Annotated in this window: 58 protein-coding genes (2 of these 58 running past the window's edge); 22 read left to right on the top strand and 36 right to left on the bottom strand. The window is 69.4% G+C overall.

All coding sequences use genetic code 11. The features are described 5' to 3' along the window. Positions 1-203 carry the 5' portion of an HpcH/HpaI aldolase/citrate lyase family protein gene (locus ACPCXD_RS16100; protein WP_026061106.1) on the bottom strand. 757 nt of this gene lie to the left of the window's left edge, so 203 of the gene's 960 nt are visible here — the first part of the coding sequence; its start codon is at positions 201-203; its stop codon lies off the left edge, out of view. Between the two features lie 58 nt (positions 204-261). Between ACPCXD_RS16100 and ACPCXD_RS16105 the strand changes: the two genes are divergently transcribed. The 5 genes from ACPCXD_RS16105 (at position 262) to ACPCXD_RS16125 (ending at position 5413) form a co-directional block, all read left to right on the top strand. Continuing rightward, the gene (locus tag ACPCXD_RS16105) at positions 262-1536 is read left to right on the top strand and encodes a magnesium transporter MgtE N-terminal domain-containing protein (RefSeq protein WP_006554297.1); all 1275 of its coding nucleotides are present in this window, start codon (positions 262-264) and stop codon (positions 1534-1536) included. Then, positions 1529-2050, top strand: coding sequence for a DUF1003 domain-containing protein (locus tag ACPCXD_RS16110; RefSeq protein ID WP_088896697.1), 522 nt, complete (start codon positions 1529-1531; stop codon positions 2048-2050). The genes ACPCXD_RS16105 and ACPCXD_RS16110 overlap by 8 nt, the downstream gene beginning before the upstream one ends. A 112-nt stretch (positions 2051-2162) precedes the next feature. Then, positions 2163-3089 carry a lysozyme family protein gene (locus ACPCXD_RS16115; RefSeq protein WP_016692029.1) on the top strand — a complete coding sequence of 309 codons (927 nt, stop codon included), beginning with the start codon at positions 2163-2165 and terminating at the stop codon, positions 3087-3089. A gap of 222 nt (positions 3090-3311) precedes the next feature. Further along, entirely contained in the window at positions 3312-4178 is an 867-nt protein-coding gene (locus ACPCXD_RS16120) for a lytic transglycosylase domain-containing protein (protein ID WP_172414831.1), read from the top strand. 101 nt (positions 4179-4279) lie between these two features. Next, positions 4280-5413: an Mrp/NBP35 family ATP-binding protein gene (locus ACPCXD_RS16125; protein ID WP_026061108.1), complete on the top strand. Its 1134-nt coding sequence runs from the start codon at positions 4280-4282 to the stop codon at positions 5411-5413. A gap of 62 nt (positions 5414-5475) precedes the next feature. Here ACPCXD_RS16125 and tatB read toward each other — a convergent pair whose 3' ends face one another. From tatB to sigE, 4 genes are all read right to left on the bottom strand, one after another. Continuing rightward, positions 5476-5880: a Sec-independent protein translocase protein TatB gene (gene tatB, locus ACPCXD_RS16130; protein ID WP_423660295.1), complete on the bottom strand. Its 405-nt coding sequence runs from the start codon at positions 5878-5880 to the stop codon at positions 5476-5478. 72 nt (positions 5881-5952) lie between these two features. Continuing rightward, the gene (locus tag ACPCXD_RS16135; protein ID WP_423660410.1) at positions 5953-7422 is read right to left on the bottom strand and encodes a S1C family serine protease; all 1470 of its coding nucleotides are present in this window, start codon (positions 7420-7422) and stop codon (positions 5953-5955) included. Between the two features lie 214 nt (positions 7423-7636). Continuing rightward, positions 7637-7969, bottom strand: a complete 333-nt coding sequence (locus ACPCXD_RS16140; protein ID WP_423660297.1) for an anti-sigma factor family protein — start codon at positions 7967-7969, stop codon at positions 7637-7639. A 16-nt stretch (positions 7970-7985) separates the two neighbouring features. Beyond that, entirely contained in the window at positions 7986-8621 is a 636-nt protein-coding gene (sigE, locus tag ACPCXD_RS16145; protein WP_059382979.1) for an RNA polymerase sigma factor SigE, read from the bottom strand. A 316-nt stretch (positions 8622-8937) separates the two neighbouring features. On the opposite strand from sigE, the gene ACPCXD_RS16150 reads away from it, so the two are divergent. Next, complete coding sequence (locus ACPCXD_RS16150; protein WP_258260523.1) at positions 8938-9573, top strand: O-methyltransferase; 636 nt, start codon at positions 8938-8940, stop codon at positions 9571-9573. A gap of 24 nt (positions 9574-9597) precedes the next feature. On the opposite strand, the gene glgC is transcribed toward ACPCXD_RS16150, so the two are convergent. Beyond that, on the bottom strand, positions 9598-10812 hold the full coding sequence (gene glgC, locus ACPCXD_RS16155; protein ID WP_037190186.1) for a glucose-1-phosphate adenylyltransferase: 1215 nt from the start codon (positions 10810-10812) through the stop codon (positions 9598-9600). A 113-nt stretch (positions 10813-10925) separates the two neighbouring features. Between glgC and glgA the strand changes: the two genes are divergently transcribed. After that, positions 10926-12098 carry a glycogen synthase gene (gene glgA, locus ACPCXD_RS16160; protein ID WP_026061110.1) on the top strand — a complete coding sequence of 391 codons (1173 nt, stop codon included), beginning with the start codon at positions 10926-10928 and terminating at the stop codon, positions 12096-12098. On the opposite strand, the gene ACPCXD_RS16165 is transcribed toward glgA, so the two are convergent. The 10 genes from ACPCXD_RS16165 to dapE form a co-directional block, all read right to left on the bottom strand. Beyond that, positions 12085-12984 (bottom strand): putative RNA methyltransferase, encoded by a 900-nt coding sequence (locus ACPCXD_RS16165; protein ID WP_145692664.1) that lies wholly within the window; start codon positions 12982-12984, stop codon positions 12085-12087. The two genes, glgA and ACPCXD_RS16165, sit on opposite strands and share 14 nt — an antisense overlap. Positions 12985-13068: 84 nt before the next feature. Continuing rightward, on the bottom strand, positions 13069-13236 hold the full coding sequence (locus ACPCXD_RS16170; RefSeq protein ID WP_006554284.1) for a DUF3117 domain-containing protein: 168 nt from the start codon (positions 13234-13236) through the stop codon (positions 13069-13071). Between the two features lie 151 nt (positions 13237-13387). Next, positions 13388-13984, bottom strand: coding sequence for a DNA-3-methyladenine glycosylase I (locus ACPCXD_RS16175; protein WP_145692665.1), 597 nt, complete (start codon positions 13982-13984; stop codon positions 13388-13390). Continuing rightward, the gene (locus ACPCXD_RS16180; protein WP_106200387.1) at positions 13981-14376 is read right to left on the bottom strand and encodes a DivIVA domain-containing protein; all 396 of its coding nucleotides are present in this window, start codon (positions 14374-14376) and stop codon (positions 13981-13983) included. The genes ACPCXD_RS16175 and ACPCXD_RS16180 overlap by 4 nt, the downstream gene beginning before the upstream one ends. Before the next feature lie 57 nt (positions 14377-14433). Then, a complete protein-coding gene (locus tag ACPCXD_RS16185) occupies positions 14434-15351 on the bottom strand; it encodes a glucosyl-3-phosphoglycerate synthase (RefSeq protein WP_106200388.1) in 918 nt (305 codons plus the stop codon). After that, on the bottom strand, positions 15348-16268 hold the full coding sequence (folP, locus tag ACPCXD_RS16190; protein WP_106200389.1) for a dihydropteroate synthase: 921 nt from the start codon (positions 16266-16268) through the stop codon (positions 15348-15350). The genes ACPCXD_RS16185 and folP overlap by 4 nt, the downstream gene beginning before the upstream one ends. Before the next feature lie 18 nt (positions 16269-16286). Beyond that, positions 16287-18038 carry a long-chain-acyl-CoA synthetase gene (locus ACPCXD_RS16195; RefSeq protein WP_258260615.1) on the bottom strand — a complete coding sequence of 584 codons (1752 nt, stop codon included), beginning with the start codon at positions 18036-18038 and terminating at the stop codon, positions 16287-16289. Positions 18039-18186: 148 nt separating this feature from the next. Beyond that, positions 18187-18747 (bottom strand): LOG family protein, encoded by a 561-nt coding sequence (locus ACPCXD_RS16200; RefSeq protein WP_120281869.1) that lies wholly within the window; start codon positions 18745-18747, stop codon positions 18187-18189. Beyond that, on the bottom strand, positions 18741-19544 hold the full coding sequence (locus ACPCXD_RS16205) for an LOG family protein (RefSeq protein WP_026061113.1): 804 nt from the start codon (positions 19542-19544) through the stop codon (positions 18741-18743). Before ACPCXD_RS16205 ends, ACPCXD_RS16200 begins: the two co-directional genes overlap by 7 nt. A gap of 10 nt (positions 19545-19554) precedes the next feature. Further along, positions 19555-20631 carry a succinyl-diaminopimelate desuccinylase gene (gene dapE / locus ACPCXD_RS16210; protein WP_016692048.1) on the bottom strand — a complete coding sequence of 359 codons (1077 nt, stop codon included), beginning with the start codon at positions 20629-20631 and terminating at the stop codon, positions 19555-19557. Between the two features lie 98 nt (positions 20632-20729). Between dapE and dapD the strand changes: the two genes are divergently transcribed. Continuing rightward, complete coding sequence (gene dapD / locus ACPCXD_RS16215) at positions 20730-21683, top strand: 2,3,4,5-tetrahydropyridine-2,6-dicarboxylate N-succinyltransferase (protein ID WP_160874837.1); 954 nt, start codon at positions 20730-20732, stop codon at positions 21681-21683. A gap of 108 nt (positions 21684-21791) precedes the next feature. After that, the gene (locus tag ACPCXD_RS16220) at positions 21792-23129 is read left to right on the top strand and encodes an amino acid permease (protein WP_226950111.1); all 1338 of its coding nucleotides are present in this window, start codon (positions 21792-21794) and stop codon (positions 23127-23129) included. Here the strand turns inward: ACPCXD_RS16220 and ACPCXD_RS16225 are convergent. The 8 genes from ACPCXD_RS16225 to ACPCXD_RS16260 all read right to left on the bottom strand — a co-directional run bounded on the left by ACPCXD_RS16225 (position 23098) and on the right by ACPCXD_RS16260 (position 33128). Further along, positions 23098-24714: a substrate-binding domain-containing protein gene (locus ACPCXD_RS16225; RefSeq protein WP_226949781.1), complete on the bottom strand. Its 1617-nt coding sequence runs from the start codon at positions 24712-24714 to the stop codon at positions 23098-23100. The two genes, ACPCXD_RS16220 and ACPCXD_RS16225, sit on opposite strands and share 32 nt — an antisense overlap. Before the next feature lie 153 nt (positions 24715-24867). Next, on the bottom strand, positions 24868-26121 hold the full coding sequence (locus ACPCXD_RS16230; protein WP_423660411.1) for a PucR family transcriptional regulator: 1254 nt from the start codon (positions 26119-26121) through the stop codon (positions 24868-24870). 172 nt (positions 26122-26293) lie between these two features. Further along, positions 26294-27724 (bottom strand): acyl-CoA synthetase, encoded by a 1431-nt coding sequence (locus tag ACPCXD_RS16235; RefSeq protein WP_423660304.1) that lies wholly within the window; start codon positions 27722-27724, stop codon positions 26294-26296. Positions 27725-27782: 58 nt separating this feature from the next. Next, positions 27783-28487: a rhomboid family intramembrane serine protease gene (locus ACPCXD_RS16240; RefSeq protein ID WP_423660305.1), complete on the bottom strand. Its 705-nt coding sequence runs from the start codon at positions 28485-28487 to the stop codon at positions 27783-27785. Positions 28488-28674: 187 nt separating this feature from the next. Then, a complete protein-coding gene (dapC, locus tag ACPCXD_RS16245) occupies positions 28675-29787 on the bottom strand; it encodes a succinyldiaminopimelate transaminase (RefSeq protein ID WP_423660307.1) in 1113 nt (370 codons plus the stop codon). Between the two features lie 22 nt (positions 29788-29809). Continuing rightward, a complete protein-coding gene (gene fdxA / locus ACPCXD_RS16250; RefSeq protein WP_006550573.1) occupies positions 29810-30133 on the bottom strand; it encodes a ferredoxin in 324 nt (107 codons plus the stop codon). A gap of 154 nt (positions 30134-30287) precedes the next feature. Continuing rightward, positions 30288-32885, bottom strand: coding sequence for a bifunctional FO biosynthesis protein CofGH (locus ACPCXD_RS16255; RefSeq protein ID WP_229567519.1), 2598 nt, complete (start codon positions 32883-32885; stop codon positions 30288-30290). A gap of 45 nt (positions 32886-32930) precedes the next feature. Next, positions 32931-33128 (bottom strand): Rv3202a family protein, encoded by a 198-nt coding sequence (locus ACPCXD_RS16260; RefSeq protein WP_088896683.1) that lies wholly within the window; start codon positions 33126-33128, stop codon positions 32931-32933. Positions 33129-33228: 100 nt separating this feature from the next. Between ACPCXD_RS16260 and ACPCXD_RS16265 the strand changes: the two genes are divergently transcribed. Genes ACPCXD_RS16265 through ACPCXD_RS16275 form a run of 3 tightly spaced genes read left to right on the top strand, consistent with a single transcriptional unit; the run spans position 33229 to position 36049 of the window. Further along, the gene (locus ACPCXD_RS16265) at positions 33229-33786 is read left to right on the top strand and encodes a PH domain-containing protein (protein WP_088896682.1); all 558 of its coding nucleotides are present in this window, start codon (positions 33229-33231) and stop codon (positions 33784-33786) included. Next, positions 33783-35294, top strand: a complete 1512-nt coding sequence (locus ACPCXD_RS16270; RefSeq protein WP_088896681.1) for a PH domain-containing protein — start codon at positions 33783-33785, stop codon at positions 35292-35294. Before ACPCXD_RS16265 ends, ACPCXD_RS16270 begins: the two co-directional genes overlap by 4 nt. Continuing rightward, complete coding sequence (locus ACPCXD_RS16275; protein ID WP_160874845.1) at positions 35291-36049, top strand: uracil-DNA glycosylase; 759 nt, start codon at positions 35291-35293, stop codon at positions 36047-36049. The genes ACPCXD_RS16270 and ACPCXD_RS16275 overlap by 4 nt, the downstream gene beginning before the upstream one ends. Here ACPCXD_RS16275 and ACPCXD_RS16280 read toward each other — a convergent pair. The 5 genes from ACPCXD_RS16280 to typA all read right to left on the bottom strand — a co-directional run bounded on the left by ACPCXD_RS16280 (position 36006) and on the right by typA (position 41656). Then, positions 36006-36446 (bottom strand): hypothetical protein, encoded by a 441-nt coding sequence (locus tag ACPCXD_RS16280; protein ID WP_088896679.1) that lies wholly within the window; start codon positions 36444-36446, stop codon positions 36006-36008. The genes ACPCXD_RS16275 and ACPCXD_RS16280 overlap by 44 nt on opposite strands. A gap of 77 nt (positions 36447-36523) precedes the next feature. Further along, entirely contained in the window at positions 36524-36682 is a 159-nt protein-coding gene (locus ACPCXD_RS16285; RefSeq protein WP_016693616.1) for a hypothetical protein, read from the bottom strand. Between the two features lie 87 nt (positions 36683-36769). Next, positions 36770-37693: an N-acetyl-1-D-myo-inositol-2-amino-2-deoxy-alpha-D-glucopyranoside deacetylase gene (gene mshB, locus ACPCXD_RS16290; protein ID WP_016693617.1), complete on the bottom strand. Its 924-nt coding sequence runs from the start codon at positions 37691-37693 to the stop codon at positions 36770-36772. Continuing rightward, the gene (locus ACPCXD_RS16295; protein WP_423660311.1) at positions 37672-39690 is read right to left on the bottom strand and encodes an ABC transporter family substrate-binding protein; all 2019 of its coding nucleotides are present in this window, start codon (positions 39688-39690) and stop codon (positions 37672-37674) included. The genes mshB and ACPCXD_RS16295 overlap by 22 nt, the downstream gene beginning before the upstream one ends. A 79-nt stretch (positions 39691-39769) precedes the next feature. Continuing rightward, positions 39770-41656, bottom strand: coding sequence for a translational GTPase TypA (typA, locus tag ACPCXD_RS16300; protein WP_006550583.1), 1887 nt, complete (start codon positions 41654-41656; stop codon positions 39770-39772). A gap of 359 nt (positions 41657-42015) precedes the next feature. Here typA and ACPCXD_RS16305 point away from each other — a divergent pair, with 359 nt between their 5' ends. Continuing rightward, positions 42016-42192: a hypothetical protein gene (locus ACPCXD_RS16305; protein ID WP_006550584.1), complete on the top strand. Its 177-nt coding sequence runs from the start codon at positions 42016-42018 to the stop codon at positions 42190-42192. Positions 42193-42216: 24 nt separating this feature from the next. Here ACPCXD_RS16305 and ACPCXD_RS16310 read toward each other — a convergent pair whose 3' ends face one another. Beyond that, the gene (locus ACPCXD_RS16310) at positions 42217-42639 is read right to left on the bottom strand and encodes a (deoxy)nucleoside triphosphate pyrophosphohydrolase (RefSeq protein WP_172414829.1); all 423 of its coding nucleotides are present in this window, start codon (positions 42637-42639) and stop codon (positions 42217-42219) included. 25 nt (positions 42640-42664) lie between these two features. On the opposite strand from ACPCXD_RS16310, the gene ACPCXD_RS16315 reads away from it, so the two are divergent. Then, positions 42665-42961, top strand: a complete 297-nt coding sequence (locus ACPCXD_RS16315) for a 4a-hydroxytetrahydrobiopterin dehydratase (RefSeq protein ID WP_016693621.1) — start codon at positions 42665-42667, stop codon at positions 42959-42961. On the opposite strand, the gene ACPCXD_RS16320 is transcribed toward ACPCXD_RS16315, so the two are convergent. Next, positions 42897-44195, bottom strand: a complete 1299-nt coding sequence (locus ACPCXD_RS16320; protein ID WP_423660314.1) for a mannosyltransferase — start codon at positions 44193-44195, stop codon at positions 42897-42899. The genes ACPCXD_RS16315 and ACPCXD_RS16320 overlap by 65 nt on opposite strands. Positions 44196-44573: 378 nt before the next feature. Between ACPCXD_RS16320 and ACPCXD_RS16325 the strand changes: the two genes are divergently transcribed. The 3 genes from ACPCXD_RS16325 to ACPCXD_RS16335 all read left to right on the top strand — a co-directional run bounded on the left by ACPCXD_RS16325 (position 44574) and on the right by ACPCXD_RS16335 (position 47492). After that, complete coding sequence (locus ACPCXD_RS16325) at positions 44574-45416, top strand: Rv1157c family protein (RefSeq protein WP_160874965.1); 843 nt, start codon at positions 44574-44576, stop codon at positions 45414-45416. Positions 45417-45505: 89 nt separating this feature from the next. Then, on the top strand, positions 45506-45889 hold the full coding sequence (locus tag ACPCXD_RS16330) for a hypothetical protein (protein ID WP_423660316.1): 384 nt from the start codon (positions 45506-45508) through the stop codon (positions 45887-45889). 160 nt (positions 45890-46049) lie between these two features. Further along, positions 46050-47492 carry an MFS transporter gene (locus tag ACPCXD_RS16335; protein ID WP_423660318.1) on the top strand — a complete coding sequence of 481 codons (1443 nt, stop codon included), beginning with the start codon at positions 46050-46052 and terminating at the stop codon, positions 47490-47492. On the opposite strand, the gene ACPCXD_RS16340 is transcribed toward ACPCXD_RS16335, so the two are convergent. Continuing rightward, positions 47489-48247, bottom strand: a complete 759-nt coding sequence (locus ACPCXD_RS16340) for a DUF1906 domain-containing protein (protein WP_423660320.1) — start codon at positions 48245-48247, stop codon at positions 47489-47491. The two genes, ACPCXD_RS16335 and ACPCXD_RS16340, sit on opposite strands and share 4 nt — an antisense overlap. 125 nt (positions 48248-48372) lie before the next feature. After that, on the bottom strand, positions 48373-49311 hold the full coding sequence (locus ACPCXD_RS16345) for a restriction endonuclease (protein WP_088896674.1): 939 nt from the start codon (positions 49309-49311) through the stop codon (positions 48373-48375). A gap of 185 nt (positions 49312-49496) precedes the next feature. Here ACPCXD_RS16345 and ACPCXD_RS16350 point away from each other — a divergent pair, with 185 nt between their 5' ends. Both ACPCXD_RS16350 and mug read left to right on the top strand, forming a co-directional pair. Next, positions 49497-50882 (top strand): carotenoid oxygenase family protein, encoded by a 1386-nt coding sequence (locus ACPCXD_RS16350; protein WP_423660322.1) that lies wholly within the window; start codon positions 49497-49499, stop codon positions 50880-50882. A 25-nt stretch (positions 50883-50907) separates the two neighbouring features. After that, the gene (gene mug, locus ACPCXD_RS16355; protein WP_016693629.1) at positions 50908-51474 is read left to right on the top strand and encodes a G/U mismatch-specific DNA glycosylase; all 567 of its coding nucleotides are present in this window, start codon (positions 50908-50910) and stop codon (positions 51472-51474) included. A 1-nt stretch (position 51475) separates the two neighbouring features. On the opposite strand, the gene ACPCXD_RS16360 is transcribed toward mug, so the two are convergent. Continuing rightward, the gene (locus tag ACPCXD_RS16360; RefSeq protein ID WP_016693630.1) at positions 51476-51817 is read right to left on the bottom strand and encodes a DUF1330 domain-containing protein; all 342 of its coding nucleotides are present in this window, start codon (positions 51815-51817) and stop codon (positions 51476-51478) included. An 87-nt stretch (positions 51818-51904) separates the two neighbouring features. Here ACPCXD_RS16360 and ACPCXD_RS16365 point away from each other — a divergent pair, with 87 nt between their 5' ends. Next, positions 51905-52684, top strand: a complete 780-nt coding sequence (locus ACPCXD_RS16365) for a helix-turn-helix domain-containing protein (RefSeq protein ID WP_423660324.1) — start codon at positions 51905-51907, stop codon at positions 52682-52684. Between the two features lie 84 nt (positions 52685-52768). After that, positions 52769-52984, top strand: coding sequence for a hypothetical protein (locus ACPCXD_RS16370; protein WP_026061451.1), 216 nt, complete (start codon positions 52769-52771; stop codon positions 52982-52984). Positions 52985-52991: 7 nt separating this feature from the next. On the opposite strand, the gene ACPCXD_RS16375 is transcribed toward ACPCXD_RS16370, so the two are convergent. Both ACPCXD_RS16375 and ACPCXD_RS16380 read right to left on the bottom strand, forming a co-directional pair. Beyond that, positions 52992-53516: a 2'-5' RNA ligase family protein gene (locus ACPCXD_RS16375; protein ID WP_016693633.1), complete on the bottom strand. Its 525-nt coding sequence runs from the start codon at positions 53514-53516 to the stop codon at positions 52992-52994. Then, entirely contained in the window at positions 53516-54265 is a 750-nt protein-coding gene (locus ACPCXD_RS16380; protein ID WP_085989384.1) for a CPBP family intramembrane glutamic endopeptidase, read from the bottom strand. The genes ACPCXD_RS16375 and ACPCXD_RS16380 overlap by 1 nt, the downstream gene beginning before the upstream one ends. Positions 54266-54546: 281 nt before the next feature. Here ACPCXD_RS16380 and ACPCXD_RS16385 point away from each other — a divergent pair, with 281 nt between their 5' ends. Further along, positions 54547-55533 carry the 5' portion of a fumarate hydratase gene (locus ACPCXD_RS16385; protein WP_138842185.1) on the top strand. Its footprint extends 711 nt past the window's final position, so only the first 987 of its 1698 coding nucleotides appear in the window; it begins with the start codon at positions 54547-54549; its stop codon lies beyond the right edge, outside the window.

Here is a 55533-nt window from a genome sequence, read left to right on the forward strand (position 1 = left end):
ACCTTGATCTGGTCGCCCCAGCCGTCCTCGTTCAGAGCTTCGACGATGGTGTTGCGGGCCTGTTCCTTGGCCAGCGGCGACACGGCGTCCTCGAGATCGAGGAAGATCTCGTCGGCGGGAAGGCCCTTGGCCTTGTCGATCATCTTCCGGCTGCTGCCGGGAACCGCGAGTACCGACCTCCGGGGCCTGAACGAAAACGACATGACCTGACCAGACCTCCGAGTTCCGGGAACAGCGTGGGCACGCTCTAGCCTGGCAATCATGGCAGCAGTGAGCAAGGTCTTCGTCGCGCGGCTGGCCGGACTGGTCGTTCTCGGCCCCGACGGCGAGTCCATCGGCCGCGTCCGCGATGTCGTGCTGACCATCCGGGTGGGGCGTCAGCCTCCTCGTGCACTGGGGCTCGTCGTCGAACTGCCCACCCGCAAGCGGATCTTCGTCCCGATGCTGCGCGTGACCGCGATCGAGCCCGGCGCGGTCACCCTCGTGACCGGCAACGTGAGTCTGCGCCGGTTCACACAACGGCCCTCGGAGGTGCTCGCCCTCGGTCAGGTCCTCGATTCGCGTGTGCGCGTCGACGACCCGGAACTGCCGGACCTGATGGGTGTCGACGCCGTCGTGGTGGATCTGGGACTCGAGCTCATGCGCACCCGCGACTGGGTCGTCGCCCGCGTGGCGGTGCGTCGCCATCGCGGCCGGCTCGCGCGCCGCTCCCCCATCCACATCGTGGAATGGCCGCACGTGCACGGACTCACCCAGCAGGCGCTGTCGATGCCCGGACAGGGTGTCGCGCAGTTGCTCCTGCAGTTCGAGGACATGCGCCCGCCGGACGTCGCGAACGCCCTGCGCGACCTGCCGATCAAGAGACGTACCGAGGTCGCCGCGGCGCTCGACGACGAACGCCTCGCCGACATCGTTCAGGAGTTGCCCTCCGACGATCAGACCGATCTGCTCACCCAGCTCGGTCTCGACCGGGCGGTCGCGGTGCTCGAGGCGATGGATCCCGACGACGTCGCCGACCTCCTCGGTGAGCTGCCCGCCACGGACGCCGAGTCGTTCCTGCAACGCATGGACCCCGAGGACTCCGAGCCGGTGCGCCGCCTGCTCGAGCATTCCCCCGACACCGCCGGTGGTCTGATGACCCCCGAGCCGGTCGTGCTGACACCGGCGACCACGGTGGCCGAAGCGCTCGCCCGCGCCCGCAATCCGGATCTGAGCCCGGCCCTGGCGTCGATGGTCTTCGTCGTGCGGCCGCCCACCGCGACGCCCACCGGCAAGTACCTCGGCTGCGTCCATCTGCAACGATTGCTCCGGGAACCGCCTGCGAGCCTGGTGGGAGGGGTCGTCGACGACGATCTGCCGCGCCTGGCCCCCGACGACGCCCTGACCACCGTCACCCGGTACTTCGCGACGTACAACCTGGTCTGCGGCCCGGTGGTGGACGACGAGGGGCACCTGCTCGGCGCGGTGAGCGTCGACGACGTGCTCGACCATCTGCTGCCGGAGGACTGGCGCGAGGAGGACATCGAGGATGAGTGACCGCAGCACGCAGGGCCGCTCGCGCCTCGAGACACCCCAGGCGTCGAGGTTCCGGTTCAACTTCGACGCCGAGGCGGTCGGCCGGGTCAGCGAGTCGATCGCCCGGTTCCTCGGAACGGGCCGCTATCTCGCCATCCAGACGATCGTCGTCATCGTGTGGATCGCCCTCAACATCACCGCGGTCGGCCTGCAGTGGGATCCCTATCCGTTCATCCTTCTCAACCTGGCGTTCTCGACGCAGGCCGCCTACGCGGCGCCGTTGATCCTGCTGGCGCAGAACCGGCAGGAGAACCGCGACCGCGTGTCGCTCGAGGAGGACCGCGCCCGCGCCGAGCAGACCAAGGCCGACACCGAGTTCCTGGCACGTGAACTCGCGGCCCTGCGACTCGCGGTGGGCGAGGTCGCGACCCGCGACTATCTGCGTCGCGAACTCGACGACCTGCGTGCACTGCTGGTCGACGACGAGAACGAGGACGACGCCGGTCCTCCGCGCAGCCGCGCGCCCCGTCGCTGAAGGAACCCACCCGCTCGTCCTGTTGTCCGGCACGCCCGGTTGCACACAACGCGACATCCTTCTGTAACCTTCGTCACAGCAGTCGGACGGACGACCGGAGGAGGGTGATCGCGTGCGGTGGAGGGTCGCGCTGGCGATGCCGGTGATCGTCGCTGCCGGACTCGCGGCGACAGCGTCGTCGGCGACAGTGGTGGCGGAGACGACGTCCACCGAGGCCGAGCCGAGCGCCGCCCCGGCGGTGGGCGTGCTCCCCGGCGAGGTGCGCGAGGCGCAGCCACTGCGCAGCCCGAGCGACCCGCTCGCCCAGCTTCCGCCCGAGGCCCTGGCCGCGGCAGGAGGTGCGGCGGTGCTCGGGGACGGGCCGCTCGCAATCCCCGAACTGGTCTTCTACGCCTATCGCGCGGCCGAGATGCAGCTGGCCATCGACTCCCCCGAGTGCGGCCTGCCGTGGAATCTGCTCGCCGCCGTCGGGCGGCTGAGCTCCGGGCACGCGGACGGGGGACGCACCGACATCCTGGGCACGCTGACCACGCCGGTCGTCACCCCGGAGGGACTGCTCGGGCCGATGCGCCTGGCCCCCGCGGTGTGGGAGCAGTACTCCGCCGACGGCAACGCGGACGGCACCGCCGATCCGCAGAACATCTTCGACGCGACCCTGGCCGCCGGTGCCCGGATGTGCGCGGAGGGCGGAAACCTGCGCGAGCCCGACGGTGAGGCGCGGGCGGTGGCGGCGGTCGATCCGTCCCCTGACTATCTGGCGAACGTCCGGACCTGGTCGGGCGCGTATGCGAAGGCGGCCGAGGTGGCTCCCGCCGATCTCGCCCCGATCCCGGCGCGGCCGGTTCCGAACGCCGCGGATGTCGCGGCCCCCGCTCCGGCTCCGGTGGTCACCGTGCCCGCCCCGGCCGCAACGCCGCCGGCCGAGCCATCGGGCGAACAGGCGCCTGCAGAGCCCTCGCCGGAGCAGGCCGCCCCGGCTGCACCCGCGATGCCGGAGTTGCCCGAACTCCCCTGCCTGGTGCCCGCCTTCTGCGAGTAACTCCCGGCACACGAGCGAGATGACGACACGCGCGACACGCGTGTCGTCATCTTTTTCTTTCACCCCACCCGACCCACGGGACCAGCACGGATGGGCCACAGCAGTGCGCATGCACCCCCGTTACATCACGTTTGAGTAACGGAAAAGCATCGAATGCTGTAGCCTCGGCCCGGCACGTAACGAAGGTGTCTCGTTCCGAGGCACCCGAGGGAGGGTTATCCATTGGGCCGCCACGCCAAACCGTCGGATTCGAAGCTTCGGCGAAATTCCGTCATCGCGATGACCGGACTCGTTCCGGTCGGACTGGTCGCCGCAGCCGCGACCACTGCGGGTGCGTCGCCGCGAGCACTGATGGGTGCAGCTCACCACGAGACCGAGCCGACGGCGTCGTCGACCGACTCGGCCGACCTCGCCGCCGCGGTTCCCGAAGCGGTCGCCGCCGTGCAGACGATCATGCTCGAGCCCGAACCGGCACCCGTGCGCACCTTCAAGGCCGCCCCCGAGCCGGAACCCGAGCCCGAGGTCCTCGAGGAGGGCCCGCTCGGCATCCCCGGGATCAACTACGCCGCCTACCGCAACGCCGAGCGCGTCCTCGCCGAGGAGAATCCCGCCTGCGGCATGCACTGGACGCTCCTCGCCGGCATCGGCCGCGTCGAGTCCGGACACGCCAACGGTGGTCGCGCCGACGACAAGGGCAACCTGCTCGAGCCCGTCATCGGCTTGCCGCTCAACGGCAGCCTGCCCGGCCAGGCCGTCATCCACGACACCGACGGCGGCGCTCTCGACGGCGACACCGTCTACGACCGCGCGGTCGGGCCGATGCAGTTCATCCCCACCACGTGGAACCAGTACGCGGGCGACGGCAACGGCGACGGGGTCTCCGATCCCCAGAACCTGTACGACTCGACGCTCACCACCGCGAAGTACCTGTGCGACGGCGGCCTCGACATGCGCAACATCGCGCACTCGACGAAGGCGATCCACCGCTACAACAACTCGATGGCCTACGTGGCGAACGTGCTCGCCTGGTCGACGGCCTACTCCACCGGCATCGACCCGAGCCCCGCGGATCTGCCCCGTATCCACTGACAGGCGAAGGCGGCCGTCGGGTCACCTCGACCGAAGGCGGTCGTCGGGTCACCGTCGACCCGTATCCGGTCGCGAGCGGCCTGCCGCCTACCATGGGCGTCATGGCAGTCAGTGAGTCCGACGTCCGCAGTGCGCTCGCACGGGTCCAGGACCCGGAGATCCGCAAGCCCATCACCGATCTCGGAATGGTCAAGAGCATCGAGATCGGCGCCGACAGCAGCGTCGACGTGGCGATCTATCTGACCACCGCCGGGTGCCCCATGCGCACCGAGATCTCGGAGCGCGTCACCAAGGCCGTCGCCGACGTCGCCGGGGTGGGTGAGGTGCGGGTTGCCCTCGACGTGATGAACGACGAGCAGCGCACCGAGCTCCGCAAGTCGCTGCGCGGCGATTCCACCGAGCCCGTCATCCCGTTCGCCCAGCCCGGGTCCCTGACGCGCGTCTACGCGGTGGCCTCCGGCAAGGGCGGTGTCGGCAAGTCGTCGGTCACCGTCAACCTCGCCGCGGCCATGGCCTCGCGCGGACTGTCGGTGGGTGTCCTCGACGCCGACATCTACGGTCACTCGATCCCCCGCATGCTCGGCACGTCCGCGAAGCCCACGCAGGTCGAGCGGATGATCATGCCGCCGATCGCGCACGACGTGAAGATGATCTCCATCGCGCAGTTCACCGAGGGCAACACCCCGGTGGTGTGGCGCGGCCCGATGCTGCACCGCGCGCTGCAGCAGTTCCTCGCCGACGTCTTCTGGGGCGACCTCGACGTCCTGCTCCTCGACCTGCCGCCCGGCACGGGCGACGTCGCGATCTCCGTCGCGCAGCTGATCCCGAACGCCGAGATCCTCGTCGTGACGACGCCGCAGCAGGCCGCCGCCGAGGTCGCCGAGCGTGCCGGGTCCATCGCGCTGCAGACGCGTCAGCGCATCGCCGGCGTGGTGGAGAACATGTCGTGGCTCGAGCTGCCCGACGGCACCCGCATGGACGTCTTCGGCAGCGGTGGCGGTCAGGCCGTCGCCGAGCGGCTCACCCGCGCGGTGGGCGCGACGGTGCCGTTGCTCGGCCAGATCCCGCTCGACCCGGCCGTGCGCGAGGCCGGCGACTCCGGTACTCCGATCGTCCTCGCGGCGCCCGACTCGGCGCCCGCGGTGGCGCTCAAGGAGGTCTCCGACAAGCTCGCGGTGCGCAAGCGCGGACTGGCCGGCATGTCGCTGGGAATCGACACCACGCGTCACCTGTAGAGACCCATATCGATCGAGCCCCCGCCGTGCTTCACGGCGGGGGCTCGATCGTAGGAAAGCTGTCAGGTGGCGTCGGGATCGATCGGCGGCTTCTCGTCCGGAGCGAGCGGCTTCGACAGATTCGGCCGGGCCGCGCCGTTGGTGGGTGTTCCCGGGGTCGCCGAGGACGGCTTGTCGAAGTTGTTGGTGAGGATCGAGTCGTCGCCGTCGAGCAGATGCTTCGTGATCACGGCCCGCGGTGTCATGCCGCGCAGCTGGTTCAGCTCGGACAGCGGTTGCCGCAGGTCGTCGAACTCCGGCCCGAGTTCCTGCTTGAGCTGGTCGCGCGCACCCGTGGCGTAGTCGCGTACCTGACGCAGCGACTTGGCCACCCACGAGACGGCGCCGGGCAGGCGCTCCGGGCCGAGAACCACGAGGGCCGCCACGATGAGTACCAGGAACTCGCCCCAACCGATGTTGCCGAACACGCATCCAGGGTACGTGGTCGCGTCCGGATCGCATCACCTACGGGGAAGGTCACATCACGCGAGGGGAACCGTTCAGTCGGAGACGGGGGTGACCTCGACGTCGACGAGGCGGCCGTTGCGCACGAGCTGGACGGTGATCGGCTCGTCGATCTCCTGCTGCTGGACCGCCACGACGAGTTCGTCGGCGCTGGTGACCTCGCGGTCGCCGACCTTGACGATGACGTCGCCCTCGACGATGCCGGCGCGCTGGGCCGGGCTGTCCTGACGGACGTTGGCGACCTCCGCGCCGCTCGCGACGTCGTTGACGACCGAGCGCGCGTTCACGCCGATGTCCGGGTGGCGCATCTCGCCGGTGCGGATCAGCTCCTGCGCCACCTCGGTGACGTCGTCGATGGGGATCGCGAAGCCCAGACCCACCGAGCCGCCGGTTTCCGACTTGATCGCGGAATTGATGCCGATCACGCGCCCCTCCATGTCGATGAGGGGGCCGCCGGAGTTGCCGGGATTGATCGAGGCGTCGGTCTGGACGGCATCGATCACCGCGTCGGTGTCGGTGCCCTGTCCGCTGAGCCGCATGGGCCGATGCAACGCACTGACGATGCCGCGGGTGACGGTCTTGCTCAGGCCGAGCGGCGAACCGACCGCGACGACGTCCTCGCCCACCTGGACGTCCTCGGAGCGGCCCAGTTCGGCGACGACCAGGTTGTCGACGTCCTCGACGGCGAGCACGGCCAGGTCGGTCTTGATGTCGCGTCCGACGATCGATGCGGGCACCTTCGTGCCGTCGTCGAAGGTGACCTGCACCTTCGCGTCGGGATTTCCGGCGGCCATCGAGATGACGTGGTTGTTGGTGACGATGTAACCGGCACCGTCGATCACCACGCCCGAGCCGGTGCCGGCGTCGCCGCCGACGGTGGTCTGGATGGAGACGACCGCGGGGAGCACGGTGTCGGCGACCCGAGCGACCGCGCCGGTCGGCAGTTCCTCGTCGGGACCGGACTGGCTCAGGGTCACGCCGCGACTGGTCAGTGAGCCGTTGTCGGCGGTCGCCAGTGCCACGACAAGTCCGCCGACCATGCCGATCACGACAGCCACCGCGGCCAGGGTCGCGAGCGCGCGCGGCTGGACGCGGCGGTCGAACAACACTTCACGCAGGGTGAGTCCGGGAGCCGGGGGAAGTTCCTTCTCCTCCGCCTGCCCGGCCAGGGGCGGACCGAGCCGCACCGCGGAGTCGGGGTCGCGCCAGGGATCGGGTTCGGTGTCGTCCTCGGCCTCGGTCGCGGGCTGCGAAGGGGGACGCTGGAGCGTCTCGTCGGCGTCGGACGGCCGTCCGTAGGCCTCGGCCAGGATCGCGTCGGTCGGAGGTGCCTGCTGGACGCGCGGGTCGACGACGCGGGGATGGGCCGAGGAGTCGAACGATCCCTCGGCGCCGGCCGGGCGCCCGAAGACACGAGCCGATGCAGGATCGACGGTGGGCCGGTAGACGGGCCGGGGTTCGAGACGGGGAGCGTCGTCGGGGCGCGCGATCGCTCCGTCGGGCAGCCCCGACGAGGCGTTGCCGGACGAGCCTCTGCCCGACGAGTCCTTACCCGACGAGGCATGGGGCAGCTCGTCGTCGCGACGAGGATCGTCGCCGGCCCGTCGTTCGGTGTGCTGCGCAGATTCGGCCGTCACGCGTGCCCGTCTCCCCCGTCTAGGTCCGTCACGCAGCCCAGTATCACCGATGGCATCGGATCACCTGTTACCGCCCGTCCGGTCACCGGCGCCGGAGAATCGACCAGCGGCGCGCGGCGAAGCCTTCCTCCGCCTGAGGGCGCGGGGACGGATCGCACAGGTGGGACGGGATGTTGCTGAGCGTCCCGAGTAGCGAGCTCGGCATACGCGGTACGTGATCGGCAGCGGACCGCAATGCGTGGCGGGCCTGCTGCTGGGCTTCGACCTCGGCGGCACACTCCGGACACATCGACAGATGCTGGGCGGCCCGCATGTAGGCCGCCATGCGCAGTTCGCCGTCGACGAATGCGGCAACTGCCTCGCTGGCGAGATGTTCCGTGGAGCCGAACCTGCGAGGTGGTTGCACCATCGTCATCACTACCTCCCGGCGGCTACCCCGCATCGACGCGACCGTTTTCGACCTTTCCATGCTCGCGCAGGTACTCGCGGAGTGCCTGGCGGCCTCGGTGGATACGACTACGCACCGTACCGAGTTTCACCCCCAGTGTGGCACCGATCTCCTCATAGGACAGACCTTCGATGTCACAGAGCACCACCGCGGCACGGTACTCGGGTCCGAGCGAGTCCAGAGCGGACTGCAGGTCGGCGCCGAGACGCGCGTCGTGGTAGATCTCCTCGGGGTTCGGCCCTGCGGCCGGTACACGATCGTAGTCCTCCGGGAGCGCTTCCATCCGGATGCGGTTCCGGCGGCGCACCATGTCCAGGAAGAGGTTCGTGGTGATGCGATGCAACCAACCCTCGAAAGTGCCGGGCTGGTAGTTCTGCAACGACCGGAAGACGCGGATGAAGGTCTCCTGCGTGAGATCCTCGGCGTCCTGGGCGTTGCCGGAAAGACGGTAGGCGAGGCGGTAGACGCGGTCGCCGTGCTCACGAACGAGTTCGTCCCACGACGGCATGGCCGCGCGGTCCCCGGTGGCGTCGAACGCCGCGGTGCCGCTCAGGTCCGCCTCGAGGGCAGCGTCGAGCGCCGAGGCGTCGTTCTCGGGAACAGTGTGGGCTCGGGTCATGTGGATCGGTGGATCCTCCTCGTCGGGACCGCAGTGGTACTGGCTTCGGGGCCTACAACACTCGACCTGCAGGAAATATTCCTTCACAGGAACGTTCCCCGAGAGCGGTGCGTCCTCGAAGTCGTGAACCGGTGCGATCGTCCGGTTCGTCGATTGTCAGTTTTCCTCGCGGCGATGTGGCCGCCGTATGAGTAACCTGAAACGTCCCTGAGAAAACCGGTTCGGGCGTGTTCATCCGTCTAAATCACACAACTGGCGGCACCACTCCGTGCGCGCCTGCCTGCGCGAACGAATCGCCGAGGATAGCCTCAGTGGGGTGCAGACCAACGCCGATCGCATCCTGACCCACGCCGAGAACATCGTCGTCGAGGACGACGAGCTCGCCGCGGCGCGTGACCGTGCCGAAGATCTGGGCGCCGACCCGGTGTCCCCCTCAGTCGGAGCCGCCCTCGCGATGTTCGCCCGCATGCTCGACGCGAAGACGGTAGTGGAGATCGGGACCGGTGCGGGTGTGAGCGGGCTGTGGTTGCTGCACGGCCTCCGCGAGGACGGCGTGCTCACCACGATCGACAGCGAACCGGAACATCAGCGGGCCGCGAAGGTCGCCTTCCGCGAGGCAGGCATCGTGGCGTCGCGCACCCGGCTCATCAACGGCCGCGCGCTCGACGTGCTGCCGCGACTCGCCGACTCCGGCTACGACATGGTCTTCGTCGACGCGACCCCCGCCGACCACCCGCACTTCGTGCGCGAGGGCGTGCGTCTGCTCCGGCCGGGTGGCGTGATCGTGCTGCACAACGCCCTGCTCGACGGACGGGTCGCCGACCCCGCCGCCCGCGACGCGACGGTGCTCGCGGTGCGCGAGGCCACCCGCGCGGTGTCCGACGACGAGCGTCTCGCTCCGGTGGTCCTCCCCCTCGGCGACGGTCTGCTCTGCGCGGTGCGCCTCAGCTGATCCGCCGTCGGGGCGGGCACGTTCTCAGATCCAGATGCCCTTGCCGATGGCGACGACACCACCGTTGCTGACCGCGAACCGCTGACGGTCGCGCTCGAGGTCCACGCCGATGATCTCGCCGTCGCCGACGACGACGTTCTTGTCGAGGATCGCCCGGCGCACCACCGCACCCTTGCCGATGCGCACCCCGGGCATGAGCACGCTGCCCTCGACGGTCGCTCCGTCGTCGACCATGACGTTCGAGCTGAGCACCGAATTGCGGACCGTGGCGGCCGACAGGATGCTGCCGGCGCCGACGATCGATTCCTGCGCGAGACCGCCCTGCACGAACTTCGCGGGCGGCAGGTTCTCGGCGGCACCGCGGATGGGCCAGCGCCGGTTGTAGAGATTGAAGATCGGGTGGACCGACACGAGGTCCATGTGGGCGTCGTAGAAGGCGTCGAGCGTTCCGACGTCGCGCCAGTAGGCACGGTCGCGTTCGGTCGCGCCCGGGACGACGTTGTCGTTGAAGTCGTAGACGTGGGCCTCGCCCTGCTCGACGAGCGCGGGGATGATGTCGCCGCCCATGTCGTGGTCGGAGTCGGGATTCTCCGAGTCGGCCCGCAACGCCTCGACGAGGACCTTCGTGGTGAAGACGTAGTTGCCCATGGACGCGAACGTGACGTTGGGGTCGTCGGGCGTCCCGGGCGGGTGTGCGGGCTTCTCGAGGAACTGGGTGATCCGGCCGCTCTCGTCGCTGTCGATACAGCCGAACGCGAAGGCCTCGCTGCGCGGGACACGGATACCGGCGACGGTGACGCCGGCTCCCGACTCGATGTGCTGGCGCACCATCTGCTCGGGGTCCATCCGGTACACGTGGTCGGCGCCGAAGACCACGATGTACTCGGGATCCTCGTCGTAGACCAGGTTGAGCGACTGCAGGATCGCGTCGGCGCTGCCGGTGTACCAGCGGGGGCCGAGTCGCTGCTGGGCCGGCACCGGGGTGATGTACTCACCGGTGAATCCGGACAGGCGCCAGGTCTGCGAGATGTGCCGGTCGAGGGAGTGCGACTTGTACTGCGTGAGAACGCAGATGCGCAGGTAACCGGCATTCACGAGATTGCTGAGCACGAAGTCGATGAGGCGGTACGCGCCCCCGAACGGCACTGCCGGCTTGGCTCTGTCCGCGGTCAGCGGATACAGACGTTTGCCCTCGCCGCCGGCGAGAACGATTCCAAGCACATGGGGCTGGCTCCTCACACGCTTCAACCTATCCCCCGACCCAGGCCGCCGCCAGCGAAGCGCGATCTCGACGCCGATCGGAGTGTCGGGGCCGGGTGGCCGGAACCTGCGCGGCCCGCTACTTTGAGGCGGTGAGGGTGGCAATGATGACGCGGGAATATCCGCCTGAGGTGTACGGCGGGGCCGGAGTCCACGTCACCGAACTCGTCGAACAACTGCGTCGACTGGTCGAGGTCGACGTGCACTGCACAGGTGCACCGCGCGACACCGCGTTCGTGCACTCCCCCGACCCGGCATTGCGCGACGCCAATCCCGCCCTGACGACCCTGTCCGCCGGATTGCGCATGGCGCACGCTGCCGCCGGGGTCGACGTGGTGCACTCGCACACCTGGTACACGGGGCTGGCCGGTCATCTCGCCGCCGAACTCCACGACGTCCCGCACATCCTCACCGCGCACTCCCTCGAGCCGCGGCGGCCGTGGAAGGCCGAGCAACTCGGTGGCGGTTACCGCATCTCCTCCTGGTCCGAACGCAACGCCGTCCGGTACGCCGATGCGATCATCGCGGTCAGCGACGGGATGCGCCTCGACGTGCTCGACGCCTACCCGTTCGTCGATCCCGCTCGGGTCCACGTGGTGCGCAACGGTATCGACACCACCGTCTGGCATCCGGGCCCGGCCGAGCCGGGCCACGAGTCCGTCGTCACCCGCATCGGTCTCGATCCGGACCGCCCGATCGTCGTGTTCGTCGGCCGCATCACCCGGCAGAAGGGCGTCGGGCACCTGATCTCCGCGGCGCACCACCTCGATCCCGACATCCAGCTCGTCCTGTGTGCCGGCGCGCCCGACACCCCCGAGATCGCCGCGGAGACCGAACGCGCGGTGGCTGCCCTGCAGGATTCCCGTGACGGGGTGCACTGGGTGCGCGAGATGCTGCCCACCGAATCGGTCCGCGAACTGCTCTCGGCGGCGACGGTTTTCGTCTGCCCGTCGGTGTACGAACCGTTGGGGATCGTCAACCTCGAGGCGATGGCCTGCGAGACCGCCGTGGTGGCCTCCGACGTGGGGGGCATCCCGGAGGTCGTGGAGGACGGGACCACCGGGCGTCTGGTGCACTACGACGCGTTCGACACCGCGACCTACGAGCGTGCGCTCGCCGATGCCGTCAACGACGTCGCACGCGACCGCGACCGTGCCGCGCAGTGGGGCCGGGCCGGACGCGACCGCGCCGTCAGCGAGTTCTCGTGGGCGCAGATCGCCCGCCAGACCGTCGCCGTCTACCAGCAGGTGATCACGGCGCGGTAGGTTCGTCGGCCGTTCCGATCCGTCGCCACGTGGTGACGGTGACCGACACCGTCACGTCGAACGGGTCGGGCAGAGAGGCGAGCAACTCCGCGCGCCGGTCGGACGTCACGTGGTGGGCCGACGGCCCCATCCCCGCGACGAGGCCGAGCACATCGCGCGGGAGTGAGGCCGTGAAACGCACGTCCGTCCGTCCCGCCCGCTCGAAACGTCCCGACAGGGCGGACGAGAGCCGCTCGGTCTTCCGGTCGTCCACGCTCACCATGCCGGGCAACTCGACCAGTTCGCGCAGATGCTCCGAGGTGGGTGTCGCGACGACGAGCGTTCCGCCCGGGGCGAGCACGCGATGGCTCTCGGCGGCGTTGCGGGGCGCGAACACCGACAGCACATGAGTGAGCGACGCCGACTTCACGGGCAGTCGCTGCCACGCGTCGGCGAGGATCGCTCCGGTCCGGGGATGGCTGCGGGCGATGCGTCGCACCGCGGGCTTGGAGACGTCGAGTCCGATGCCGCGCGCTGCCGGCAGGGCGTCGAGCACGGACGCGAGGTACTGCCCCGTACCGGCCCCGACCTCGAGGATCGCAGCGTCGGCGGCTGTGTCCACCGCATGGGCGCCGGTGTCCACCGAATCGGCCGTGTCGACGCACGCGTCGGCGACCGCGCGGCGGATGAGGTCGTAGTGCCCGGCACCGAGGAAGTCGGCGCGGGCGGCGATCATGTCGGCGGTGTCGCCGGTGAACGGTGTCGAACCGCCGGCGAGCAGCGACACGTAGCCCTGGCGTGCGACGTCGAAGCTGTGCCCGCGATCGCACACCACGACGTTGTCGTCGAGGTCGAGCGCGGACTCGCAGTGAGGGCACGCGAGAAGGTCGATCACGTCGGCGAGCATCGCGCCTCCGATCGTGTTCTCAGGACGACACCGGGCCCCGCGCGCCGAGGAGCGCGGGGCCCGGAGTGCCCTGAGAGGGGCCGATCAGCTGGTGACACTCTTGAGTTCGTCGCCGAGTGCCGCAGCCTCTTCCGGCGTGAGCTCGACGACCAGACGTCCGCCGCCCTCGAGTGGAACCCTCATGACGATTCCTCGTCCCTCTTTGGTTGCTTCGAGGGGACCGTCCCCGGTCCGGGGCTTCATGGCCGCCATCCTCTGCTCCCTCCAAATCTGCACCCGACCGCCGGGCGCGTGGGTTACCGTGTGGTTGCATCGCCGGTCGCGGCGACGCGCACCTTCTCATTCTTCCCTATCCGGAATACGTGCGCGTAGCTGACTCCTGGGTAAGAGACTCCTCCGGGTTCTACGGGTCGAGTGACACCCAGCACGATTCGAGATGATCGTCGACCATCCCGGTGGCCTGCATCAGCGCATATGCAGTGGTAGGGCCCACAAACCGGAGGCCGTGACGCTTCAGCTCACGGGCCATCGCCGTGGACTCCGGCGTGACCGCCGGAATCTCCTCGACCGTTACCGAACGTCGCGCGCGTCGCGGCGGTGCGAACGACCACAGCAGCTCGTCGAGGTCGGTGGGCAGTTCGAGCACGGCCCGCGCGTTGGCGATCACCGCCTCGATCTTGCGGCGGTTGCGCACGATGCCGGGGTCGGCGAGCAACCTCTCGACGTCGGCCTCCGTGAAGCGGGCGACGGCCTCGACGTCGAAGCCGTGGAAGGCCGCGCGGAAGGCCTCCCGCTTGCGCAGGATCGTCAGCCACGACAGTCCCGACTGGAACGCCTCGAGGGAGAGCCGTTCGAACATCTCGTCGCGGCCGTGGAGCGGCCGGCCCCACTCGTAGTCGTGATAGTCGCGGTAGAGCGACGAACCGGGACCGTCGACGGCCCACGGGCACCGCACGCGGTCGTCGGTATCGGCCACGGGCCCCCGCCCGTCCGCCGTCATCGTGACTCCCCCGTCGACTCCGACGAAGCGCTCTCCGGAACGTCCTCCGCTTCGAGCTCTTCTGCCCCGACCTCCTGCCCGGCGCCGTCGACCGGTTCCCCGGCCGCGCGTGCCTCGGCGTCGGCGAGGCGGACCCGCAGATCGTCGACCTCGCGGGCGAGACGATCGAGCGCCCAGTCGACCTCGCTCATCTTGTAACCCCGCACGGTCTGCTGGAACCGCAGGTCGCGGATGTCGGTGCCGGTGACGTCGGTGGCCGGCAGCACCGTGACAGTGGTGCCCGGAGGCAGCGGCGCCAACGTCTCGCCCCGGCCGAAGACGGCGCTCGCGACGAAGAACAGCACGGCGGCGACGCCCGCCATCACGAGCACGTACAGCAGAACCGTGAGCATGCTCCGATCTTGGCACGAGCGTCCGACACCGGCCGGGACCGGTGCCGGACGGTCGGCTCAGCCGGTGACCGTCACCATCGGCGGGCGATCTGTGAGATCGACGGAGGTGTCGAACGGGACGAACGCGTCGCCCTCCACCAGGAACTGGGTGAGCGGCGCCCCCGAATCGGGGATCCCGCATCGCGAGAGCATCGTGCCCACGATCTGCCGGCTCATCGCCCCGAGTTCGGACAGCGGCCGGTTGCGGTGCTTGCGGACCCCGAGGTTGACCTGCGCGATCGCGTGGAGACCGAACCGGTCGTAGGTGTCGAGCAGCAACCCGATCTCCACCCCGTAACCCGGTGCGAACGGGACGGACTCGAGCAGTTCCCGCGTCCCCGCGTACTCACCGCCGAGCGGTTGCAGCACGCAGGTCAGCTCCGGTCGCAGGGCCGCGAGCAGCGGTCGTGCGACGAGCTCGGTCACGCGGCCACCACCGTGGGCGTCCTCGCCACCACCGGTGCGCAGAGGCCGCCGGTAGTACCCCTTGACGAGGTGGACACTGTCACCGAGCAGCAGCGGCCCGAGCAGTTTCGGCACGAAGGCCGGATCGGGATCGATCAGATCGGAGTCGACGAAGGCGATGATGTCGCCGGAGGTCGCCGCGAGCGACCGCCACAGCACCTCACCCTTACCGGGGACCGGTTCGATGCCCGGTACCGCTTCCTCCCTGGACATGACGCGGGCGCCCGCCGCGCGCGCCCGGGAGGCGGTCTCGTCGGTGGAACCCGAATCGAGGACCACCAGTTCGTCCACGAGACCACCGAGCAGCGGGTGGATCGTGTCGATCACTCCCGCGACGGTCTCCTCCTCGTTGAGGGCGGGCAGCACCACGGTCACCGTGCGACCGGCCTTGGCCGCGATCAGCTCGTCGATCGCCCAGGCGGGCCGATCCCAGCTGTTGACCTCGTTCCATGTGCGTGCAGGTGCACTCATGCCAACCCCCTCACCGTGCGCGCCGGCGGGCGTGTGCCCGCGATCGCCGCGACCATGTCGACCACCCGACGTGTGGCTGCCACCTCGTGTACCCGGAACATCCGTGCGCCGGCCGCTGCGGCCAAAGCTGTCGCTGCCAATGTGCCCTCCAACCGGTCGGCGAGTTCGACTCCCAGAGTCTCCCCCACGAAGTCCTTGTTGCTCAGCGCCATAAGCACAGGCCACCCGGTTTTTACAAGAACGTCCACGTGCCGCAACAGAGCGAGTCCGTGATGGGTGTTCTTTCCGAAATCGTGGGTCGGATCGATGAGGATCGAGTCGCTCGCGACGCCGGCGCGGGCGGCGGCATCCGCGGCGGTGACGACCTCCGCGACGACCTCCTCGACGACGTCGGTGTACCGCACGCGGTGCGGACGGGTGCGCGGGACGGCGCCGCCGGTGTGGGAGCAGACGATGCCGGCCCCGAGTTCGGCGGCGACCGCGACGAGCTCGGGGTCGGCACCGGCCCACGTGTCGTTGATCAGATCGGCGCCCTCGCCCACGGCGCGACGCGCGACCTCGCTGCGCCAGGTGTCGACGCTGATGAGCACATCCGGATACCGCTCGCGGATCGCGGCGACGAACGGCACGACGCGCCGGATCTCCTCGTCGCTGTCGACGACCTCACCCGGCCCGGCTTTCACCCCGCCGATGTCGACGAGGTCGGCACCCTCGGCCACCGCACGGTCGACGGCGGCGAGCGCCGCCTCGTCCTCGAAGGTCGCTCCCCGGTCGTAGAACGAGTCCGGGGTGCGGTTGACGATCGCCATGACGAGCGCTCTGTCGGTGGCGACGGGGCGCCCGCACAGGGTGGACGGTGCCGGACCGGGACGGGTCACGGGGGTCTGCTCGTCGACATCGGTCGCGGGGCCGCTCATGATCCCATCCTGACATGCTCAGCGACCGGGCAATTCTCCCCGCGCGACGCCGTCGACGAAGCCGTCGAAGATCGGACGGTAACCCTCGCTGCGACTCGCGAGGACGTACACCTCGTCCTCGCCGGTCTCGCTGTAGCCCTGCTTGCGCAGATCGACCTTCCGGCTCTTGAAGGTCGTCGTGTACTCGAGCTCGTCCACGATGCGGACGAAGAGCGGGACGGCGTAGTCCGGCAACGCGTCGTGCAGCGACTTCGCGAGTGCCGCCCCGTCGAGTTCGGCGCCTTCCTTCAGCGTGACCGCGGCCATCCCGGCGCGGCCGTCGGCCCCGTCGACCTCGACGCCGTAGACGACGGCCTCGGCGACCGTCTCGTGCGACGACACCGCGGCCTCGACCTGCGTGGTCGCGACGTTCTCCCCCTTCCACCGGAAGGTGTCGCCGAGCCGGTCGACGAAGGCGACGTGCATCCAGCCCTGGTCGCGGACGAGGTCGCCGGTGTCGAACCAGACGTCGCCGTCGGAGAACGCGTCGCGCAGCAGCTTCTTCTCGGTGGCCTCGGGATCGGTGTACCCGTCGAAGGGTGCGCGCGAGGTGACCTTCGCGAGGAGCAGTCCGACCTCGCCCTTGCCGACCTTCTTCAACCGGCCGTCGTCGCCGCGACGCGCCTGCCCGGAATCGGGGTCGTACTCGACGACGGCGTAGGGCAGCGGGCAGATGCCGGCGGTGCGCTTCTGGTCGAGCGCGTTGATGAAGGCGATGTTGCATTCGCTGGCGCCGTAGAACTCCGCGACGCGGTCGATGCCGAAGCGTTCGGTGAACTCGTCCCACAGTTCGGCCCGCAGGCCGTTTCCGACGGCCAGGCGGATCCCGTGGTCGGCGTCGTCCTCCCGCGGCGGCTGGTTGAGCAGGTAGCGGCAGATCTCACCGATGTAGATGAAGGCCGTGGCGCCGTTGCGTTCCGCGTCGTCCCAGAAGTTGGACGCCGAGAACTTCCGGCCGAGCCCGAAGGTGGCCCCCGCGGCGAGCACCGAGGACAACGCGACCGTCAGAGCGTTGTTGTGATAGAGCGGCAGGCAGGAGTACAGGACGTCGGTGCGGCGCAGGCGCACACCGAGACTGCCGAGACCCGACATCGACTTGAGCCACCGGAAGTGCGTCATGCGGCTGGCCTTCGGCAGTCCTGTGGTGCCGGAGGTGAAGATGTAGTAGGCCGTCTCGGACGCCCGCAGATCCTCGGTGACGGCGGGATTCGACGCGTCGGCGTCGCGGGCGGCGGTGTCGAGTTCATCGAAGCGCAGCACGGTGCGGGCCTGCGGTTCGCCGCCGAGGGAGTCGACGGCCTCCTCGCACTCCTCCCCGATCACGAGCGCGGCGCTGTCGAGCAGCGACAGGCTGTGCTCGAGCACCTCACCGCGCTGGTTGATGTTGAGCATGCCGGCGGCCGCGCCGAGCTTGACCGCGGCCAGCGCGACCAGCAGGGTCTCGGGCCGGTTGCCCATGAGGATGCCTACGACGTCGCCCTTGCCGACACCGCGATCGGCGAGCACCGCTGCGTACCGGTTGACCTGCGCGTTGGCCTCGCCGTACCCGATGGAGGCGCCCTCGAACCGGATGAAGGGCCGCTCCGGGTGACGCTCGGCGAGCTTCTGGAAGACCGACCCGATCGTCTCGCGGGCGGTCGGCTTCCGGGTCATACCGGCTGCTCCGCGCAACACGATGGGGAGATCGGTAGCCATCCGGGGCAGTTTCGAGACGAGTCCGGGCAGGGACACGACGGGGGCATTGTCTCGATCGGATCGAGTGGTCACGACAAATTTCCTCACGGCGACGTCGGGGACGGGCGGGCTCGCTCGGGCGACACCCACGGCGTTCCCCCGAACTTACCGAAGAGTAGATAAGCGCGCGGCGAAGTGGAACACCTCAGACCGCCGCGTACGGCGCAGCGCACCGGTCGAGCGCATCGGCGAGGTCGGTGGTGACCGCGAGACCGTCGAGTGCGCGTTGCGCGACGAAACCGGTGTCGACCATCGACCCGAGCCAGCCGAGCAGGCCGTCGAAGTGCCCCGTGGGATCGAGCAGGACGACCGGCTTGTCATGCATACCGAGATACCCCGCGGTCCACGTCTCGAACAGTTCCTCGAGGGTTCCGATGCCGCCGGGCAGGGTCAGGAAGGCGTCGGCGCGGTCCTCCATGATGCGTTTGCGCTCGCGCATCGTCTCGGTGACGATCAGCTCGTCGGCGTCGACGTCCGCGACCTCGCGGTGCACGAGTGCCTTGGGAATGACCCCGATCGTGTGCGCCCCGGCCGCGCGGGCCGCGTCGGCGACCGCGCCCATCATCGACACGTTGCCGCCGCCGGAGACCAGCTGCCAGCCCCGTCGGCCGATCTCGGTGCCGACCGCGGCCGCGAGTTCGAGGAACTTCTGGTCGACAGGGCCCGACGCGCAGTACACACAGACCGACAGAGCTTCGGTCACCATCCACTCCCGTTTCCGTACAGTTCGTTCTCGTCCTCGCCGCGATGCGCCTCGAGGATGATGTCCACCGTCTCCTCGATGCTGTCGGTGACGTACAGCAGGTCCAGATCGGCGGGCGAGATCTTGCCGCCGCGGACCAGCGTCTCGCGCAGCCAGCCCACCAGACCGTTCCAGTACTCCGATCCGAACAGCACGATAGGGAACTGCGTGATCTTGCGGGTCTGCACGAGGGTCAGTGCCTCGAACAGCTCGTCGAGCGTCCCGAAACCGCCGGGCAGACACACGAACGCCTGCGAGTACTTCACGAACATCGTCTTGCGCGCGAAGAAGTACCGGAAGTTCAGTCCGAGATCGACCCACTCGTTGAGGCCCTGCTCGAAGGGCAGCTCGATCCCCAGACCGATCGACAGTCCCCCGGCCTCGCTGGCACCGCGGTTGGCCGCTTCCATTGCACCCGGGCCGCCACCGGTGACGACGGCGTATCCGGCGTGGACGAGTGCGGCGCCGAGCTCGCGGCCGATCTCGTACTCCTCGTGATCGGCCGGGGTGCGTGCCGATCCGAAGACGGTGACGGCGCGAGGCACCTCGGCGAGCGCACCGAAGCCTTCGACGAACTCGCTCTGGATCCGCAGCACACGCCACGGATCGGTGTGCACCCAATCGGACGGGCCCCGGCGATCGAGCAGCCGCTGGTCCATCGTCGTCGTCTCGCGGGCGAGAGAGCCGCGCAGCTGCACCGGGCCCTGGTGCACGACCTCGCGACGGGAGCCGCGTTCGGAGGAGGAGTTGTCGCCGGACATGGCGGCCACGTTATCGGGTGAGATAGGAGCGCAGAACGGAGGTCACCTCGGTGATCCGCCCCACTTCGACGTGCTCGTCGCGCTTGTGCGCGAGGTTCGGATCGCCCGGGCCGTAGTTGACGGCCGGAATCCCCAGCGCCGCGAACCGCGAGACGTCGGTCCAGCCGTACTTGGCCCGGAACTTCCCGCCCGCGGCCTCGACGAGCGCGGCCGCCGCCGGGTTCGACAGTCCGGGCAGCGCGCCGGGCGACATGTCGGTGAGCTCCATCGAGATCGCGAGACCGTCGAAGACCTCCCGGACGTGCGCGAGTGCGTCGTCGGGGCTGCGATCCGGGGCGAACCGGAAGTTCACGTCGAGCGCGGCCGCGTCGGGCACCACGTTCCCGGCGACACCGCCCTCGATGCGCACGGCCGACAGTCCTTCCCGGTACACACAGCCGTCGATGTCGACCGACCGTGCCTCGTAGCGGGCCAGCCGGTCCAGCACGGGAGCGAGCTTGTGGATCGCGTTGTCGCCGAGCCAGGAGCGCGCCGAGTGCGCCCGCACACCGTCGGTCGTGATCCGCACCCGCAGGGTGCCCTGGCAGCCGGCCTCGATCTCACCCGAGGTGGGTTCGCCGAGGATCGCGACGTCCGCGTCGAGCCAGTCGCGCAGTTCGGTCTCGATCCGTCCGAGCCCGTTGTACGCGGCCGCGATCTCCTCGCAGTCGTACATCACGATCGTCAGGTCGTGCGCGGGATCGGTGACGGTCGCGGCGAGGTGCAGGAAGACGGCGTCGCCGGCCTTCATGTCGGAGGTGCCGCATCCCCACAGCAGGTCGCCGTCGCGCCGCGACGGCACGTTGTCGGCGATCGGGACGGTGTCGAGGTGGCCGGCGAGCATCACGCGGCTGCCGAGCCCGCGGTTCGTCCGCGCCAGGACACAGTTGCCGTTGCGCACGATCTCGAAGCCGTCGGTCTGCTCACGCAGGGCCGTCTCCACGGCGTCGGCGATGAGCGTCTCGTCCTGCGACACGCTCGGGATGTCGACGAGCGCGGCGGTCAGTTCGACGGGGTCGGCGTGCAGGTCCAGCTGCGGTACGGGCATACCTGCACGATACGAAACGCGTCCGCCCCTCAGACCCCGCACACGATTTTCTCAGGGGGGACACAGGCGCAGGACCGCCTCGCGTACGCTTCTCACCCGTGAGTGCACACGGAGCATCAGCAGTAGGCATCGCGAACATCACGGAGGACGGGACCGTCCTCGACACGTGGTACCCGGCACCCGCCCTCGGCGAGCCGAGCGAAACCGGAACGACGCGGCTCGAGGGCACGGACATCCCGTCCGATCTCGCCCTGCTCGCCGGTCACGACGAGGCGCGCGAGGTCCAGCAGGTCGTGGTGCGCACCGACATCGCAGACCTGTCGAAGCCCCCCGTCGACACTCACGACGCCTACCTGCGCCTGCACCTGCTGTCGCACCGTCTCGTCCAGCCACACGGACTCAACCTCGACGGCATCTTCGGTCTGCTCGCGAACGTCGTGTGGACCAACTACGGCCCGTGCTCGCTCGAGAATTTCGAGACCGTGCGCTCGCGTCTGCGCATCCGCGGACCGGTGACCGTCTTCGGTGTCGACAAGTTCCCCCGCATGGTCGACTACGTCGTTCCCGCCGGTGTCCGCATCGCCGACGCCGACCGCGTCCGCCTCGGTGCGCACCTCGCGTCCGGCACCACCGTGATGCACGAGGGCTTCGTCAACTTCAACGCCGGCACGCTCGGCAACTCGATGGTCGAGGGCCGCATCTCCGCGGGTGTCGTCGTCGACGACGGTTCCGACGTCGGTGGTGGCGCCTCGATCATGGGCACCCTCTCCGGTGGCGGCAAGGAGGTCATCTCCGTCGGCAAGCGCTGCCTGCTCGGCGCGAACGCGGGCGTGGGCATCTCGCTCGGCGACGACTGCATCGTCGAGGCCGGCCTGTACGTCACCGCCGGCACCAAGGTCACCGGACCGGACGGCACCGTCGTCAAGGCCGCGACGCTCAGCGGCGCCTCCAACCTCCTGCTGCGACGCAACTCGGTGAGCGGTGCGGTCGAGGTCGTGCCGAACAAGGGCAGCGGAGTCGAACTGAACGCGGCTCTGCACGCCAACGACTAGCTCTGCACCCCACGACAGATTCGGAACCGAGAAACTGTGAGTGAAACCCAGCGGCCCGCTTCCGAGGTCGAACATCTCGGGAGCGGCCTGAAGGTCCGCCATCTGACCATGATGGGACTCGGCTCCGCCATCGGCGCGGGCCTGTTCCTCGGTTCCGGAGTGGGTATCGCCGCCGCCGGTCCGGCCATCATCGTGTCGTACCTGCTCGCCGGTGTGATGATCATCTTCGTGATGCGCATGCTCGGCGAGATGGGTGCCGCGCTGCCGGTGAGCGGTTCGTTCTCGCACTACGCGCGCATCGGGATCGGCCGCTGGGCCGGATTCTCGATGGGCTGGCTGTACTGGTTCATGCTGATCATGGTGCTCGGTGTCGAGATCACCGGCGCCTCCGCGATCGTGCAGTCGTGGCTACCGGGCGTACCCCAATGGGTGGTCGCGCTGGTGTTCGTCACCTTCTTCGCGGTCGTCAACCTCGCGCGGGTCGCCAACTTCGGCGAGTTCGAGTTCTGGTTCGCGGCGCTGAAGGTCACGGTCATCCTCGGATTCCTGGTGATCGGCATCCTGCTCGTGTTCGGTCTGCTCCCGGGCACCGAACCCGTCGGCACCACCCACCTGCTCGGGGACGGCGACGGTTTCGCGCCCAACGGCATCGCCGGCATCGCCGCCGGTCTGCTCGCGGTGGCCTTCGCGTTCGGCGGCATCGAGATCGTCACGATCGCCGCAGCCGAATCCAAGGACCCGGAACGGTCCATCGCGACCGCCGTGCGCAGCGTCGTCTGGCGCATCTCGATCTTCTACCTCGGGTCGATCTCGATCATGGTGCTCGTGCTGCCGTGGACCGCGGCGAGCGGCGAGACCTCCCCGTTCGTCTCGGTGCTCGACATCGCCGGCATCCCCTACGTGTCCGGCTTCATGGAACTCGTCGTGGTGATCGCGCTGCTGTCGGCGTTCAACGCCAACGTCTACGGCACCTCCCGCATGGCCTACTCGCTGGCACGCGGCGGCGACGGCCCGGCCTGGCTCAGCAAACTCACCCACCACGGAGTGCCCCGCAACGCGGTGCTCGTCTCGGTGTTCTTCGGTTTCGTCAGCGTGTGGCTCAACTGGCTGCTGCCCGACACCATCCTCGGGATCCTGCTCAACGCGGTCGGATCGGCGCTCATCGCGATCTGGTTGTTCATCGTCGTCTCGCATCTGCGGCTGCGCCGCAAGTTCGAGCGCGAAGGCACCATCCGCCTGCGCATGTGGCTGTTCCCCTATCTCAGCTGGTTCACGCTCGCGATGCTCATCGGCTTCATCGTGCTGATGCTGTCCGACAGCGCGGCCCGGGTCCAGCTCGCGTCGACCTTCGTGCTGTTCCTGATCATCACGGCGCTCGGCTTGCTCTGGCACCGCACCCACGACGACAAGACGGTCAGCCACCCGTCCGATCGGCCAGCGCAGTGAGCACCAGCTCGGTGATGTCGAGCGGATCGCTCGTCCGGTAGCTCACCCCTCCGGTCGCCGCGGCGATCTGCTCGAGGGTTGCGGTGTCCACGTCCTCACCGAGTCCGATCGTCACGATCCGGACCGGCCTGGACGGATCGTTCTCGTTCGAGAGGACCGCGAGCAGTTCGTCCTTCGACATCGCGGAACCGTTGTCGGCGCCGTCGGTCACCACGACGACACTGTTGGCCGCGCGCGGATCGTAGCTGTCCTGCACGTACCGGAAGGCCGCGAGGATCGTGTCGTAGAGCGCGGTGGTCTCGTCGGCCGTACCGGCCATCTGCGCGACGAGCGAGGTGAGCAGGTCGCGTTGGGTACCGTCGTCCACCACCGCATCGAAGCGCCGGATCGGTGCCGCCACGATGTAGTCCCCCGTTGCCTCGGCGCGGTCGTTCGGCAATGTGGCGTAGTCGCTCACTCCCCCACCGAAGAACCACAGGCCCGCTGAGACGTTCCCGGGCAGGACCTCGTTGGCGGCGGTCGCGGCGCGCCGGACCAGTTCGATCCGACTCTCGTCGCCGAGATTACGGTTCATCGACGCGGAGACGTCCACCGCGAACACGGTGCGCACGGGAAGCGCCTGCAACGCCCACACGTTCATCGCCTCCTCGGCGACGGTCTCGTCGTCGAGTTCGAGCACCGGCACCGCTCCCACACCGCGGCCGTCGGGCAGGGGTCGTCCGCCTCCGTCCCGGAAGCCGTGACGGGTCAGCCTGTCGAGTCCTTCGGACGTGTGCAGCGCGTCGGTCAGCGCCGTGGCGGCCGCCGCCGCGGCGTCGTGCCGTTCTCCGCGCGCCGTCACGACCACCGGATAGTCCACGAGCAGCGTCCCGGTGGCGGGTACCTCGATGCCCAGTTCGCGCTTGTGGACGCTGCGATAGGTCTCGACCTGCTGTTCGGTGCTCACCACCGTCCCACCATCGGCGACGGTCTCCTCGAGCAAGGTCGATCCGGTAGGTACCTCCTCGTCGCGAACCCCCTCCCGCTCGGCGAGCGGCGCCATGACGGGACGGACCGTGCCCATCGCGACGGGATCGTCGGCGGCCTCGGCCAGCACGGCGCGGATGGCACCTGCCGCGGGACCGGAGCGCAAGGGATTGCCGAAGACGAGACCGGGATCGGACAGGGCCTCCTGCCAGTCGGCCGCCGGTTCGACGGTGCCCGGCGCACCCGCGATCACGAGCGGCGTGGTGGCCAGCGGTGTCGACACCGTGCGCACCGGGCCCGTGGCGGTCTCACCCGCCCACGACGCCCACCATCCGCCCGCCGGGAGCCACAGGTCGGGGACGTCGTCGGTCGCCAGTCGCGCCGACACCTCCCCCGGTTCCTGTTCGACGACCTCGAACTCCGTACATCCGGATACCGAGGTCCCCTCGATCACCGGTGCGAGGTCGGCGGTGACCGCCACGGTGTAGCGCTCGGAGTCGTCGCACCCACTCCGCCGCTCCACGAACAGGAAGGCGACGGATCCGGCCGCGAGGACGAGGATCACGGCGACGACGAACCAGCGCGCCCGACCCCCGCCCGGCCGTGCATCCCCACTCACGCCGCCACGACGGCTCGGCGGATCCGACTCGGACGGTCCGGACTCCCCCGCCATGCGTCGGCCCCCTCGTGCTCACTCCGGGTGACGCCCCTCGGTCGCCCGAGACCGATGATATAGACCGGCACGCCTCGGGAAGCCGAATCCGACGCGATATCAGCCCTGTTCGGAGCTCTCCAGTTCGAGTCGTCGAGCGATCAGCGCCGCCTGCAGCTGGCGCAGTCCGGAGGGCCGGGTGGGGTCGAATCCGGTGAGTTGCGCGACCCGCTTGAGCCGGTAGTCGACGGTGTTCGCGTGGACGTGCAGAGTCTTGGCCGTGAGCTGGCGACTGAGGTCGTGGGCGATGTGCGTTTCCAGCGTCTCGACGAGTTCGGGTGATTCGTCGAGTGGGTCGAGTACGCGCGCGAGGTGGCGGCGTGCCGGTCCGGGCCGGGTGAGCTGGTATTCGAGGGCCAGATCCTCCATGCCGTATGCCCCGACCGGACGACCGAGCCGTCGCACGAGATCGAGCAGCTCGTGGGCCTGCTTCGCGGCGGTGGGCACCTCCCGGACGGGAGCGTGGACGAGAGCGATCGTGACGGACACCCCGGCGACGGTCTCGATGCGCTGCCGGAACTGCTCGATCGCCTCGGTCGTGGGCGATTTGGGGAGCAGGACGGTGCCGCCCTCGGGGCCGAGCATCGCGAGATGGCGACCCTCGCAGATCGCTTCGAGTTCGGTCTCGACCCGCCGCAGGGTGCGCCGCGCGACGACCTCCGGCCGCACGTGCGGATTGCGTTCGTCGGGATGCCGGGTGAGCGAGACCGCGAGCACGGTGTAGGTGTCGGCGAGCACGAGCCCGGAGCGCTGCGCGACGGCTGCGGCGTCCTGCCCGCTCAGTAGCGCGGTGACCAGTTCCTGCGCGGCGACGTCGCGTTCGCGGCGGATGGCGTCGAGTTCGGCGACGAAACCGGTGGTCGCCGCGACGGTGACCTTCTCGAGCAGCGCCATCCACAGGCGGGACGCGTCGGCGACGGAGGAGACGTCGCCCTCCCGGGCCCGATCGGTGACCAGTTCCCAACCGAGACGGATGCCTTCGTGGTAGATCCGGAGCATGTACTCGAGCCGGAAGCCGGCGCGGGCCCACTGTGCGGCGCTGCTGCGCAGGTCGGCGAGTTCCGCGTCGGAGGGCAGTTCTCCGGAGTCGAGGAGATGAATTGCGATGCGCAGGCAGCGCACGGTGACCTCGGTGACGTCGCCGCGCAGCGATTCCCCGGGTCGGAGCGAACACGGAGCCACGTTGTCGGCGAAGTGCGCCACGAGTTTGCGGGCCACGGCCGGCAGATCGCGCAGCGGAACGGACGCGGGCTTCCCGTCCACCAGGAAGAGCGGGGCGTTGTCACCGTCCCCCCGACGGTCGTGCCCGGGCACCCGGACCTGATCCGTTACAGACATCCCTCGAACCCCCATCGAAGTGAGTAGATCTACATACGGTGCAGTAGAGAATCCGCCTCGCAGTGTGACACATGCAACCCCTGTGACCGATTTTCCGCGAAGTTCCGGTAACAGGAACGTGCCCGCGGGCGCTCTCCGACCAACCCTGTCAGCCCAGTTTCTTCTTCTGCACCTTGCCCATCGCGTTGCGCGGAAGGTCGCTCACCACACGCACCTCCCGGGGCCGCTTGTGCACGGAGAGCTGTTGTGCGACAAGGGCGATCAGTTCCGATTCGTCGACCTCCGAGTCGTCGGCGGCGGGCACCACGAACGCGACGATCCGCTGACCGAGGTCGTCGTCGGGCAGGCCCACCACGGCCACCTCCCGCACAGCGGGATGGCCGAGCAGAACGGTCTCGATCTCACCCGCACCGACCCGGAACCCGCCGGTCTTGATCAGATCGGTCGACTCGCGCCCCACGATGCGGTGGAATCCACCCTCGTCGACGGCCGCCACGTCGCCGGTGACGAACCATCCGTCCTCGGTCCACGCGGCCGCGGTGGCCTCCGGCCTGTTCAGGTAGCCGTCGAAGAGCATCGGTCCCCGCACCTGCAGGACACCGATACTCTCCCCGTCGTGGGGCACGTCGCGGCCCTGCTCGTCGCGCAGTCGCGTCTCGACCCCGGCCACGGGCGTGCCGACCCAGCCGGGACGGCGCTCGCCGTCGACCCGCGTGCTGAGGGTCAGCATCGTCTCGCTCATGCCGTAGCGCTCGATCGGGACCAGCCCCGTGAGCTCACGCAGCCGTTCGAAGACCGGCACCGGCAGCGGCGCGCTGCCGGAGACGAGCAGTCGTGCACCGCTGAGCACGCGGGCGGAGTCCTCGTCCTCGACGATGCGTGTCCACACCGTCGGCACCCCGAAGTAGAGCGATCCCTGCGCTTCGGCGTAGGCCTGTGGGGTGGGCTTGCCGGTATGGATCAGCCGGCTGCCGACCCGCAGGGCTCCGACCACACCGAGCACGAGTCCGTGCACGTGGAACAGCGGCAGTCCGTGGACGAGCGTGTCGCGTTCGGTCCAGGCCCACGCCTCGGCGAGGGCGTCGATGCCCGCGGCGATCGCCCGGCGGCTCAGCAGCACACCCTTGGGCAGGCCGGTGGTCCCGGAGGTGTAGAGCACGAACGCGATTCGCGCCGGGTTCGGCTCGGGCAGGTGGTGCCAGTCGCGGGCGTGCAACCGGACCGGCAGGTTCGGCAACTGTGGAACGTCGGGATGCTGCACCTCCGGCGCCGGACCGAGCCAGGCCTGCGCACCCGAGTCCCTCAGGATGTGGGCGAGTTCGGCGGGCCCCGAATCCGGCGGCACCGGCACCACGGTCGTCCCGGCGAGCAGGGCACCGGTCACGGCGACGACGGTGGTCGCGCTCGGGGTGGCGAGCACGGCCACCCGATCGGCACGGGCCACCCGCGCCGCGACCGCGGTCGCCGCGCCGAGCAGATCGCTGCGGGAGAAGGTGTGGCCGTCGATGCGAACGGCGTCCGGGAGATCGTCGCCGCGCGCGACGGCCAGCGGGTTCAGCGAACGAAGCAGTGCAGACACAGCAGCCACGATTCCATATCGCTGATTCCATATCGCTGCCGCTCTCCTGCAGAGGCGGTCAGGTACGGATGTCGCCGCGTGCCGCGGACACCGATGCCCGCGTGAGGTGCACCGGGGGAAGCACGGTGGCCAGAACCGCGCCCAGCAGCATTCCGATGAGGACGGCCACGCCGTGCGCGTCGCCCGCGATCACGAGGACCACACCGAGCAGGAAGGTCGCCGCGGAGGCGACGAGCAACGGGCGGGTCGCTCCGACGACCGGCCACAGTCCCGCCAGGGTCGCGGCGGACGCGAGGGTCGCGCCGGTCGTTCCCGCGCCGTCGGACGGGAAGACGAAGGTGGTGAACAACCCCCACAGCACCTGGCCGACCACGAACAGGCCGAGGGCGCGGTACCACCCCCACACCCGCACGATCGCGACGGCGACCACCGCGAGCAACAGCAGGTTCACGACGGTGAGGAGCACGCCGCCGTCCTCGATCAGACCGGCGGTGAGGACGCGCCACCACTCCCCCGAGTCACGGGTGCGCACCGGCTGCCGCCGGAAGACGTCGAGCAGTCCGGGAAAGACGAGCCGAGCGAGCGAGGCCACGGCGACCACCGACCACAGGATCGTCGCCGCGACCGGCGGGGGCCACCAGAACGATCGCGTCGTCGCGCGGGCGGCACTTCCCGAGTGGGAGCGTGATGCGCTCGCCGCAGCGATCGCCACCACAGCGACATAGAGCACCCACAGCAGCGGATCCTCACCGGACGAACTCACGGGGCCAATCTACCGGCGAGCCGCTCGCCCGGCGGTGCGTCGGCGACGTCCGACACAGGAGAGCCACCGACGAGACGATCGACGGGGCGGTTGTGTGCGCGTTTCTCGAGAATTCCGCACACAACCTCCCCCACGATCCGCATTCACGTGGGGCGGGTGAACTTCGTGCGGAGCCGGAGGCTGCGCTCTATCCGCGCAGCCGGGCAGCGGCGGCGTCGATGGCCTCGTCGGTCGCGGTCAGCGCGATCCGGACGTGCAGGACACCACCGGGACCGTAGAACTCGCCGGGTGCGACGAGGATGCCGCGTTCGGCGAACCAGTCGACGGTCGCGCGGCATTCCTCACCGCGCGTCGCCCACAGGTACAGGCCCGCCTCCGAATGGTCGACGGTGAAGCCGGCGCCGCGCACGGCCTCGAGGAGCACCTCGCGACGCTTGCGGTACTTCTCGCGCTGGGCGTTCTCGTGCTCGTCGTCGTTCAGTGCCGCGGTCATCGCGGCCTGGATCGGCAGCGGCAGCATCATGCCGGAGTGCTTGCGGACCTCGAGCAGGTCGGCGACGAGGTCGGCGTCGCCGGTGACGAAACCGGCCCGGTAGCTCGCGAGATTCGAGGTCTTCGACAGCGAGTGCACCGCGAGGAGGTTGGTGTGGTCGCCCCCGCACACGCTCGGGTGCAGAATCGACAGGGCCTCACCCTCCCAGGTGAGTCCGAGATAGCACTCGTCGGAGACGACGATCGCGTTGCGGCCGCGCGCCCAGTCGACGACCTTGCGCAGGTGGTCGGGTCCGAGCACCTTGCCGGTGGGGTTCGACGGCGAGTTCACGAAGACCAGCGACGCGACCTCGGGACCGAGGCGGGTCAGCCCGTCGGCGCGGATGATGCGGGCACCGGCGAGCAGGCCACCCACCTCGTAGGTCGGGTACGCCAGTTCGGGGATCACGACGAGATCGTCGGCGCCGAGGCCGAGCAGCGACGGCAGCCAGGCGATCATCTCCTTGGTGCCGATCGCCGGCAGGATCGCCGAGTCGTCGAGACCGGTGATGCCGTAGCGCCGTTCGAGTGCACCCACGGCCGCCCGCCGCAGTTCGGCGGTGCCGTGCGTGATCGGATAACCCGGCTCCTCCGCGACGGAGACGAGCGCCTCCCGGATCACGGGGGCGACCGGGTCGACCGGTGTGCCCACCGACAGGTTGACGATGCCGTCGGGATGCGCCGCTGCCTTCGCCTTCGCGTCGGTCAGGGAATCCCAGGGGAAGTCCGGAAGGCTCTTCGCCACCGAACGGCGGACACGCGTACTCACGAAAGTTCCACCGGTCCGTTCGTCACTCTTCGCCCATGGGAGGGAGGTTCTTGACGAACGGCGGGTCGTAGTCGACCTTGCCGAGCTTCGCGGCGCCGCCGGGCGAGCCGAGATCGTTGAAGAAGTCGACGTTGGCCTTGACGTACTCGGACCACTCGTCCGGGACGTCGTCCTCGTAGAAGATCGCTTCGACGGGGCACACGGGCTCGCACGCACCGCAGTCGACGCACTCGTCGGGGTGGATGTACAGCATGCGACCGCCCTCGTAGATGCAGTCGACGGGGCACTCCTCGATGCATGCCTTGTCCAACACGTCCACGCACGGTTCCGCAATCGTGTACGTCACTGCTGTTCTCCCTGCCTCTCTGTAAGCCCGCCGACCTGCGCGGTCTCGCCCGAGCGGGCGCCCTCGACGCCCACGGTCCTCCAGTATCCCCCGTCCCCGTGCGACCCTCCGGAGTAAGGGTCCCCTACTTCGGAGTGCCGGCCGCCGCGGCGGGTCAGCCCGAGGTGACCGGGAGCTCGATCGGCGTGTACGCGGTGGTCCGCTGGCGCGCCGGCCGCCCGATGCCCTCGGCGATCGCGACGAGTTCGGCGACGGTCTTCTCCGAGCCGTGCTGCGAGCCCGCCATGCGCGAGATCGTCTCCTCCATGAGCGTGCCGCCGAGGTCGTTGGCGCCGCCCTCGAGCATGGCCTGCGTCCCGGCGACACCCAGCTTCACCCAGCTGGTCTGGATGTTGTCGATCCGGCCGTGCAACATGACCCGGGCGAGGGCGTGCGCGGCACGGTTGTCGCGCATGGTCGGGCCGGGGCGCGACGCGCCGGCCAGATACAGCGGCGACGACTGGTGCACGAAGGGCAACAGCACGAACTCGGTGAATCCGCCCGTGCGGTCCTGGATCCCGCGGATCACTTCGAGGTGGCCGACCCAGTGGTACGGCTGGTCGACGTGCCCGTACATCATCGTCGAGCTCGAGCGCAGTCCCACCTCGTGCGCGGTGGTCACGACCTCGATCCACTCGGCGGTCGGGAGCTTGCCCTTGGTGAGCACCCACCGCACCTCGTCGTCGAGGATCTCCGCAGCGGTGCCCGGGATGGTGTCGAGCCCCGCCTCGCGCAGCTCGGTGAGCCAGTCCCGGATGGACGTGCCGCTGCGCGCGACACCGTTGACGATCTCCATCGGCGAGAACGCGTGGACGTGCATCGACGGCACCCGCGCCTTGACGGCGCGGACGAGATCGGCGTAGCCGGTCACCGGCAGCTCCGGGTCGATGCCGCCCTGCATGCACACCTCGGTGGCGCCGGCGACGTGCGCCTCCCACGCGCGGTCGGCGACCTCGCTCGCCGAGAGGGTGAACGCGTCGGCGTCGCCCTTGCGCTGCGCGAACGCACAGAACCGGCAGCCGGTGTAGCAGATGTTGGTGAAGTTGATGTTCCGGTTGACGACGTAGGTGACGTCGTCGCCGACGGTGTCGCGGCGCAACTGGTCGGCGAGCGCCACGAGCGCTTCGAGACCGGCGCCGTCGGCGTTGGCGAGGGCGATGTACTCCGCTTCGGTGCAACCGCCCGGATCCCGTTCCGCGGAGCGCAGCGCCGAGAGCACGTCGCTGTCGAGCCGCACCGGCGCGGAGGCACCCAGTTCGAGCACCTGTTCGCGGACGGTCTCCCAGTCGCCGAAGGCGCTCCCCAGATCGGAGCGGTGCTCGGTGTTGCGTCCGGTCACGTCGATCTCGGAGTTCAGGTCGACCCGGCCCGACGACTCCCAGTCGATGTCGGGCTCCTGCCAGGGCAGTCCGGACGGGATCACCTCGCGTGCGAGGCCCGTGTCCGGATCGGCGAGGGCGTGCACGTGAGCAGTGATGCGCGGATCGATCCACGGCTGCTCGGCGAGCACGTATTTCGGCTGCGCCGCGATCCGTTCGGTGAGCTCGAAGCCGGCCTCGGAGCTCAGGCGCGCCAGGGTGTCGAGGTTCGGCCAGGGTCGTTCGGGATTGACGTGATCGGGCGTCAACGGCGAGACGCCACCCCAGTCGTCGACACCCGCCCCGAGCAGCGCGCGGCACTCGTCGAGCGAGACGAGATTCGGCGGGGCCTGGATGCGCATTCCCGGTCCGAGGACGAGCCGTGCGACGGCGATCGCGGCGAGGAACTCGTCGAGATCGGCGTCGTCGTGCTCGCGCATCGCGGTGTCGTCCTTGGCGCGGAAGTTCTGGACGATCACTTCCTGGATGTGACCGAATGCCTTGTGCGACTTGCGGATCGCGTGGATCGATTCGGCGCGCTCGGTGAAGTCCTCACCGATGCCGACGAGGATGCCGGTGGTGAACGGCACCGCGAGTCGGCCCGCGTCGGTGAGCACCCGCAGCCGCACCGCAGGATCCTTGTCGGGGCTGCCGTAGTGGCACTGCCCCTTCTCGGTGAACAACCGTTCGGAGGTGGTCTCGAGCATCATGCCCATCGACGGGGCGACCGGCTTCAGCCGCGAGATCTCGGCCCAGCTCATCACCCCGGGGTTGAGGTGCGGCAACAGACCGGTCTCCTCGAGGACGCGGATCGCCATCGCGCGCACGTAGTCGAGGGTGGAGTCGTAACCGCGTTCGTCGAGCCACTGCTTCGCTTCGGGCCACCGGTCCTCGGGTCGGTCGCCGAGTGTGAACAGGGCTTCCTTGCACCCCAGTTCGGCTCCCTGACGGGCGATCTCGAGGATCTCGTCGGGTTCGAGGTACATGCCGTGACCCTCGGCGCGGAGCTTGCCGGGGACGGTGACGAAGGTGCAGTAGTGGCATCGGTCCCGGCACAGCCGGGTGATGGGGACGAAGACCTTGCGCGAATAGGTGACCGTGCCGGGGCGTCCCTCCGCGAGGAGGCCGGCATCGCGCACCCGCGCCGCCGACGCACAGAGATCCTCGAGATCGGCGCCCCGGGCCTGCAGCAGGACCGCCGCTTCGTCGACGTTCAGCGCGACCCCGTCGCGCGCCCGGCGCAACGCCCGACGCATTCCCGAGGGAGTAGCCGTGGATCGGGACGCGGCGCCGGGACGCACGCTGGGGGTCGGGAGCATCGCGGACTGCGGGGTGTCGTCTGCGGAATCGGTCATGGGCCCGATCATGCGCCTACGAGCACCCCCATGCCACTTCGGGGTCTATCCGCGCGGGTAGTCGTCGTCCGCCGGGACTTCGCGGGACTGCTCGTAGGTGTCTGCCGGGTCGGCTTCGAGGGGCACGTCCGAAGGCAGGTCGTCGACAGGATCGTCGTAGACGGGAATGGCCTGCTCGAGCCGGTCGGCCTCGGAATCGTTGTCGGACTGGATCTCGATGCCGAGCGCATTCGACTCCGTCATTGCGATCTCCTCCTGATAGGGCCCGATCGTGAGATCGGATCGGGCGAGCCCGGCCGGTTCTACGGATCCCAGCCTAGCGTGGAACCGGACACGGGGCCCGATGGAGCAGGAGGTGCGGGTGGAGGACGACGAGAGTTCGCCGGCGGGGTCGGCCGACAACACGGCAGCGACGAGCGTGGTGATGAGGGAACCGTCGTGGCGGCCGAGCCCGAAGGCGCGTGTGCTGTGGGCCGTGAGTGCAGCGCTGATGTGGTTGCCGCTGGTCGTCGCGCAGGTCGTGTGGGTGCTCGTCGCACCGGTGGGCGCCGGATGGCACATCGCCGCCGCGGTCGCGACCGTCGTCCTCGGTGCGCTGCACGTCGCGGTGGTGCCGGTCTGGCGTTACCGCGTCCATCGCTGGGAGATGGACGCGACCGCGGTCTACACGCGTTCGGGCTGGTGGACGCAGGAACACCGCATCGCGCCGATCTCCCGGATCCAGACCGTCGACACCGAGCGAGGCCCGCTCGACCGGTGGCTCGATCTGACCACCGTCACCGTCACCACTGCTTCCGCTGCGGGTGCGGTGGAGATCGTCGGCCTCGACAGCCGGGTCGCCGACGAGACCGTCGCCCGTCTGACCACGCTCGCGGCGAGCTCGGAGGCGGACGCGACATGAACGAGGCCGTCGCGCCCGTGGCCGGGACGGACGAGGAGGTGCCGTGGTCGCGCCTCGATCGCCGGATGCTGCTGATCCACCCGATCGAGGAGATCCTGCGCCTGCTGCCCGTCCTCGCCGGCTCGTTCGTCATCGGGACCACCAGCGGCAATCCCGTGTGGGGCCTCGCAGCGACGGGCGTGCTCGTGCTGGTCGGTCTGCTGCGCTGGTTCACCACCACCTACCGCGTGGGACCGCAGCACGTCGAACTCCGCCGCGGCCTGCTGCAACGACGCGAGTTGTCGATCCCCCGTAGCCGTATCCGGTCGGTGGACGTCGAGCAACGCCTCCTGCACCGCGTGCTGGGCCTCGCGCTCGTGAAGATCGGCACGGGCCAGAGCGGGGGCGCCGATCGCAACCGGTTCGAACTCAACGGCATCCCGATCGCGGCCGTCCCCGAGCTCCGTGCCGTTCTCCTGAGGGGCGGGCAGCAGGACGAGGCGCCGGCCGAGGCGACCCCGACCCCTGCCGTCACCGAGCGTCAGCTGGCGCGCTTCGACCCGGCCTGGGTGCGCTACGCCCCCTTCTCCACGACGGGCCTGCTCGCCGTCGCGGCCATCGCCGGTGCCGCCTTCCAGTTCGGGCTCGGCCGGTGGATCGCAGAATCGCAGGTCGTCCGCCGCGCGGTGGAGACCGCAGAGGACCTCGGCCTGGTGGTCGCGCTCGTGATCCTCGTGCTGGTCGTCGTGCTCGTCGCCAGCCCGGCCGCATGCGTGCGGTACCTGCTGCTCTACGGCGATCTGCAGGTGACCGACGACAACCGGGTCCTGCGCATCGCGCACGGCCTGCTCACGACCCGTCACACCACCCTCGACCGGGCGCGGCTGCGTGGAGTTGCGCTGCGCGAGCCCCTGGCGCTGCGGCTCGTCGGTGCCGCGCGGCTCGATGCCGTCATGACGGGCAGGACCGCGCAGCAGGGCGGTTCGTCGCTGGTCCTGCCGTCCGCACCCGACGAGGAGGTCCGGCGGGTCGCGGCCGAGGTGCTCACCGGGCGGCTGCCGCTCGAGGTTCCGCTGCGCAGCCACGGTCCCCGTGCCCGTCGTCGCCGCTACACGCGGACGTTGTCGCCGGTGGCCGTCGTGGTCGTCGCCGGACTCGTCGCCCTGACCGTCACCGACCGGCGCGTGCCGTTCGCCGTGATCGCCACGGTGGTCGTGGTGCTGGTCGCGGGGGCGTGCGCGCTGGCGCAGGACCGCTACCGGGGTCTCGGCCACGCCGTCGTCGACGGGCATCTCGTCGCCCGCAGCGGCTCGATCGACCGGCAGCGCATCTGCCTCGACGCGGACGGTGTGATCGGCTGGACGGTGCGGCAGACCTTCTTCCAGCGCCGTGCGGGTCTCGCGACCGTCGTCGCGGCGACCCCGGCGGGTGCGGGACGTTACGAGGTGATCGACATCCCGGTGGACGAGGCGTGGGCGCTTGTCCAGGAGGTCACACCGGGTATGGGAGAAGCATGGATCGACCGATGAAACCCACGTCCGGTAAAGGCCCCCTGCACGGCACTCCCCCGACGACGCTGACCGAACTCGACGACGCGCTCGTCGACTGCTACGCGTGTCCGCGGCTGGTCGCATGGCGTGAGCAGGTCGCCCGGGAGAAACGAGCGGCCTTCCGCGACGAGGAGTACTGGGGCCGGCCCGTCCCGGGCTTCGGTCCGGCCGATGCGTCCCTGCTGATCGTCGGGCTGGCGCCCGCCGCGCACGGCGGGAACCGCACCGGACGGATGTTCACGGGAGACCGGTCGGGTGACGTGCTGTATGCGGCCCTGTACGACGCGGGACTCGCATCGCAACCGACCGCGACACACATCGACGACGGGCTCGAACTGTTCGGCACCCGCATCACCTCGCCGGTGCACTGCGCGCCACCGGCCAATCGCCCCACGGTCGTCGAACGCGACACCTGCCGGCACTGGCTCGAACAGGAACTCGACCTGCTCGCTCCCACACTGCGGTCGGTCGTCGTCCTCGGCGGGTTCGGGTGGCAGGCGCTGCTGCCCGTCCTGTCGGCCGCGGGGTGGACGATCCCGGTTCCCCGCCCGAAGTTCGGACACGGTGCGCACGCGCTGCTGGCCCCCACCGAGGCACGGGAGCACCCGCTGCACCTGTTCGGTTGCTATCACGTCAGCCAGCAGAACACCTTCACCGGCCGGTTGACGAAGGAGATGGTGACCGACGTGCTCAGGGACGCGGCGCGGGCTGCGTCCCTCCCACTGCCTGAGTGATCTCCTTGATACGGGCCGAGAACAGGTATCCGCCGGCGGGGGCGAGCGCAGCCACGGGCAGCAGCAGGGTCCGCCAGTCGCCGAGCGCGAGCTGATCGCCGCCCGGCCCGCCCACGAGGCAGACGAGGAAGACGACGGCCCAGGCCAGCAGCGGCAGGGCCGCGCTGCGCAGGGAGCCGGTCTCGGCGCGGACCGCCATCACGAGGAGCAGGTTCGCGGCGCCGGCCAACAGGATGGTGATCGGGAAGGGCACCCCGGCGATGTACAGGCCGAGGTAGAAGACCGACAACAGGGCGCACAGCGCACCGTCGAGCACGAGCAGCGCGACGAGTCCCCGGCGGGGCTGGACGTCCACCGGTGACGCTAGGGGTGCAGCGGTTGCTGGATCGACCGTCATGCTTCGATGGTGCGCTACCGGACGCGCGCGAGCGCAACCGGGGTCCGCGGAACCATCCGCGGACCAGGCACCGGATGTCAGGGAACCGGCGGGTATCCGAGCATGGTGAGCAGCGCGCTCTGCTGGTCGGCGAAGGAGTACAGGGCGTGCCAGTAGTCGGCCCGGATCTCGTCGGCGTACGGCCTCAACGAATCCACGAACGCGACGATCTGGTTCTGGACGGACCAGTTGTACATCGACAACCCCCTGCACGGTGTGTCTGCGTAGTGCACGAGCCCGGGTGGCGCGAGCCACTCGAAGCCTCGTTGATGACGCGGATCACACTAGCCGATGCCGGAGAAGAGGTCGTCCTCTCGTCCCGTGGAGTCGGTCAGGCCGAGCTGCCCGCGCACGAGCACGAAGTGCTCCTGGTCGAAGACGGGCTGGGCGACGAGGTTGGAGAGCACGAACTGCTCGCCGTCCTCCGCGACCAGCACCTGGGTCGCGTGCGCGGCCATCGCGGTCCGCTTCGCGTCGAGGACCGAACGGACGTCGACGACGGTGGTGACCTCGTCGTCGGGCACGCTCGGCAGTTCGCCGGGCTCCGGTCGGCGCCAGCCCTCGGGCAGCGCGCCCATGGCGGCGATGCCGCGTTCGAGCGCGGACCGTTCGGCGACGGTCCAGTAGACCTTCGCGGGGGTCCACGCCGCCCCGGCGGACGGATAGTCCTCGGTGCCGGCCGCTTCGACGGCCGCGGTCACCCTCTCGTGCACCGCGATGTGGTCGGGGTGCCCGTAGCCACCGAACGGGTCGTAGGTGACGACCACGTGCGGACGCGTCTCACGGATCACGGCGACGAGCGCCTCGACCGCTTCCTCGCGGTCGGCGTTGACCCAGGCGCGGGGGTTGGCGGCGGACGGGGTGCCCGCCATTCCCGAGTCGCGCCAGTGCCCGGCACCGCCGAGGAAGCGCGGCCGGTCGACGCCGAGCGCTCCGAGCGCCCGGGTGAGTTCGAGGATGCGGTACCCGCCGAGCTGATCGGCGCGGTCGGCGGTGAGCTGTGCCCACTCGTCGCCGATCACTTCGCCCTCCTCGCCGAGCGTGCAGGTCACGACGGTGACCTCGGCGCCTTCGGCGACGTACCGGGCGATGGTGCCGCCGGTGGTGAGGGTTTCGTCGTCGGGATGGGCGTGGACGAGCAGAAGTCGTCGATCCGCAACGTCGGGGAGAGCCCCCGGAGTATCGGTCACGGTGTGGTCCTTCCCCACAGATGGGCGTCGCCGAGAATACCGGTGGCGACGGCGGCTGTCAGCGAGACGTTCTCGACACCGGGGCCGGCGGCGACGACGGCGCGGTCCTGCAGGATCGGCAGGTTCACCGCGAGATCCCACAGCCTGGTCTGTGCGTCGGCGACGACCTTCGCCGGGTCGGTGGTGCCGTTCAGCCCAGCGAGCAGATCGGGCTCGAGACCGGGATCGCACGCGCCCGAGAGGTTGCTCGGAGCTTCGAGTTGCGCTGCGAGCGCATCCTCACGTTCCTCGACGTCGTCCTCGTCGAGCGTGGTGGTCGCGGGGTCCGACGGCTGTGCCGCCTCCGTCGTCCCGGGGGCGTCGGGCTGCGCCGGGAGGCCGGACTCGGGCGCGGTCGGCAGGTCCTCCCCCGCCGCCGTGGGTGCTGCGGCCACCGGGACGCATCCGAATCGGGACAGCGCGGCGGTGGCGGGGTCTCCACCGGCACGCATCCAGCCGACGACCGCGTGCACGGTGCCCTCGACGAGGGCTTCGCCGTACAGCTCGTCGGGGGGCAGTTCGTCGACCGACGCGTCGATCCCGGCGCCGCGCCACAGGTCGACGGCGGTACGTGCGACGGCGCGGGCGGTCTCGTCGCCCTCCGGCACGCCCACGACCAGCGTCAACGGCACGCCGTTCCGGGCCAGGGTGCCCTCGGGCAGGGCCGGTCCGCTCGGGGTTCCCGGTTCGGGAGTCGCGCTCGTCGGCACCGCAGTCCCGGATGTACCGGTCTCGGATGCCTCGGTCTCCGGTGCATCGTTCCCGGGTGTTCCGGGGTCGGGTGCGTCCGGGTCTGCCGGCACCGGGGGCACGGCAGGCGGAACGGGCAGATATCCGGCCTCGGCGAGACGGTCGAGGGCCTGCTCCCGGGGCAGACGCGGCGGCATCGTGTCGGTGTAGCCCGGATCGGACGGCGCGAGCACCTGGGCCCGCGCCCGCACGACCTCGGTGCTGTCGGCCGTGGCGACGAGTCCGAGCAGCTCGGGATCCAGCAGGTCGAGCACGCCTCGCCGGACGACCGCGTCGGCCAGTTCGGCGGTGCGGGTGTTGAGGGTCAGATCGAGGGTGCGCGGCTGGAGCTGGACGCCGGTCCGCACGCCCGGCACGGCGGCGAGCTGCGCTTCGAGAGCGACACCGCCCGCGCTCTGGACCACCTGGGCGTCGTCGCTGCGCACCGATTCGGTCACCTGGGCGTCGGTGCCGGCGCGGCGCATGAGCAGTTCGTCGGGTCCGGCCGGGGTGCCCCAGAACCGGTCGTTGCGTTCGAGCAGTACCTCGGCGCGTCCGCGGTCGACGTTGTCGACGTGGAATCGCGCGCCCGACACGGGGATCGTCTCGGACAGGCCGGTGGAGAAGCCGCCCGGAGTGTCCTTGACCAGGTGCGCGGGCAGCAGGTTGGTGAACAGTTCGCGCCAGGCCGGATACGGCTCGCGCAGGGTGACGGTGACGGTCTTGCCTCCGCCCGACGACCGGATGTCGTCGATCAGGCGGTAGCCGGCGGGATCGACCACGCCGGGCTGGGTGACCATCTGCCGCCACAGATACCGGAAGTCCTCGGCGGCGATCGGCGCTCCGTCCGACCACTGGGCCTCGTCGCGCAGGCGGTAGTTGATGGTGAACGGCGCCTCGTCGGTGACCTCTGCGGACAGCAGCAGCGAGTCGTCCGGAACCCACAGTGTGGCAGCGGGATTCTCCGGGTCGGGCACGGCCCGGAAAGCACTCGGGAGCACGAGTTCGGCAACGGCGTTCGCGACGGGCGACTGGTCTGCGAGCAGGTGGGGGTTGAATCCCGAGCCGACCTCGTCGATCGCGACCACCACCGTGCTGCGCTTCGGAGCTGGAGCGGGAGTCGTGGTCGGCTCCGTCTGCTCGATGGGAGGCGGCGGGTCGGCGGTGCAGCCGGTGAGGACCAGCGCAGCCACGGCCAGGCCGGCCGTCGCCCCGATCAGTCGGCGACGAGCGCGCGTACGCGACACTCGGGCTCCTTCCGTGAGGCAGGTGGTACATGGGTGGCCCCGGCCAGCATGCGCTCGCCGGGGCCACCCCACACCTGGACTACTTGTTACGGGCCTTCTCCCGCGACCGCGCACGCGCGCGGTCGGTCTGCGAGAGGTGCAGCTTCCGCACGCGCACGTCCTCCGGGGTGACCTCGACGCACTCGTCCGCAGCACAGAACTCGAGCGCGGCCTCGAGGGTCAGCTCGATCGGCTTGGCGAGGGTCTCCATCACGTCGGCGGTCGAAGAGCGCATATTGGTGAGCTTCTTCTCGCGGGTGACGTTGATGTCGAGGTCCTCGGCGCGCGGGTTGATGCCCACGACGTGGCCCTCGTAGGTGTCGCTGCCCGGTTCGACGAAGAACGTGCCGCGGTCGGCGAGCTGGATCATCGCGAACGGGGTGACCGAGCCGGCACGGTCGGAGACGAGCGAACCGGTGTGGCGGGCGCGGATCTCGCCGGCCCACGGCGCGTAACCGTGGAAGATGGCGTTCGAGATGCCGGTGCCACGGGTCTCCGTGAGGAAGTCGGTGCGGAAACCGATCAGACCGCGCGACGGGATGATGAACTCCATACGGACCCAACCGGTGCCCTGGTTGGTCATCTGGACCATCTTGCCCTTGCGGTTCGCGAGCAGCTGGGTGATGGCACCGAGGTGCTCCTCGGGGCTGTCGATGGTCAGCTCCTCGTAGGGCTCGTGCAGCTTGCCGTCGATGGTGCGGGTGACCACCTGCGGCTTGCCGACGGTCAGCTCGAAGCCTTCACGGCGCATCTGCTCGACGAGGATGGCGAGGGCGAGTTCGCCTCGGCCCTGAACCTCCCACGCGTCGGGTCGTCCGATGTCGAGGACGCGCAGCGACACGTTGCCGACGAGCTCGGAGTCGAGCCGCGTCTTGACCATGCGGGCGGTGAGCTTGTGGCCCTTGACCCGGCCGACGAGCGGCGAGGTGTTGGTGCCGATGACCATCGAGATGGCCGGCTCGTCGACGGTGATGCGCGGCAGCGCCACCGGGTTCTCCGGATCGGCGAGGGTGTCGCCGATCATGATCTCCGGGATACCGGCCACGGCGACGATGTCGCCGGCGACCGCGACCTCGCCGGGCTGCCGCTCGACACCGACGGTCTTGAGCAGCTCGGTGATCTTGACGTTCTTGACGCCGTCGGCGTGCATCCACGCGACGGTCTGGCCCTTGCGCAGCTCACCCTGGTGGATGCGCAGCAGCGCGAGACGACCGAGGAACTCGGAGGCGTCGAGGTTGGTGACGTGGGCCTGCAGCGGCGCCGACGGATCGCCCTTGGGTGCGGGGATGCACTCCATGAGGACCTCGAAGAGCTCGTCGAGGTTCTCGGCGTCGGGGACCTGGCCGTTCTCGGGCTGCTTCTTCGAGGCCTTGCCCTCACGACCGGAGGCGTAGAGGACGGGCAGCTCGAGGGCGAGCTCGGCGGCTTCGGCGGCCTCGTCGTCGAGGTCGGACGCGAGGTCGAGCAGCAGGGTCTGGCTCTCCTCGACGACCTCGGCGATGCGGGCGTCCGGTCGGTCGGTCTTGTTGACCACGAGGATCACCGGCAGCGACGCGGCGAGCGCCTTGCGGAGCACGAAGCGGGTCTGCGGCAGCGGGCCCTCGGAGGAGTCGACCAGCAGGACGACGCCGTCGACCATGGACAGGCCGCGCTCGACCTCACCGCCGAAGTCGGCGTGGCCGGGGGTGTCGATGACGTTGATGACAGTGACGGTGCCGTCCGGGTGGTGACGGTGCACCGCGGTGTTCTTCGCGAGAATGGTGATGCCCTTCTCGCGCTCGAGGTCGCCCGAGTCCATGACCCGGTCGACGAGTTCCGCACGTTCGGCGAACGCGCCCGACTGGCGCAACATGGCGTCGACGAGAGTGGTCTTTCCATGGTCGACGTGCGCCACGATGGCGACGTTCCGAAAATCAGCGGTGCTCACGCGATAGCTCTCCTGGCTGTAGTCCGGCCACACGGCACTGGACCCGGTCGGCACCTCGCCCGTACGGCGTTCGTCTCGATGGCCGCGACGCGAGATTGCGAGCTACCTGCCCCGTCCGATTCTCGGCGTGCAGGCATTGCGGCCGTCAATACACTTTACAGGCCGCTTGTCGGTCGCCGCTTCTACCTCATCCGATACCTGCAGGTCGGCGACGATCGGGGTGACGCTCGACACTCCCACAGGAGACGTAACCGCCGAATCCGGCACCACATACACCCCTTGGTTCACAAGTAAGGGGATGCTAACCTTCGCCCGCCGGTGGATTCGCCGCGCAGGACCGTGGAAGGCAGGCGGGACGTATGGGGAAGGTGAAGGCGAGCAAGGTCGCAGGCCTGAAGCCGAAGAAGAAGTGCTGCCGCAAGAAGACGCGGTGCCTCAAATGCCCCGTCGTCGTCATGCGCATGAAGAAGGTCGAGAACGACGGCCTGAGCAAGAAGGAACTGCGCAAATATCTCGACAAGGCCCGCGCCGCCTGACCACAAGGCATGCGCCGTATGACCTCAGCGCCGCAGATGTTCGCGTAGATCGGGGATCCACGCGCGATCGGCCGGGACGAGATCGACCTGCCCGAGTTCGTCCGCGTCGACCCACCGCAACGCCGCATGATCCAGCGGCTCGGGATCACCCGAGACGAGTTCGACCCTGTAGGCACACAACTCGCGACCACCCGCCAACGGCACCGCGACACCCAGTCGCTCCGCACCGCGCACCTCGACACCGAGCTCTTCCCTCAGCTCCCGCACGAGCGCCGCTTCCACACTCTCCCCCGGTTCCGCCTTGCCGCCGGGCAACTCCCACAGGCCCGCGAGGTCGACGGGCCGCGTGCGCTGGGCGAGCAGCACGCGGCCGTCCCGGATGACGGCGCCGGCCACGACGTGCCCGTCGGGCGCCGGTGTACTCGCAGACGATGCGCTTGCAGACATGACCTGCATCGTCCCAGAATGAGTCATGTCCCAGCTGCTGACGGACGGAGAGATCGACGCCGCGCTGGCCGAGTTGCCGCACTGGCACCGCGCGGGACAGTCGCTGGTCCGCACCATCGAAGCGTCCACCTTCCCCGATGCGATCGCGCTCGTCGACCGGGTGGCCGTCGTCGCCGAGGAGGCGAATCACCATCCGGACATCGACATCAGGTGGCGGAAGGTGACCTTCGCGTTGAGCACGCATTCCGCCGGTGGCATCACGGAGTCGGATCCGGCTCTTGCGCGTCGGATCGACGAGGAGGCACGGCGCTCGGGTCTGTAGTCACCGGCTCGCCGTGCGTCCCGCGCCGCCGGGCGGCGAGGATCACGACGACGTAGACGGCGAGGACACCGACCACGTTGACGGCGCCGAGCCAGGCGAGCGGGGCGGGACGTTCGACGTCCCAGATCGAGTTCTGCGCCGTACTCAGCACCCACGGGACACCGATCAGCGTGACCACGGCCCAGCACGCGGCGACGATGCGGGCACCGAGCGATCGCGCCAGGGGCCCGTAGACCAGCCACAGCAGCAACGGGACCACCCACACCCAGTGGTGAACCCATGAGATGGGCGAGACGAGCAGACCGAACAGCTGCACGATCAGCAGCGTGCCGAGACGATCCTGTGTTCCGTCGGGCTGTGTTCCGTCGGGCTGTGTTCCGTCGGGCTGTGTTCCGTCGGGCAGCGGTCCCAGCGACCGCCACGCCGCGAACGCCAGGACCGCGCAGACGACGACGCCGACCAGCCACACGGGACCGAGCCCGACGTCCTCACCCGCGAGACGACCCAGAGCTCCGCGCAGCGACTGGTTCCACACCGAGACGACCGGGCCGATCCGATCCGCGTCGCCGAAGAGGGACCCGAAATAGGTGGCGGCCTGGGAGCCGAGCACGAGCAGGCTCACCAGGACGGTCCCCACGAAGACGACCGCGGAGAACACCGCCTCCCGCCAGCGTCGCTGCGCGAGGAAGTACAGCCCGGTGATGGCGGGCGTGAGCTTGATCCCGGCGAGTACGCCGACGAGTCCACCCGACAGCCACCATCGGGAACTGCGGGCCGCGAGCATCACGCCGAGGACGAGGAAGACGTTGATCTGGCCGTAGTCGAGGGTCGTGCGTACCGGCTCGGTCCATATGCCCGCAGCCGTCCACAGCATCGCGACACCGATCCACGACCGGCTCCGCGCCCGCGCACCCACGACGAGTTCGAGGGAGATCCACACGACGGCGAACAGCGCCGCGACCGTCAGCAGCTGCCAGGCCACGCCCAGGATCCCGAACGGGATCAGGTGCAGGGGAAGGAAGACGAGCGCGGCGAAGGGTGGATAGGTGAACGGCAGGGGGAAGTCGGGGGTGTCCTCCGAATAGGTGAATCCGTAGAGGTCGCCCTGCAGCAGAGCGGCCGATCCGTCGACGTAGACGTGCAGGTCGACGAGGTTCATGCCGTTGGGAGTGATGAATCCCCAGGCCACGCGGACGACGACGGACAGCGCCAGTAACGCCGCGCACCACCACATCCGGTGCGAAGGAAACCCTCGTGGCACTGCGGTGCGGCCTCTCCCGTCGAACGTCCGTCCGGTGAACCGGACCCGGCGAAGGAGATTACCGTTCCGATAGGCATGCAAACGAACCGGAGTTCACTCCCGTAACGATTTCATCTACAGTCACAATCTTCTCAGGTCGGACGCGTTATGTTCGACAGGATCCGAGGGACGGAACACCCCGTGGTTAGAATCCCGAACCAGCGATGGGCGCGCCGTTCCGAAACGGCAGGCTTGTCCCGTGTGCGGGGGGTCCATAGAGTGTCCCCTCGAGCCGTCAGCATCCGGTCGTTCGTCCCGAACAACCGGATGCTTCAACGACAAGGATGGGGAACAGTGCTTCGTACTCGAGGAATGCGACGGGCGCTCACGCTGTGCGCACTCGCCGCCACCGCGGGATTGGCCGTGCCTACGCAGGCCGTCGCGCAACCGGCGCTACCCGCGCTGCCGGATTTGGCAGGGCTCGTCGAACTGCCCCGGTTCGAAATTCCCGCCGATCTGTCCGTCGAGTCGTTGACCGACCTTCTGGCCGGAGTCCGGGCGAACCCCGAAGAGGTCGAGGCCCTGGCTTCCCTCGCACCCGCGATCATCGGTGCGGCTGCAGGCCCCGCCGATGTCGCCGACGCGGCCGACGGCAAGAACGACCTGCTGGCGCAGGCCAAGGAACTGCTCGCGAACTCCGAGCTCCCCGAGTCCGTGAAGAGCACGCTCCAGCGCGTCATCACCTTCCTCGACGGCAGCGGCGGCGGCGGACCCGAGATCCCCGAGCCCGGCGCCGTGGTGATCTCACAGTTCCTCTACCCGACGATCGGCAAGGGCTGCATCGGCGACAGCCAGGACTCCGTGGGCACCGCCCTCGCGGTCGCGGGTCCGTCGCACCTTCCCCCTCCCGGACCGGGCGCAGGCCAGACCGGCTTCGTCTTCACCGCGCTGGGCACCGCACCCGCCGCCGGCGAACAGCAGCAGCCGCTCACCCTGAGCTGGGTCAACGTCTCCAACGGACGCACGGGAACGCAGCCGCTCACCAACGACGCGAAGATCAACCCCGACGGCCCGACCACGCTGAGCACGATCGCCGACACCGGTTCGGGTCAGGTCCTCGCCGTGATCTCCGGTGGAATCACCACGCAGGACGAGGGCGCCGATCCGCGTTCGTGCACCTTCCTGCCCACCGTGGGTCTCGTCGCCGTTCCCTGATTCACGTACTCACCGAAGGCCGCCGGGAGTTTCTCCCGGCGGCCTTCGCGTCTCTTCCCCCGTCGCTGTCGGGCGTGATAGACCGGAGCATGGCCTCCACCGCGTCGCGCATCCCCTCGAAGCAGCGTCGTCTGCGGCACCCGGCCGGTGCCGCGTCCGTGAATTCCCGCCGTTCGCTCGTCTCCCACCGCTCGATCCTGTCGATCGCCTCGGAGCGGTCGATCCTGTCGATCGGCTCCTCGTATTCGATCCTGTCGATCGGTAGCTGCGGGTCGGTCCTGTCCATCGCCTCCGTCGGATCGTTCGGTTCGGCGTTGTCCTCGCTGTCGTTCGCGAGTCTCGGCTCGGCACTGTCCGGCCTGTCGCGCTGGTCGCTGCTGGCGTGGCGCGGCGACCATGCCGCACCCGACGAGCATCCGCCGCTCTCGATCACCGTCGACGAATCCGAGCCCGACAAGCACTGTCAGTCCTGACACCTCGAGGCCGCTCGAACGGCCACGCAGGTCCGGAGTGCGGGAGGGTACTAGGGATCGACGGCCCTGCCGTGTTAGACACGATGTCAGCGTCGTTCGTATTGCGCACAAATTGTCGTCGTAGGCCGCGTCACCCCCGGCCCCCGGACCGAGGAGCCGCATGGCCGTAGAGACACCGCTCTCCACCAGGGAGGTCCCTGCCCCGCGCGGCATCGTGCCGGTCCTCGCGACCGTCGGTATCAGCGTCGCGCTCATGCAGACCCTGATCGTCCCGATCCTCCCCCGGCTGCCGGTGCTCGTCGGTGCGTCACCCGAGAACACGTCCTGGGCCGTGACGGCGACTCTGCTCGCCGGCGCGGTGGTCACCCCGATCAGCGGTCGTCTCGGCGACATGTTCGGCAAACGCCGAATGCTGCTGACCTCGCTCTCGCTGATGGTGCTCGGTTCGGCGGTCTGCGCGCTCGCGACGAGCCTTGTCCCGCTCGTGGTCGGTCGGGCCCTCCAGGGCGCCGCGATGGGCGCGATCCCGCTCGGTATCGCGATCCTGCGCGACGAGTTGCCCTCCCGCCGACTCCCGGGCGCCATGGCCACCATCAGCGCCACGATGGGTGTGGGCGGCGCGATCGGCCTGCCCGCCGCGGCCTTCGTCGCCCAGGCGACCGACTGGCACATGCTCTTCGTCGCGTCCCTGGTCCTCGGGCTCGTGGGGATCACCGCGATCCTGTTCGTCGTGCCCGAGTCGTCGCAACGCAATCCGGGACGCTTCGACATTGCCGGGGCACTGCTGCTCTCCGTCGCCCTCGTGTTGTTGCTCCTGCCGGTCACCAAGGGCAACGACTGGGGCTGGACCGCCCCGGCGACCCTCGGGATGCTCGCCGGGGCGCTCGTGGTGTTCGTCGGCTGGGGCCTGTACGAGCTGCGGGTACCGCGACCGCTCGTGGATCTTCGACTGTCCGCCCGCCGGCCGATCCTCATGACGAATCTCGCGTCGGTCGCACTCGGCTTCTCGATGTACTCGAACATCCTGGCGTTCCCGCAGCTGCTGATGGCACCGACGGAAACCGGTTACGGCTTCGGGCAGACGATGGTCACCGCCGGAATCGCACTCGCCCCCGCCGGGCTCGTCATGATGGCGTTGTCCCCCGTCTCGGCGCGCATCACGACGCGGTTCGGCGCCCGCGTGACCCTCGGCTGCGGCGCGGTACTGGTGGGCCTCGGTTACCTGATGGCGTACGTGCTGTACCAGGAGGTCTGGCACATCGTCGGCGCCTCGATGCTCATCGGCGCCGGTGTGGGCCTCGCCTACGCCGCGATGCCCGCGCTCATCATGGGTGCCGTGCCGCTGCGCGAGTCCGCCGCGGCCAACAGCCTCAACACCCTGATGCGGTCGATCGGTACGACGAGCGCCGCAGCGGTGGTCGGCGTGATGCTGGCGGCGATGACCCAGCGCATCGGCGACTCCGTGGTGCCCGCCCTCGAAGGGTTCCGCGCCAGCTTCCTGGTGGCGGTCGGCGCGGCAGTGGTGGCGCTCGTCTTCACGGTCCTCATCCCGCCGCCGGGCCGCTCCGTGCGACCCGTCGACGAGACCGACCCCGACCGCTAACTACCCAGCAGTCCGGGCTCGGAGCTCGGTGCGCTGCCTGCGAGCGACCACTGGCCGTAGTCGGGCGTGAGCACGTGGTTGATGTCGACGCCGATGCCGTCGATCCGGACCTCGCCCGGAATCTGGTGCAGGTTCGCCCGCGGATGCACGTAGCCCTTCGGCGTGCCCCAGTCGTGCTGCCAGTAGAAGGACCCGAGGGAGACCGCCGACGCCCAGTCGATGGTCGGCGAGTTGGCGTACACACCGAGATTTCCGGCGCCGACCACTTCCTGCCAGCCCAGCAGGTACGGCACGACCTGGAGCGTGAACTGCTCGAAGGTCGGGTTGTCGTCGATCGAGGCGTAGATCGGCCGGTTCTCCGGGCCACCGGCCGCGTAGTGGAGGTCGAGACCGCGCCGGGCGTGCTTCAGACCCGCCTCGTAACCACCGTGCCAGTCGGCGGTCGCGGCCTTGCCGTACTGGTAACAGGAGACCACTTCGAGCCCGCTGTCGAGCAGCGCGTCCGCTTCCCGTCCGGTGAGCGGCTTGGCGCGCATCCACGCGGCGTCGGGTCGCGCATCGGACACGTACCGGATGGCGCCGATATGGCCGGCGGCGCGGATCGACGAGGGCGACGGCACGGCGGCCGAGTAGTCGACGATGGTGCCGAGCACCGGGCGCCCCTGGGCCAGGCCCGGCGCGCCGAGCGCAGAGATCAACGCGACGCCCGATCCGAGCGTCGCGTACCGCAACATGTCCCGCCGCGAAAGGGTCATCGCAACCTGTCCTTCGTATTGCCGTCTGTACGTCCGCCGTATTGCATCACAATCACAGGCGTCCCACCGGCCACACGGGGAATTCGACAGGTCGCGGCAGTCGATATCGCGACGGCGCTACGAGGTCAGCGGCCGGACAGTTCGGCGAAGAAGGCCGGCACCAGGGAGACGTCCTCGATCGTCCGCACCGTGGAACGGACACCGAGACCGTGCTCCTTGAGCAGATCGCACAACCCGTCGCCGTCGACGAGATCGATCGGCGGCGCGCCGTGCCGGTGGGCTTCGGCGCGCGCGTCCTCGGTGAACGATCCGGTGGTGACGAGCAGGCCCTTCTCGCCCCGCCCGACCATCGCGGCGCGGAACTCGCGGACCACGTCGGCACCCGCCTTCTCCGGTGCCCGCAGGAAACGGAAGAAGACGGAGAAGCTCAGCAGCGACACGCGCAGGACACCGGTGCCTTCGACGTGGCCGGCGCCCTCGGGCTCATGGGATCCGCCCGGCGCCGGAATCGTCAGGGTGGTGAATCCGGCCGCGCGCAGCACCGCGGTGGCGAGCCGTTCGAATCCGTCCTCCGACAGGTCGGCGACGGCACCGAGGACCGGTTCGCGCCACAGTTCGGGATCCTCGGGGGCGGCCGCGAGCGGCACGACCTGGGCGCCCTGCGAGACGTTCCGCACCATGCGCTTGCGGCGTTTCTCGGCCGTGTACGCGACCTGCATGGGTTTGATCTCCGACTCGCGCACGGCGCGGCCGCGGTCGGTCACGCTCCACACGCCGCGGCGGGTGTTCGACAGCAGACCCATGCCCTTGAGGTACGTCCGGGCCCAGGCCAGCCGGTATTCGATCTCCGTTCCGGGACCGTCGCCGTGGAGTACCGCCTGTGCTTCCTCGGACAGTCCGGTCCGGGCGATCACGGCGGAGTCGATCTCCTCGATGACGCCGGATCCGCCGAGCTCGATCACCGCCTGCACGGTCGGCCAGAGAAGATCCGTGTACGGCGGCAACGTGGCCTCGCCACCTCCGGTGTTCCGGACGGAGTTTCCGATCGCGTTCCGGCGCTGCACACCTTCCCCTAACGTCGCGGCCGTGCGGCCGCACTATCGGTCCTGCACGTAGGCAACAACCCTATCCGATGTACGGCCCCTGTCCGCGGGTGCGGGATCGGGCGCGCCGAATCACGAACCGATCGCCCTCCCCGGTCCTACGATTTCCCCACGGAAGAATTTCGCCTCCACCGAAGCGAGTCGCCATGCAACGTCCGGCGCCTGTCGACCTGGCACACCATCCTCACCTCAGCGGCCTGTTCGCGCCTCAACGCGAGGAAGTGGACGTCCGCGATCTCGAGGTCCACGGGGAACTCCCCGCCGATCTGCACGGAAGCTATCTCCGCAACGGGCCCAATCCGCGCTTCGACCCGATCGGCCATTACGTCTATCCGATCGACGGTGACGGCATGGTCCACCGCGTGCAGATCGCCGAGGGCACCGCGCGCTACTCGAACCGGTTCGTGCGCACCCCGCAGGTCGTCGCGGAGGAGAAGGCCGGTCGCGCACTGTGGGCCGGCATCACCGATCCGTACTTCCCTCCCGAGGAGGAGGTCGGGCCGGACCTGGCGAACACCATGCGCGAACTGCCGGACATCAACATCGTCCGGCACGGCGGGCGGCTCATGGCGATGGCCGAGGCAGCGCCGCCGTACACGCTGGGTTCCGACCTCGAGACGCTCGGACGCGAGACCTTCGACGGAACCCTGCCGGTCGGGCTGACGGCGCACCCGAAGATCGATCCGCACACCGGTGAGATGGTCGCCTTCTGCTACATGCTCGACCCGCCGTACCTGACCTGGTCGGTGGTCGCACCGGACGGGACGGTGACGCGCACGCCGACCCCGATCGACGGCGCCGACCGGCCGTTGATGATCCACGACATGGCGCTGACGCCGACCTACGCCGTCCTGGTCCTGGCCCCGCTCGTGTTCGACCTCTCGCAGATCTTCTCCGGCGGGTCGCCGCTCGACTGGAAGCCGGATCTCGGAACGCGGGTCGCGCTCGTCCCCCGCGACGGCGGTGCGGTGCGGTGGTTCTCGACCGACACCTTCTGGATGTGGCACACTGCCAACGCGTTCGACCTGCCCGACGGTGACGTCGCACTCGACTACGTGGAGTGGGCGTATCCGGGCGCGTTGACCGAGAAGGCAGGTCCGAACCGGTCCGTCCTGCGACGCGCCGTGATCGGCCGCAACGGGGTGACCCGCACGACCCTGCACGAACGCGACATCGAGTTCCCCCGCATCGACGACCGGTCGCTGACCCTCGGCCACTCCGTCGTCGCGACCATCGGACGCAGCAGGACGCAGAAACTCCCTGCGGGAGCGGCCGATTCGCTCTTCTGGTTCGATGTGGCGTCCGGAACCGAATCGGTCTGGGCACACGAGACGCTCTCCCCCGGCGAACCGGCCTATCTCACGGGTGATTCGGGCGGCTACTGGGGCGCGATCGCGACCGACCGGGCGGACATGACGAGCTGGTTCCTCGTCTTCCCCGAGACCGACCCGGCCTCGGGGCCGATCGCGCGGGTCCGTCTGCCGATCCGCGTTCCGGCCGGCCTGCACGGAGCCTGGCTCCCGCCGGACTGAGCGTCGCTCCGGCTAGTTTGGGTGGATGGGTTTCACACGAGCCGAACTCGAGTCCTTCCGCGATGCGGTGATCCCCGACCTCGTCGCGCCCGGTTGCCGCCTGTTGTTCGTCGGCATCAATCCGGGACTGTGGACCGCGGCGACGGGAGCCCACTTCGCGCGGCCCGGAAACCGCTTCTACCCCGCCCTGTTCCGCGCCGGCATCGTCGACCGGCTGATCGACGCATCGTCCGGCATGAGCGTCGCCGACCGCGATCACCTGCTCGAGCGGGGTGTCGGCATCACGAACCTGGCGCCGCGTGCGACGGCCCGCGCCGACGAGCTCACCGACGAGGAACTCCGTGAGGGCGGACGTCATCTGGCGAACGTGGTGGCGGAGTTCCGCCCTCGCGCCGTGGCGGTCGCGGGCATCACCGCCTACCGCGCGGCCTTCGGCCGGCGCAAGGCGAAGGCCGGGCGGCAGGACGACACGATCGGCGACGTCCCGTTGTGGGTGGTGCCCAATCCGAGCGGGTTGAATGCCCACGAGACGGTGGAGTCTCTGGCGCGGGCCTACGCCGAACCGGCCCGGGCGGCCGGCATCCTGTCCTGAACTACCGCTGAGCGCCGAACACCTTGTCGAGGAAGTGCGTGGCGCGGTAGCCGGTCGGTGTGCCCTGCACGACGACCGCCCATCCCTCGGAGTTCTCGGTGCGGAGCGGGAGGATCGCCTGGTACTCCGGGGATTCGTACCAGGTCCGGGCACGGTCGACGTCGGGGAACTCGATGATCACGAGGTTCCCCTCGAAGGGTCCCTCCATCCCTTCGGGATCGACGCCGTGGACGAGGAAGCGACCGTCGTACGGGGCGAGGGTGTCGTCGATGGTCTCGAGGTACCGGACGATGTCGTCGTTGAGGTCGATGGTGCGGAGATGAGCCACTGCGTATGCGTTCATGGGGACCACCCTGCGCCTCGTCGTGCACGGAATCGATTACCCCGGAAGTAATGGTGACCGTTCCCGGCCGGCTCTACTGTCGGGTGCATGACCACGGTCGACACTCCCCACGCCGGAGCGCTGCTGCGGGCATGGCGCGAGCGGCGCGGCCTGAGCCAACTCTCGCTGGCCCACACCGCCGGCATCTCGTCGCGGCATCTCAGCTTCGTCGAGACCGGCCGGTCCCGACCGTCACGCGCGACCGTGCTGAAGTTGAGCGACCGGCTGGACATCCCGCTGCGCGAACGCAACACCATCCTGGTCGCGGCGGGACACGCGCCCGTCTACCCCGAGCATCACCTCGGCGACCTGCCGATGGCGGCGATCTCCGACGCGATCACGCGAATCCTGTCGTCGCACCGTCCTTTTCCCGCACTCGTCGTCGACCGGCACTGGACGATGGTCGATTCCAACGACGCCGTCGGGGTGTTCGTCGAGGGGTGCGCTCCGGAGCTGCTGGAACCGCCGATCAACGTGCTGCGACTGACCCTGCACCCGCGGGGACTGGCGCCGCGCATCGTCGATCTCGGGCAGTGGCGCGGTCATCTGGTCGCCCGACTGCAACACCAGATCGGGGCGACGGCCGACCCCGTCCTGCTGCGCCTGTACGACGAACTCGCCGGTTACCCCTGCGACGATCCGGTCGAGGAGGTCGAACCGCATTCGCTGGTCGTGCCGATGCGGTTGCGGACCGAGGCCGGCGAGTTGTCGTTCTTCAGCACGACCACCCTCTTCGGGACCCCGCTCGACGTGACGGTGTCGGAACTGGCGATCGAGGCGTTCTATCCCGCCGACGATGCGACGGCCCGGGCGCTGAGCGGATCGTGATCGCCGAATCGGCCGATCACGAACGGTTTCCGCGCTAACGTGGAGGTGCGCGTCTGCCGAGCGGATCATGCGGAGGACACCGACATGAGCACTGCGAAATGGTGGGTTCTCGATCAGCGGGAGTCCGGCTTCGCCCTCGAACACCGCCCCAGCGGCGACCTCGTACTGATGAACACCGCGACGTCGGAAGAACACGTCCTGCACGGCTACGTGTGGAAGCACTGTCCGCACTTCGGTCTGCAGATCCAGAGCGAGGGCCCACCTCCGTACGGACCGTGGGTGGAGAACCCCGAGGAGTGAGTTTCCCTCACGGGATCATCCGTAGCGGCGTGTGCTCGCCGGTGGCGGTGTCGATCAGCACCGCGCGATCGAGTGTCGCTTCGATCGGCAGCACGTCGTAGACGACCGCACCCAGACGGTCGAGTTCCTCGCGCCGCGTTCGGGGACTCAGCGAACAGTGCGGTGTCCAGCGCCCCGGGACGTAGTAGCGGTGCAGGTCCGCCCCCGTCGTCTCCACGACCCGCACGACGCGATCCTGCCGCTGCACGAGTTCGGCCGAGGGCGCGGGCACGAGCGACGCCCGGCCGCGCCGGAACAATCCGAGAGTGTCGATGTAGACCGGGACCGGTCCCCCGTCGGGTATGTCCTCGAGGGCCGAGACGACGGCGGCCCGGTCGTAGGTCCGCAGCACCGCGTACGACAGGTGCGGCACGTGCTTGCGGTGCGTATGGGTGAGCAGGGTGGGGATGCCGCTCTCCTCGAGCCGGCCCCACAGGCGCCGGATCGCGCGGTCGGTCTCGGTGTCGAACAGGAGACAGACCGCCAGCGCCATCAGTTGAGTGTGGCGTGCCAGACGAGCGCGGCGGCGAGGGCACCGGCGCCGTTGAGCGACCAGTGCAGGGCGATGGGCGCGAGGATGCTGCCGCTGCGGCGACGCAGCCACGTGAACACGAAGCCCGCGGCGGCGGTCGCGATCACTGCACCGACGATGCCGGCGATCTGCGCGAGCAACCCGGCTCCGAGGAAGGCGCTGAGGCCGGCGTTGCCCGCCGTGAGACCGAACGACGAGGCGACGTGCCACAGGCCGAACAGCAGAGATCCCGCGGCGAAGACCCCGCGTGCGCCCCACACCCGCTCGAGGGTTCCGTGGAGCACCCCGCGGAAGGCCAGTTCCTCGGGGATGACGGTCTGGAGCGGGATGATGATCATCGAGGCGAGGAGGGCGCCGGAGATCGTGGCGTAGCGCTCGGAGAGGAAGAACTGCCTGGTGAAAGGCAACGCGATGCCGATCGCGACCACCGCCAGGACGAGGCCGACGGCCGCTACCGAGTAGAGCGTCCCCCTCTTCCAGTGCCGGGGTGAAAGTCCGAGTTCCGACCAGCGCATGCCGCGTCGGCGCATCATCGCGACCAGCACGCATGCTGCGATCGGCACGGTCGCGATCGACGCCCACGCCGTGGTGAAGTGGGCGATCAGGTTGGTGGTGACGAGCACCGCGATCACGACGGCGAGATCGATCCAGGCGTGGAAACGGGGAAGCCAGGCCAGCGACGGCAGGCGTCCGGTCTCGGGCGAGGGCAACCGTTCGATTTCTACGGTCACGTGCGATCCCTCCGGAAACTCTCGAACATCCGGTCAAGTGTACGGTTCGATGCCTGCCGGCCGCCGTGACGGCGAACACTCCGGCCTCGACTTCTTTCCGGGATTTCCGGTCGTCGGCGACATAAACACGCCACCGAAAGTCGCGAGACGCAGGTCACATTCACTCTGCAGGTCGAGTCCGTCACATGCCCCGTTGTCAAGGCCTTGCGTCGGCGCCGCTAACGTGTACGGCGATCATCAGCCCTCTTCCAGGAGAAACAATGGCCGACTTCCTCTACGAGGACCTGCTGCCGATCGGGGAAGACCCCACCGAGTATCGGTTGCTGACCACCGAGGGGGTGTCCACCGTCGAAGGACCCGACGGCCGCACCTTCCTGAAGGTGGAGCCCGAGGCCCTGCGCCTGCTCACCGAGACCGCGCTGCACGACATCTCCCATTACCTGCGCACGGATCACCTGAAGCAGCTGGCGAGCATCCTCGAAGACCCCGAGGCGTCGAACAACGACAAGTTCGTTGCGCTCGACCTCCTGAAGAACGCGAACATCGCCGCCGGCGGCGTGCTGCCCATGTGCCAGGACACCGGCACCGCCATCGTCATGGGCAAGCGCGGCCAGCAGGTGCTCACCCCGGGCGACGACGAGGAGTCCATCGCGCGCGGTGTGTACGACGCGTACACGAAGCTGAACCTGCGGTACTCGCAGAACGCCCCGCTGACGATGTGGGACGAGAAGAACACGGGCAACAACCTCCCGGCGCAGATCGAGCTCTACGCGGACACCGCGAAGGGCCACGAGAACGCCTACAAGTTCCTGTTCATGGCCAAGGGCGGCGGATCGGCCAACAAGTCGTACCTGTACCAGGAGACGAAGGCCATCCTGAACCCGGACTCGATGATGCAGTTCCTCGAGGCCAAGATCCGGTCGCTCGGCACCGCGGCGTGCCCGCCCTACCACCTCGCGATCGTCGTCGGCGGCACCTCCGCCGAGTTCGCGCTCAAGACGGCCAAGTACGCTTCGGCGCACTACCTCGACGAGCTGCCCACCGAGGGTGCCATCACCGGCCGCGGCTTCCGCGATCTCGAACTCGAGAAGAAGGTCTTCGAGCTCACCCAGAAGATCGGCATCGGCGCGCAGTTCGGCGGCAAGTACTTCTGCCACGACGTCCGCGTCGTCCGCCTGCCGCGCCACGGCGCGTCGCTGCCCGTCGCGATCGCCGTCTCCTGCTCGGCCGACCGCCAGGCCAAGGCC

The sequence above is a fragment of the Rhodococcus sp. AB351 genome (assembly GCF_049538275.1).
Lineage (GTDB): Bacteria > Actinomycetota > Actinomycetes > Mycobacteriales > Mycobacteriaceae > Rhodococcus.

Excerpts from the sequence above, each read along its gene's own strand:
- ACPCXD_RS16305 (WP_006550584.1), top strand. The coding sequence starts at position 42,016 with ATGGGGAAGGTGAAGGCGAGCAAGGTCGCAGGCCTGAAGCCGAAGAAG.
- dapE (WP_016692048.1), bottom strand. The coding sequence starts at position 20,631 with ATGCCCGTACCGCAGCTGGACCTGCACGCCGACCCCGTCGAACTGACC.
- ACPCXD_RS16205 (WP_026061113.1), bottom strand. The coding sequence starts at position 19,544 with ATGTCCGGCGACAACTCCTCCTCCGAACGCGGCTCCCGTCGCGAGGTC.
- ACPCXD_RS16255 (WP_229567519.1), bottom strand. The coding sequence starts at position 32,885 with ATGACCGATTCCGCAGACGACACCCCGCAGTCCGCGATGCTCCCGACC.
- ACPCXD_RS16335 (WP_423660318.1), top strand. The coding sequence starts at position 46,050 with ATGGCCGTAGAGACACCGCTCTCCACCAGGGAGGTCCCTGCCCCGCGC.
- ACPCXD_RS16175 (WP_145692665.1), bottom strand. The coding sequence starts at position 13,984 with ATGACGGCGGACGGGCGGGGGCCCGTGGCCGATACCGACGACCGCGTG.
- ACPCXD_RS16140 (WP_423660297.1), bottom strand. The coding sequence starts at position 7,969 with ATGACGATGGTGCAACCACCTCGCAGGTTCGGCTCCACGGAACATCTC.
- ACPCXD_RS16260 (WP_088896683.1), bottom strand. The coding sequence starts at position 33,128 with ATGACGGAGTCGAATGCGCTCGGCATCGAGATCCAGTCCGACAACGAT.
- ACPCXD_RS16165 (WP_145692664.1), bottom strand. The coding sequence starts at position 12,984 with ATGCTCGCCGACGTGATCGACCTTCTCGCGTGCCCTCACTGCGAGTCC.
- ACPCXD_RS16180 (WP_106200387.1), bottom strand. The coding sequence starts at position 14,376 with ATGCTCACGGTTCTGCTGTACGTGCTCGTGATGGCGGGCGTCGCCGCC.
- ACPCXD_RS16350 (WP_423660322.1), top strand. The coding sequence starts at position 49,497 with ATGCAACGTCCGGCGCCTGTCGACCTGGCACACCATCCTCACCTCAGC.
- ACPCXD_RS16340 (WP_423660320.1), bottom strand. The coding sequence starts at position 48,247 with ATGACCCTTTCGCGGCGGGACATGTTGCGGTACGCGACGCTCGGATCG.
- ACPCXD_RS16360 (WP_016693630.1), bottom strand. The coding sequence starts at position 51,817 with ATGAACGCATACGCAGTGGCTCATCTCCGCACCATCGACCTCAACGAC.
- ACPCXD_RS16275 (WP_160874845.1), top strand. The coding sequence starts at position 35,291 with ATGAAACCCACGTCCGGTAAAGGCCCCCTGCACGGCACTCCCCCGACG.
- ACPCXD_RS16105 (WP_006554297.1), top strand. The coding sequence starts at position 262 with ATGGCAGCAGTGAGCAAGGTCTTCGTCGCGCGGCTGGCCGGACTGGTC.
- mug (WP_016693629.1), top strand. The coding sequence starts at position 50,908 with ATGGGTTTCACACGAGCCGAACTCGAGTCCTTCCGCGATGCGGTGATC.
- ACPCXD_RS16315 (WP_016693621.1), top strand. The coding sequence starts at position 42,665 with ATGTCCCAGCTGCTGACGGACGGAGAGATCGACGCCGCGCTGGCCGAG.
- ACPCXD_RS16185 (WP_106200388.1), bottom strand. The coding sequence starts at position 15,351 with ATGAGTGCACCTGCACGCACATGGAACGAGGTCAACAGCTGGGATCGG.
- ACPCXD_RS16200 (WP_120281869.1), bottom strand. The coding sequence starts at position 18,747 with ATGGTGACCGAAGCTCTGTCGGTCTGTGTGTACTGCGCGTCGGGCCCT.
- ACPCXD_RS16170 (WP_006554284.1), bottom strand. The coding sequence starts at position 13,236 with ATGGCGGCCATGAAGCCCCGGACCGGGGACGGTCCCCTCGAAGCAACC.
- ACPCXD_RS16310 (WP_172414829.1), bottom strand. The coding sequence starts at position 42,639 with ATGTCTGCAAGCGCATCGTCTGCGAGTACACCGGCGCCCGACGGGCAC.
- ACPCXD_RS16265 (WP_088896682.1), top strand. The coding sequence starts at position 33,229 with ATGGAGCAGGAGGTGCGGGTGGAGGACGACGAGAGTTCGCCGGCGGGG.
- ACPCXD_RS16330 (WP_423660316.1), top strand. The coding sequence starts at position 45,506 with ATGGCCTCCACCGCGTCGCGCATCCCCTCGAAGCAGCGTCGTCTGCGG.
- ACPCXD_RS16365 (WP_423660324.1), top strand. The coding sequence starts at position 51,905 with ATGACCACGGTCGACACTCCCCACGCCGGAGCGCTGCTGCGGGCATGG.
- ACPCXD_RS16110 (WP_088896697.1), top strand. The coding sequence starts at position 1,529 with ATGAGTGACCGCAGCACGCAGGGCCGCTCGCGCCTCGAGACACCCCAG.
- ACPCXD_RS16125 (WP_026061108.1), top strand. The coding sequence starts at position 4,280 with ATGGCAGTCAGTGAGTCCGACGTCCGCAGTGCGCTCGCACGGGTCCAG.
- ACPCXD_RS16370 (WP_026061451.1), top strand. The coding sequence starts at position 52,769 with ATGAGCACTGCGAAATGGTGGGTTCTCGATCAGCGGGAGTCCGGCTTC.
- ACPCXD_RS16270 (WP_088896681.1), top strand. The coding sequence starts at position 33,783 with ATGAACGAGGCCGTCGCGCCCGTGGCCGGGACGGACGAGGAGGTGCCG.
- ACPCXD_RS16375 (WP_016693633.1), bottom strand. The coding sequence starts at position 53,516 with ATGGCGCTGGCGGTCTGTCTCCTGTTCGACACCGAGACCGACCGCGCG.
- ACPCXD_RS16320 (WP_423660314.1), bottom strand. The coding sequence starts at position 44,195 with ATGTGGTGGTGCGCGGCGTTACTGGCGCTGTCCGTCGTCGTCCGCGTG.
- ACPCXD_RS16285 (WP_016693616.1), bottom strand. The coding sequence starts at position 36,682 with ATGTACAACTGGTCCGTCCAGAACCAGATCGTCGCGTTCGTGGATTCG.
- ACPCXD_RS16280 (WP_088896679.1), bottom strand. The coding sequence starts at position 36,446 with ATGACGGTCGATCCAGCAACCGCTGCACCCCTAGCGTCACCGGTGGAC.
- ACPCXD_RS16220 (WP_226950111.1), top strand. The coding sequence starts at position 21,792 with ATGATGGGACTCGGCTCCGCCATCGGCGCGGGCCTGTTCCTCGGTTCC.
- ACPCXD_RS16325 (WP_160874965.1), top strand. The coding sequence starts at position 44,574 with ATGCGACGGGCGCTCACGCTGTGCGCACTCGCCGCCACCGCGGGATTG.
- folP (WP_106200389.1), bottom strand. The coding sequence starts at position 16,268 with ATGAGCGGCCCCGCGACCGATGTCGACGAGCAGACCCCCGTGACCCGT.
- sigE (WP_059382979.1), bottom strand. The coding sequence starts at position 8,621 with ATGACCCGAGCCCACACTGTTCCCGAGAACGACGCCTCGGCGCTCGAC.